We start from the raw sequence: 57671 nt of genomic DNA on the forward strand, positions 1-57671 counted from the left end.
TGTCGCCCGCTGTACTGCACTTCGTTGTTGGACTGCAGTTCCTGCAGCGTCTCTTCGAGGCGTTCCTCGATATCGTCGGTCAGTTCGGCGAGCAGGTCGTCCCACTCGTAGTAGTCTCCGTCAGCCAGAATCTCTCGGACCCGGTCTTCCAGCCCGTCACCCCCAGGGGTAGCGTCCGGAGAACGGGGTTCCTCGCTCTCGCTCTCAGCGGCGTCCGACTCGGTTGTTTCGGATGCTACTGGCTCGAACCCGCTTCGGCCCGCCTGTACCATCGTCCGGACGAACTCGCTTTGACTCATATCCAGTTCCTCGGCGTGGGCCTGCCACTGTTCTTTCTGGTAGGCCGGAATGTACGTCCGAACCGTCGTTCGTTCACTGTCACTGGACACATTTTACCCTGGGACGCCGGGGACTTCAATGTAGTCCCATACTCAGGGATAAACACACTTATTTGGGTGCGTGGTACCCTATTTGCGGGAGTTATGCGCCGATACTGATAGTAGTCTGTCATTTTAGCAGTAGATAAGGTCAGATACACAAATACAAAATGGGCGTAGATTTCTGTCCCTCATCTGATCGGTCCATTCCATTACCCGGATAAAGTGCTCTGTTGAATAGCGGTGTTGGTTGAGGTGGTCGGAATTTGAGTCGGCTTGTTAGTAGCTGACGCTAGTGGTCTCAAGACCGGGGTCGTCTCAGTGTAGCTCAGATGCCGCTATTCAACAGAGCAGAGTAGACTGCTGTGTTGAATAGCGGTGCTGGTCGGGACAGTGGAAATTTGAATTGACTTGTCAGGGGCTGATGCCGGTAATCTCAAAATCGGTGCCGCCTCACCGTGGCTCAGGAGACGCTATTCAACACAGCAGGATAAAGACGTATGGTAGCACAGTCACGGATTGTCAATACGAGGCAGTGTCGTTCTGATCTAGTGAGAGACCACTTCGAGTGGGTCCGAGACTATTCCGGCCTGGTTCAGCTACTCACCAATACTCAAACCAGTGGACCGGACAGTCTGTCGCAACCGCTCAGGTGTCGCAGACCCTTCCTGCATACCGTCCCCTTGCTCTCTCACGCTGCATACCGACAGCCGCGACTTTCCCGGATGACACGCGCGTCAGTTCTGGTGACGCGCCTGTTGGCGCTGTTGCCAAATGGAGAGGCCGTCTATGTCCCGCCGTAATCGCCATATTACGACTTTATTGGGGGAAGCCGTCGTTGCCTAAGTATGCCGGGACTGTTCTCTCTCGGACTCAAGGCCCCAAAGTGTACTCCACAAGCTGCTAAAGCGCGCACCCGTCGCTGCTACAGTGCCAGTCTTGGCGACCCTCGCTATCGTGACCCTACACACCACTGGTTCGCTGCAGTGGCCGAAAAGCGCCCTCTCGCCACGAGAACACGATTTGGTTCTGTTCCGTCGTGACTCGGTTGGGAAACACAGATCGCCATTAAAATACCCTGTCGACGGTTCCGTAGCCAAATGCAGAATGGCCTTCCTCAGAAGCGACCGCTGCGTACCGGTGACTTCGGTTACGGTCAGCCATATTCGATATTTCCGCTCCCGACTGAGCGGAATGTCCCGCTTTCCACCACCGTCCCTGAACGCTCTGTTCAGTGCAAGGTATAGGACGCTGTCAGCAACCAGATACGTGACCTACTCGAGCCTTGCTATCCCTTTTCCACATGGATCACCCAGGTATATCGAAAGTGGACCCAATATAAACCGCGAGTGCCAGAGAATGTCGGACTGAAACCCTACTTCATTAGCGTGTCCAGGCTGAAGCTAGCGACATGCGCGTTCGACGATACGCACTTTCTCAGGCGGGTGGGTCCGATGGCTAACGACGCACTTGTCCTTTTGTTCATGATTGCGATTGTACTCGTAGTCATGGCTGTTACCCTTATTGGTGGGTTCTATCTGGTCAAATACCTCGTCGAGCGGACGTTCAATTCGTGATCTCGTTTCCTCACCAGTGCGTGTCGGAAGTCTGTGGAGCTAAGTGGCTGAGATTACTGTCTGTAGTCCATCTACTGTCCTCGGACTCACCATCACACGGTCTGTTCCGAACACATAAACTGTATGCAGCTATATCGAATGGGGGTTGGTGGTCGAAACGACGTGAATTTAGCGGGCATGTCCCGGTCTCGAACACCTCGCTGGTTATGCCCGAGAGCGTCGTTTCACAGATATCCGTCGAGAAGTCGTCGATATGGCTGACGACTCGATCAACCGCGATCTCTTTGAGGAAACAGCGGCGGCTCGCCACTGGTTCCACAGTCAAGGGTAATCCTATTGCTCGTCGTCCGTGTTCGAAGCGCCGGAGCGACGGTCGTCAATTTGGTTCGTCTCGTCGGACGTAGGTGGTTCAACCTACTCAGTCTCACATGGAATCAGCCGATCCAACAACTACACTTCTGAATAGCGGGAACTCTCTTTATCTCTCGGCCACCGCATTTCAGAAGCTACTGATGAATTTGGTTCGTTCTGTGGCACTTTGCGCCCAAATGTCAGCATAAGATTATATATAGTGGGGACTTGGATGGGAAACGGAGTATGGGTGAGGTACAAAGTCAAACCGGTGGTGGACTGTCACCACTTCGGTTCATGGTACAGAAGTACAATGAAGTGATTGACCGCGTCGTCGAGGGCATACTAGTGCCGTACGGGACACGCATAGCATTCCTCACGTATGCCTTCGTTTTTTCATATTATGGGTTTCTGAAGGTCCAGGCACTGTTTAGCGGGCTATCGACACCAGTCCGTGGTGAGGTCCATGCGGTGGTCACTATCCTTGGTCTTCCGGAACTAGGGATCTCTCTGACCGCAGTGATGGTGTTCATTGGAGTGTATGAGCTGACGATCGGGCTGTTGTTCCTCCTCCAGAAAATTCGGGCCATATTTTTCCTGTTCCTTGGCCACCAGTTTGTCACCCTCGCGACGCTCGTGATTGCCCGATCCGCGTACTTCCAGGAACCGTTTCTACTAGGGACAGTTCCGTGGCTGTTTGACGCGTTCGCGGCGTACATTCTGAAAAACACGATATTCATCGGTGGCTTTCTTGTACTGGCTGCTGTGGAACTCGGACAAGGAAGCCCCGAGGCTGCGACAGCTAAATCCGCTAAGATGGAGTCAGCAGTGTCGACTGATTGACCGCTGGCGCTAAAACGGTTTAGCACGGTGAACGCGGTGGGGGTAGTTGTTGCCCCACCTCAGTGATGTCGAATGTTGTACCAGCGCTGGGTCGTTGCCGAACCGCAGTTGCCACCAGCCCCGGCGCTGTAGAGCAGCCTGTCTGTGGTGCAGAGCTTCCTGTAAAATAGACTACTACTTGTCTTCTCCAGTCGCCACTCCCAGAATCGTTGTCTCGGCGTCGAAATATGTCGGGGCATCGGTATCGATTTCGAATTCAAGAACGGTTTCAAGATCACCGGACCCCTCAGTGAGTTGCTCGGCGAGATCCGTATAGCCCTCTGCGAGCGTCCGGTATTCGTCGATTTCGTCCTGTTTCGCCTGTGCTCGCTTCTGCTTGGCCTCGATGTTTTCGACAGCGGCTTCCGCATCGGGTTCCGGTCGGCCTGAACTTTCAGACAATGTCGCACGAGCGTCGGCGGTGTCCTGTTCGATTTCTTCGAGCAAATCGGAGAGCTCCGCACTGCGCTGGTCCAGATGGCCAGCAAGAATCGCAGCCTGGGTTCGACAGTACTCGGCGAGTTCCGCCTGCGAGATTTCTCCTGCGTCGTCGCTCATTGAAAGAAGTACGTCGCCAGCGCGAAAATCGGTTTCGGTGAACCGGATTACTCTTCTTCCTCTTCGCCCAGACTCTGTGACGGACCGCCCGAGAAGACGAACTCGTGCTCGGCTTCGGTCTCGAAGCGGTTCAGGATGTCACCGAGTGGCTTCGCGTAGCGTTTGAGCTGTTCGGCACGCGAAGACACTTCGTTGAGCTCTGCGGCCTGCTCTTCGGCTGCGCCGGCCACGGTCTGGGTTTCGGCCATCATCTGGTCACTTGTCTCGGCTGCCGACTGTAGCGTCGTCGCCACCGTCCGGAACCGCTCGAGCGAGTCACCAAGGTCGATGTCCGGATTGTCCGCTTCCAGTTCTTCGAGCGTGTCCACGAGGGTATCGAGGTCCTCTGAGATGGTCGCGAGGCGGTCCTTCTGGTCGTAGGCGTCGTCGGAGATTTTCTGTGTGGATTCGGCCACCTGCTCGGACGCGTCACGGACGGACTCCGCACTCGACAGAACGACGTCTCCGGATTCCGCGACTTCGTCGGCGAAGCTGTTGAGCTGACCGATCGTCTTTTCGAGTTCGTCGACCATGCCGTTGAACTCGCTGGCGATCCGGTCCATCGACTCGTTCTCGCCGTCGGTTGCCATCCGCTCGGTGAGGTTTCCAGCGGCCGTCTCCTCCATCACGTCGGAGAATTCTTCGGCCTTCTTCTGGAGGTATTTGTTGACTTCAAGGGCTTCCGCGCGGGAAACCTCTGCCTCTTTCTGTGCACGCTCGGCCTCGTTGATCTGTTGTTTGAGCGCGTCGCGCATATCAGCGAACCCGCTGTACAGGCGGCCGATATTGTCGATACGACTGGTGGCGATCTCGACGTCGAGGTTCCCCTGTCGCATCTGGTCCGTCTTTCGGGTCAGGCGGTCGATGGACGTTGCCGTGTTGTACCCGAGTATCGCACCGACGCCCGCGATGAGCAACACCATCAGTGCCGTGCCGATAAGTCCGTACTGCTGGACGTTCTGGACGAAGCCAAAGACCGCGGAGTTGGGTGCGTGTACGAGAACGACCCAGTCAGTGCCCTGAATCGGTGCATAGCCGACAGTGTAGCGCTCGTTGAGTACGTCAGTCGCCGGCATGTCAGCGGTGACGCCGGACTGTTGCTCCGACGAGCGGAGGTCATCTGCCGCGTCGATCGGTTCCGTGGCAGGGCTGTTCGAGCTATACGACTGCAGCATGTTTTCGCCGAGGCCGCGGCTCCCGTCTCTGGGTTCGTCGATCATGACGACCGCCGACCCGTTGACGACCTGCGTGAATCCGCCTTCGGCCCTGTTGTTCCCCTGAAGCGAGTTCGCGATTTCGTCGAGCGAGTACTCGATGAGGATATACCGGTTCTGTGAGGCATCGACAGGACTGGCGAAGCCGACGACCGGGCCGGAGTTCGTCTGGTACACGTCGGAGACGGCGACATCGCTTGCCGTTTCGAAGTTCGCACCGGTAAGCCAGGCCCTGCTCGTCGATTCGAGCGCCGAGTTAGTTAGCACCTGTGAGTTAGATGTGCTGGCGACAACCTGGGATTGGCCGGCATTCCGTTCGACCAGATGGATGTCGGCAGCATCTGCGGACAAGGCGGCTTTCCGATTGTTGAGTTCGATATTGATGTCTTCGGTATCACTACTGGCCCAAACGTCGTCGGAAGAGACGAACTGGGTCGATAACCGGTTTCGATCAACCCACTGTGACAGGATATCAGCCTCCTGTGCGGCGGCGTTTTCGTAGTCGCTCAGAACCTGTTGTTCCGTGTAGTCCTTGACTTGCTCTGTCGCGGCAAGGCCGATGAGCCCAACCGACAGCGCCATCACGAAGAGGACGATACCGAATTTGAGTGCGAAGTTTCGCCGGATGAAATCCGGGACGACTGTTGCAAGAATCCCACCGGAGGCGTTCGAATCGTTTTCTGAACTGTCTGGTATCTGTGTGTCTCCTGAACTCATAGCTAGTTCCCTCCAAGCGAGCAGTTAGCCGCTGGACCGCTGTCGCATGCGTACTGTACATCCGCTGGTTCCCCAATCAGGCCGTAGTAGGTGCCGTAGGACTGCTGAACCTCTGGCTTTCCTTTCACGACTGGCACCTGGCGCATCGCCTGGTGGTCACAGGCTCGGAGCGTCTGCGGTCCGAGACCGGCGTCGTACTCGTGTCCTTCGAGCGCTCCGATGACATCGATCGGATTGAACGTTCCCACCCGCTCGGCTGCACTGGCGTATTGTAGCGTTTGCGTGTATGCGATGTGGGCTGCTCCTGATGGGGACGCCGATTTCGAGGTCCCCGTCGAACTGCCGTACTCCTCACGGAACGATTCTCGGAAGGTATCAGACAGCGGCGAGTTGATCTCCGGACTCCAGGCGACCGTCCCGATAACACCCTCTATCGCATCGCCTGCGGTCCGGGCAATATCTTTCGAGGCTATCGGAAGGACGATATTCGACTCCGGGAACTCCTCCCGGAACGCTCTGAGTGCGTTTACTGCGTCGAGGCCCCCCAGTCCGAGCACTATCACGTCGAAATCGACCGACTTGATGTCTTCTGCGTACTGAGAGTAGTCGGTCGTCCCGACCTGTGCAGTTGTGTCCCAAACAGGTGCCCAGCCGAGATTCCCGAGGGCTGTATCCATCTCATCCCGGAGCGTCTGTCCCCACTCATTGTCCTGGGAGATCTTGACGTAATTGACGTCGTCTCCGAACTCGTTACTGAGGGCCGGAGCCAGCGCTTTGGCCGCCATGTGGTTGTTGTACATCTCGCGGAAGGAGTACCGGTTGCAGTCGATACCCGTCAGCGAGTTCGCGTTGGCCATCGTCGCCATGTACACGACCTGGTTCTGTGCGGCGACCTCCTGATTGGCCAGGCCGGAATTGCTGGACGTTCCGCCAGCAAGCATAATCACCTCCTCGCTATCAACAAGCCGCTGTGCGTTGCTCCGGGCGGTCTCCGAATTACCACCCGTGTCTTCGACAGCGAATTCGACATCCTTATCGAGAAGTCCGTCACCGTCTAGCGGTGACTCGTACTGCTCGCTCGTTACCCACCCACCACCGTTGTTAATGTGCTTGACCGCGAGTTTGAAACCTCGGAGCTCCTGCTTGCCGGCCGTTGAGTATGCCCCCGAGGAAGCGACGTTGAAACCGAACGTCACCGAATCCCCGGACACCGGAAAGTTTCCAACTGGCGTTGGGGTCGGCGTCCCGTCCCCATCTGTCACTCCCTCGCTGCCACCACAGCCTGCAAGTCCGGCCAGTCCGGCCGCACCAATCGAACGGAGTAGGTTCCGCCTAAAGACGGACGGCCCACCACCATCTCTCCCTGAATCCATACTGGCGTGTCTAAATTAGTATAGCACATAAACTTTTGGAGAAAACTTATACTGTCCATAACCCATGACGAAAAATACGAGCTAATGCCCTCCACCCCAGTAAGGTGTAATTAACAGGTCCGTTAGACGACGGGTTCTCCGGGATTTATACCCAGCCAGTGAGCAACGTCGGATATGACGGAGTTAGTTACGTTCGGTGAGACGATGTTGCGGTTGTCGCCACCTGACGACGAGCGACTGGAGACTGCAGACCAGTACACCGTCAGGGCGGCTGGTGCGGAGTCAAACGTCGCGGTCGCTGCTCAACGGCTTGGGCTCGATGCATTGTGGGCCTCAAAGCTCCCCGACTCACCGGTTGGTCGCCGAGTCACGGGAGAACTCAAACACCATGGCGTATCGGTCGATGTCGCCTGGGACGACTCGGACAGCGCCCGACAGGGAACCTACTATCTGGAGCAGGGTAGTCCACCGCGGGGCAACGATGTTATCTACGATCGCCAGAGCGCCAGTGTCACGACCGCCACACCGGGGGAGCTTCCGACGGAGACCATCGCGGACGCCGCGGGATTCCACACCTCGGGTATCACACCGGCGCTCTCAGAGACGCTCGAATCGACCACTGCTGACCTCCTCTCGCTCGCACAGGACGCGGGCACGACCACGAGCCTCGATCTGAACTACCGCTCGAAGCTCTGGACGCCGGCGGAAGCCCGCTCGGTCCTGACCGGGCTATTCCCGTCTGTCGACGTACTCGTCGTCGCCGAACGCGACGCGAACGTCGTGTTGGACCGGACCGGTGATGCGGAAACGATTGCCCGGGACCTCGCCGCCGAGTACGGGTTCGAAGCAACAGTAATCACCCGTGGCAGCGACGGGGCGCTCGCGCTTGCCGACGGGGCTGTAACGGAGCAACCGACGTTCGAGTCGACCGACGCCCATCCGGTCGGGACCGGCGACTCCTTCGTCGGCGGCTTCCTCTCGCAGTATCTCTCCGGTGGCAGCGTCGCGGACGGGCTCGCCTGGGGTGCTGCGACAGCCGCACTCAAACGGACGATTCCGGGTGACATTGCCGTCGTGTCACCCGACGAGATCCGTTCGATTCTCAGTGGCGACACGGAAGCGATTTCCCGGTAGCTACGCCGTCCAGCAAGGTTCTTATCCCTTCGCGGGGAACGGCAGGGTATGATTAACTATGAACGCTGTAAACTGTGGCTCCCCAGAGACGGAGGTCACAATGCGTAGCGCAAAGATTGTCTGTACCCTCGGCCCTGCGTCGGACTCGGTCGACGACATCGCGTCACTTGCAAAGGCCGGGATGTCTGTTGCCAGACTGAACGCGAGCCACGGTTCGCCGGAACACCGCCGTGAAATGATCGATCGCATCCGCGAGGTAGACGAGGCGGTCGAGGAACCGGTCGCGGCCATGCTCGATATGCCTGGGCCGGAAGTCCGGACCGCGGAGATCGACGAGCCGATTCAGCTCACGGAGGGGTCCACCATCCGCTACGTCGTCGGCGACGACGCGACGCCCGAGGAGGTCGGCCTCTCGCAGTCGATCACGGCGGTCGAGCCGGGCGACCGGGTGTTGCTTGACGACGGACGCATCGAGACGACTGTCGAACGTGTCGAGGACGACACGGTGTTTGCGACCGTCGAGAACGGCGGTGAACTGGCCGCCCGCAAGGGTGTCAACGTTCCCGGCGTCGAACTCGACCTGCCGACGATTACGGCAAACGACGAGCGAGAACTCGACGTGGCCGCCGAGAAGGAGCCGGATTTCGTGGCCGCGTCGTTCGTCCGTGACGGCGAGGACATCTACGAGATCAGCCAGGCGCTCGAAGAGCGCGGCGTCGACATCCCGATCATCGCCAAGATCGAACGGGCCGGGGCCGTCGAGAACCTCGACTCGATCATCGACGAGGCCTACGGCGTGATGGTTGCCCGCGGTGACCTCGGCGTCGAGTGCCCGCTCGAAGACGTGCCGATCATTCAAAAGCGTATCATCCGTCGGTGTCACGAGGCCGGCGTCCCGGTCATCACGGCCACCGAGATGCTCGACTCGATGGTCCACTCCCGGCGGCCGACCCGCGCGGAGGCCTCAGACGTAGCAAACGCAGTGCTTGACGGCACCGATGCAGTGATGCTCTCGGGCGAGACGGCGATCGGTGACCACCCGGCTCGCGTCGTCGAGACGATGGACCGGATTATCCGCGATGTCGAGAGCAGCGAGGAGTACGCCGAGTCCCGGGAACAGCGCGTGCCAAACGCCGGTGACACCCGGACAGACGCGCTCGCGCGCTCCGGTCGGTTCCTCGCTCGCGACATCGGGGCGTCGGCGATTGTCGCCGCGTCCGAGTCCGGCTACACCGCTTTGAAATCGGCCAAGTACCGGCCCTCGATCCCCATCGTCGCGTCGACGCCGAGCGAGCGCGTCCGCCGGAAGCTCGCGCTCTCGTGGGGTATCACACCCGTAACGACCGAGTACACCACCGAAGGCGCTGATGCCGTCATCCAGACGGCAGTGCAGGCGGCTCTCGACACCGAAGCCGCGGACAGCGGTGACACGGTCGTCGTTCTCTCCGGGATGATGACTGAACTGGAGGGGATGAACACGGCGAACATGCTGAAAGTCCACGTCGCGGCCGAAACAGTCGCTAGCGGTCGGTCCATCGTCGACGGTCTGGTTACCGGTCCGGTTCACCGGATTTCGACGGCACCGCCCCAGGAGTCACCGGGCGACCTCTCGAAGGTCCCCGACGGGGCTATTCTGGCAGTGCCCGAAGGGTTCGACGGCGAATTCGTCGGCGACACCAGCCGTATCGGGGGCATCATCGACGCCCACGAGGGCGTCACGAGCTACGCGGCCATCGTCGCCCGCGAGCTTTCGATTCCGATGATCTCGAACGCGGACTTGCCCGATGCTGTCTCCGACGGATCGACCGTCACGCTAGACTCCGAGCGCGGCGTCGTCTACGAGGAGGCCGTTGGCCGAGAGGACATCTCGGGCAGGGAGCGAGACTACTGACCGCGGTAGAATCTGTGTAGTTAAGTATCGGTGGGGCAACCCTTCGACCAGCATGGGCGCTTACGCAGGGGTCGACCTCGGAGCGACACATATTCGGGCTGTTATCGGTGACGAGACGGGTTCGATACTCTCGTCACACAAAACTGAGACACCGCGTGGACCGGCAGGTATCGCGGTCACGGAGGCGGTCCTCGACGCGATCCGACAGGCCTGTGACGCCGCCGATATCGCCCCCACAGACGTGGTTGCCGCCGGTATCGGGTCCTTCGGTCCGATGGATCTGGCCGAAGGGGTCGTCGAAAACCCCGCGAACCTCCCCGACACCATCGACCGGATTCCGCTGACCGGGCCGGTGGAAAATCTCATCGGCAGCGAGCGGGTGTCGCTGCACAACGACGCCAACGCCGGCGTCATCGGTGAGCGGTTCTACTCGGACCGGAGCCCCGATGACATGGTGTATCTCACAATCTCCTCCGGGGTCGGTGCCGGGGTCGCTGTCGACGGGAATATCCTCTCAGGCTGGGACGGCAACGCTGGAGAAGTCGGCCACTTGACGATCGACCCACATGGGTTCATGACCTGTGGCTGTGGGCACGACGGCCACTGGGAAGCGTACTGTTCGGGCGAGAACATCCCGCGGTACGCCACACAACTGCACCGGGAGGACCCCGTCGAGACGGCGCTCCCGATCGAGACTGAGGAGTTTTCCGCGGCGGATATCTTCGAATATGCCGGCGAAGACGAGTTCGCGTCCCACGTCCTCGACCAGATCTGTCACTGGAACGCGATCGGCGTCGCGAACATCGTCCACGCGTACGCGCCCCTCGTCGTCTACGTCGGTGGGGCCGTTGCGCTCAACAACCCCGAGCAGGTGCTAGACCCGATCCGAGACCGGCTCGACGACATGGTGATGTCGAACATTCCGGATATCCAGTTGACGCAGTTCGGTGACGACGTCGTAGTCCGTGGCGCACTGGCGTCCGCGCTGACTGGCGGCACAGGTGACCCGTCACAGCGCGTTTGAAAAGCGTCGACCTGACCGCGAAACGTCGGCCTACTGTTGCAGGTCGTACAGCCGCCGGAAGGCCGTCGGGGGGAACCGCGGTTCGACACGGCTCGGCGGGCGGCCCTGTCCGTTGGTGGTCGTCGCCTCGACACGGTCGACGACACCGGATTCGGCCATTTCGTAGAGGAACCGTTTGACCGTCCCGGGCGAGAGGTCGACTGATTGTGCCGACGCAATCGCCTCCGTCGTTGCCGTTACCGAGGAGCGTTCGCTCTCCTCCAGGTCGATGAGTTCCCTGAGAACGGCCTGTCGGTTCGTCGGCAGGGAGAGGACGACGCCCAACGAAATGCAGGGGTCGGGCACCTCCGCGATGGCCGCGTCGACGTTGGCCTGTGTGATGCGGTCCTGGCCCCGTTCCTCGGCCAACTCCGCAGCGATAAACAGTGCGGCAAGGGCATCGTGGGCGTTTCCGTCCGCCCAATCGGCGATATGCCTCGCCAGACCGTGATCGAGTCCCTGCTGAGCCAGCCCGTTCGAGGTTCTGGTCATCAACACGTCGACGAGCATCTGCCGCTGATAGCGGTCGATACTGATCGACTCGGCGGTGTACCGCGTCAGTTCCGTTGTCGACGGGTCGTCGCGACCGATAGCGAGCCAGCTGACGTTGCTCGGTAAGCCAGCAAACAGGTCAACGAGGGCCGGGGCCTGGATGCTCTCCGGTTCGCTGATGTGGTCGACTGCAATGACGATGCCCGTGCGTTGCTCTCGTACCAGTTCGTGGAGTCGGGATTTGAGCGTCTCCGTCCCGATCCCGTGTTCCGGCACCGATTCGTCCACGAGCGAGTCCAGCACTGCATGGTAGAACGCGAACTCGCTTGCGGTCTCTCGGGCGTTCACGTAGACGAACGACGGCGAGGTCGGTGGCTGTGCACGGGTCGTCGTGTGGATAATCGCCTGTTGCTCCGTCGGGAGCTGTTCTAAATTGGCGAACAGCGCCGTGATAACTGCGGACTTCCCTGAACCACGGGGGCCGTACACGTACGCGTTCGGCGGAAGCTGCCCATCGAACACCGGATCGAGGTGGTCAAGTAGGCGCTCGAGCACCGGACCGCGGTCAGCCGGCTCCTCTATGTGGACGACCGGTGAGATCGACTCGTAATCCTGAATGAGCCGTGGCTCACCGTTCCGGCGTTGTCGACGCTTGATTCTCGCTTCGATGTCCATGCTTGGAAATTAGATCGTGTGTATATTCGATTGGACCTGTAAATAAAAAGCCGTATGAGTTCTTACGGCAGGGGGATCGCTGCGGACGTCGTGAACACTCCAGCCAGTGCCAGAATGCCCAGGATGAGGGTCGTCGTGATGATCGAGGCGGCTGGCGGGTCAAAGTGCGTATCCGAGTGCGCATAGAAGATGCGCTGGTAGACCTCACCGAACAGCGCACCCAGGATACCGAAGAATGCGCCCAGTCCGAGCGCGACTAGGACGCTCGCTCCATCCGTCATCGCCATACTAGCGACGAACGTTGCTGGGAGCGTCATGTGGTGTGTGACCGGGAATTTCTCCACGCCGAGGTTCAGGAACAGCAGACTCGCTGCTGAGATACCGAACGGGAGGAAGAGACTTCCAGTCTTCGCGAAGATGTACGCACCGAGGATGCCGGTGATGAGCCCGAGCATTGCGACGTGTGTCCACTTGTACTGGTGTGGCAGCCACGGCTCGACAGCCGGTCGCTCGGCAGCCATGGCTCCGCCATCCGTTGCGACTTCTTCACTGTTGCTCGACCGCATTTTTCCGCTCTCGAACGGCGACATATCGAGCAGGCCACTTCCGCGGGCACGGCCGATAACCGGGTAGCCGAAGACCAGACGGGCGATAACAGCCGTCAGGATAACGCCTGCTGCAGGCGGGTCGATTGGAATCCCGAGTCCGCCGGACGTCTGCCGGATTGCCATCCCCAGGATGCCGAACACACCACCGACGGCGAGGACGTCCGGTCGGGTACCGAGGGCGTAGGCGATGTCCTTCGCCGGGTGGTAGTCACCGTCGTCCGGCTCGTACATTCCGTCGTACTTCGCGGCGTAAGCGGCTGCTGCCACACCACCAGCGAAGGCGACGTGTGGCCCGAACACGGGACCGAAGGCCAGCGGGCCGACGATGCCGGCTCCGTACCCACCGGCGCCACCCGCGATGACGTCAGGAGAACCGCCGACGAACGACTCTGAGACGACGTTGCCGGCTTCTCCGATAAGCACCATGAAGCCGGTGAAACAGAACGCCGGGAGTGCACCGATAGATGCCCCGAACGCGCCGCCCGCGAACGCCGCGATGGCGAGGACGAGCATATCGACTGCCGTGAGTCCGAATGCGATTGCCATCTGTTATTCCTCCTGTGCCCAGTCGCGGGAACGGTCGACGGCGTCGTCCCAGCGGTCGTACATCTTGTCTGCATCCTCGGCGTCCATTTCCGGCGAGAACTCCTCGTCGACCTGCCAGTTGTCCCGGAGTTCGTCGACGGTGTCCCAGTATCCGACGGCGAGACCGGCCGCATAGGCCGACCCCAGTGCGGTGGTCTCGTCGACCTGCGGGCGAGCGATATCGGTCTGGATGATGTCCGACTGGAGTTGACAGAGGAAGTTGTTCTTGACTGCACCGCCGTCGACTCGCAGCGTCGTCATCTCGACACCGGAGTCTTCCTCCATCGCCTCCGCGAGGTCGCGGGTCTGGTATGCGATGGATTCCAGGGTTGCACGCACGATGTGCTCCTTTCGCGTTCCGCGAGTCATACCGACAATCGTCCCGCGGGCGCGGCCGTCCCAGTGCGGAGCGCCGAGACCCGTGAAGGCCGGCACCATGTAGACACCGTCGGTCGATTCGACCGAGCGGGCCAGTTCCGCCGTCTGGGCGGCGTTGTTGATGAGGTCGACGTCTTCGAGCCATTCGATTGCCGCGCCGGCGATGAAGATGGAGCCTTCCAGCGCGTACTGGACGGGCTCACCGGACATCTGGAAGCCGACGGTCGTCAGCAGGCCGTTGTCGGAGGCGACCGCTTCGGAACCGGTGTTCATCAGATAGAACGCGCCGGTGCCGTAGGTGTTCTTCGCATCACCCTTATCGAAGCAGGTCTGGCCGAACATTGCGGCCTGCTGGTCGCCCAGCGCGCCCGCAACGGGGACTTCCTCTTCGAGGAAGCCGTCCGCGTCGGTGTGCCCGTACAGGCTCTCGTCGGAGGACGGACGGACCTCCGGAACCATGGACTTCGGAACGCCGAATTCGTCGAGGAGTTCGTCGTCCCACTCCATGTCGTGGATGTTGTACAGCATCGTCCGCGATGCGTTCGAGACGTCCGTGATGTGGTTGCCGGTGAGCTTGTAGATGAGCCACGCGTCGATGGTCCCCATCAGGAGTTCACCGTCTTCAGCCCGTTCGTGGAGGTCAGCACCGCGCGAGCTCTGCATCTTGAGCGGCTCCGCGTTGTCGAGGATCCACTCGGTCTTGGTCGCCGAGAAGTAGGCGTCACATTCCAGCCCGGTCTTCCCCCGGATCCACTCGACTTTGTCCTCTTCTTGGATCTCCTCGACGCGGTCGGTGGTTCGGCGGTCCTGCCAGACCAGCGCGTTGTGGACCGGTTTGCCGGTCTCCTTGTCCCAGACGATCGTCGTCTCACGCTGGTTCGTGATGCCGAGCGCTTCCAGCTGTTCGGCACCGACACCTGCATCCGCAAGCCCCTTGGTCACGACTTCCTGCGTGTTTTCCCAGATTTCGACGGGGTCGTGCTCGACCCAGCCGGGCTCCGGATAGATCTGTTCGTGCTTCTCGTAGGCGTTCGCAACGACCTGGCCGCTATGGTCGAATACCATGAAGCGAGTGCCAGTCGTTCCCTGGTCGATCGCGCCAACGTATGTGTCTGCCATTGTTGTGTTCTCCGTGGTGGAGGTAGCTTATTTATGAAAGCTACCACCTTGCCAGTAAACAACATAGTGAACCATTATAAAGATTACTAATGGTGATGTTTGGCTAGTAAAGAAAGGACGGGACGGCGCTACCGGTCGGAATCGTACCGCTCAAGCTGTTTCGTGACCTGTGTGTCGAGTCGGTCGAGCGCGGACGGGACTGAGTCGGGCCCGTCCATACTGTCGACCGCGTCTTCGATGATCGTTCGCACCGTATCGAACGGACCGATCTGTGCGCCCCGTGTCGCCGTGGTGTCGCGTGTGTCGACGAGCTGGTCGAACGCCGTTCTGTAGTGTGGGTTCTGTTCGAACCAGTCCGCCGACCGGAGCTGCGGAATCGCATCGGCGTGCACTGGGAAGTACCCGGTTTCCTGATGCCACCGACGCTGCTGGGCCGGTTCGGTGAGCCATGTGAGGAACTCGCCGACAGCGTCGTGCACGGCTTCGGAGACTGCATCGCCGACCCAGAGGGATGCGCCGCCGACGAGTACGCCGGTACGGTCGTCGAGGACTGGGAATCGGCCGGTTCCGACATCGAAATCGGCGCTGCTTTCGATGCTGTTCAGCGACGATGTCGAGCCGATCAGCATCGCGGCGTTCTCCTCGGCGAAGTGGGTCCGAGCCGCGCCTCTGGCTTCGATGCCGGGGTCGTGGTACAGTCCGTCCGCTTCGAGGCCTTTCCACCACTCGAATAAGTCGTGGGCGAACTCCCCGTCGAGATGGCTCTCCGTTGGCGACCCGGACCGCCCGTTGTTCTGGTCCACGAGGAGCTGGTCAGCCTCGGCAAACCACTGTTCGACGAACCACGAGTAGTTCGCGAACGTGATACCTGTATCCACGCCTCTCCCGTCGACGAGCTGCTCGGCCGCGCTTCGTACGTCAGCGAGGGTTTCCGGCGGTGAATCGGGATCGAGCCCCGCCGCCCTGAACGCGTCGCGGTTGTACGCCATCACCGGGTTCGACGCGTTGAACGGGAGCGAGTGGAGCGTCCCGTCGAAGCGGTAGTAGTTCGTCACCGGGTCGAGCAGCGAGTCGATGTGGGTTGCGGGGAGGAGATCCTCGACTGGCGTAAAGTGTCCACTGTCGCGCGCACGCGTAGTGCCGATCTCGAAGATCTGTGCGATCGCGGGCGGATCGCCGTTTTCGGCGGCGTTCAGCGTTGCATCGAGGGTCCCGCGGTAGCTCCCTTTCGACCGCAGTGTGAGACTGATACCCTCGGTCTGTGATTCGAACTCGCGGACGAGTTCTTCAAGCAGTAGCGCTTTCTCGCCGCCCATCGCGTGCCAGAACTCGACGACGGTTCCGTCCGTGTTCGCCGCCGCCGAACCGGTCGCAAGTTCGAAGGAATCCAGCGACGCGTCCAGTGATTCGGCCCGCTCGGTGAGCGTCGACACCCGCGTCGAGACCTCTGCGAGTTCCGTCGTCTGGTCCGCTGCGGCGTCGGCGGCGATAGCCGCCTCTTCGGCCGTCCGGGCGCTGATGTCCTCGACGTCGTCGACCATCGACACGACTTCTTGCGTGGAGTCGGCCTGCGTATCCGTCGCATCGTCGATCTCCTGGACGCTCGAATCGACCTCCTCGACCATCGAGACGACAGAATCCAGTTCATCGAGCGCGCTGGCGACTGACGAGCGGGTGTCTTCGACACTCTCCCGCGTATCGTACATCTCCGAAACCGTCGTGTCGGCCTGTTCGTGGACCTCCTGAATGGAGGCTGCGATCTCGTCGGTCGCCTCCTTCGTCTCGGTCGCGAGCGATTTGACCTCCTCTGCGACGACGGCGAACCCGTCGCCGGATTCGCCTGCTCGGGCCGCTTCGATGTTGGCGTTCAGCGCCAGCATGTTGGTCTGGTCCGCGACGTCCGTGATGAAACCCACAATCTCCTCGATGTCCGACAGCAGGTCGTTCAGTTGCTCGACCTTGTCGACGGTCGCTTCGGCGTTGTCGGTCAACCGGTCGAGCGTCGTCATCGCCGAGGACGCCGACTCCAGTGCGGATTCGCCTCGAACGCTGGCTTCGCCTGACGTGTCCGCGACCTCGTTTGCGGCGCTCGCTATCTCCTCGATCGTCGCCGAGAGGTTCCGCATCTCGTCGGAGATCGACTGTATCTCGTCGCGTTGCTCGTCCGACCCGGTCGAAATCTCTCCGACAGCGCCACTCACGTCCCGGCTGGCGGACTTGACCGACCCGAGACGGGTGTCGACCTGTTCCGTTGCGGCGGTCACCTGCTCGCTGAACGACGCCATCCGGTCGACGGTGTCGGTCCATTCCCGGAGCAGTTCACTGTATGCGTCGTACAGCGGCTCAGCTGCCTCAGCTGGTGGCTGCCCCGGTTTCGCAGTGAGGTCGCCGTCGGCGTTCGCCCTGGCAACAGAAGTGAGACGGTCGACAGCGGTTTCGAGCGCTTCACGTTCCGCCCGCTCTTGTTCGAGTTCCGCCGCCAGTTGCTCACATCGTGCTTCCAGCTCCGCCTGTTCAGGACCGTTTCCGGTCTCTGTGTCCTTCTGGAGGGCTTCTGCTGACGGCGGTTCAGTCTCCGACTCGTTTCCGTCCCGCCCCTCTGTGACGCCGCCGTCGGTGCGTTCCCCGTCGGGCGGCTCGTCTTCTGAATCAAGTGGGTTCCATTTACTCATTGTCGCTCCCGTTGGCCGAACGGCCAACACGTTCTCGGGAATAGTCCACTATCAAAATATATAATAGTTACTGTCGAAACGGTAGGAGTGATAATTAATCCGTGAGCGCGGTTTCTATCCTGCAACGTCGTCTGTAGTACGTCAGTAATTGAAAATGTGGAGTTATCTCTCGAATTTGAGAGAATATGTTCAACCACTGCCTTGACCAATCAGTAAAAAATAATGTGGTGTGCGTTTCCGATTAACAGTGGGTGTCACCGGGATTCCTCATGATTACATAGAAAATTTACTGCCCAAGCACCAGCAACGGTAAAGTGAAGTGTATGCGCTCCAAACCCACGGAAAGATAGATGGGACCGACACCACACATCGCCGTCATCGGTGGCGGCTCGACTGGGGCGGGCATCGCGCGGGACCTCGCGATGCGCGGGCTCGACGTGACCCTGGTAGAACAGGGAAACCTGACCCACGGGACCACGGGTCGGATGCACGGGCTGCTCCACAGCGGCGGGCGATACGCCGTTTCGGACCAGGCCAGTGCGACCGAGTGTATCGAGGAGAACCGCGTCCTCCGAGACATCGCCAGTCACTGCGTCGAAATGACTGGCGGCCTCTTCGTCAAGCGGCCGGAGGACTCCGAAGAGTACTTCCAGAAGAAACTGAGCGGCTGTGAGGAGTGCGGGATTCCCGCGGAAGTCGTCTCCGGCGAGGAGGCTCGGGCGATGGAACCCCACCTGGCGAAAGACATCGACAAGGCAATCAGCGTTCCCGACGGGGCCATCGACCCGTTCCGGCTAGTCGTCGCGAACGCCGCGAGCGCACAGGAACACGGCGCACGCATCGAGACACACTCCAAAGTGACCGACCTCCTCGTCGAGAGCGGCGAGGTTGTCGGCATCGAGGTCGAACACGACTCCGGCCCCGGAAAACGCGTCCACGGCACGGAGGGCGGAACCGAACAGATCCGCGCCGATTACGTCGTGAACGCGACGGGAGCATGGGCCGGTCGCATCGGCGACATGGCCGGACTCGATATCGAAGTCCGCCCCTCCAAGGGCGTCATGACCATCATGAACATCCGCCAGGTCGACACCGTCATCAACCGCTGTCGGCCCAAGGGCGACGCCGATATCGTCGTGCCCCACGAGACCACTGCGATTCTGGGCACGACCGACGAGGAAGTCGAGGACCCCGAGGACTACCCCGAGGAGCAGTGGGAAGTCGACATGATGATCGACACCCTCTCGGAGCTGATTCCGATGCTCGACGAGGCGCGAACCATCCGCTCGTTCTGGGGCGTTCGCCCGCTGTACGAACCGCCGGACGTCGGCAGCGACGACCCGACGGACATCACGCGTGACTTCTTCCTGCTCGATCACGACGAGCGCGACGACCTGCCCGGCATGACCAGCATCGTCGGCGGGAAGTTCACTACCTACCGGATGATGGGCGAGCAGATCGCCGACCACGTCTGTGGGAAGTTCGGCATCGACGCCGACTGCCGGACCGCCGACGTGCCCCTGCCCGGCAGTGAGGACTTCTCGGTGCTGCGGGACTACATGGACGAGTTCGGGCTCCGCTCGCCAATCGGTCGCCGGAGCGTCGAACGGCTCGGCTCCCGGGCCGACGAGGTGCTCAAGACCGATGGGCCGAACCCGACGGTCTGTGAGTGCGAGGGCGTCACCCGGGCCGAGATTCAGGACGCCATCGAGGGGTCCGGCCCGGACCTCAACGCCGTCCGTATCCGTACCCGCGCGTCGATGGGGAACTGTCAGGGTGGCTTCTGCTCGCACCGGATGGCGAGCGAACTCCACTCGGAGTACGACGAGCCGGTCGTCCGCGAAGCCTGGGACGAACTGCTACAGGAGCGCTGGAAGGGCCAGCGACACGCTCTCTGGGGCGAACAGCTCTCCCAGGCGGCACTGAACTACGCACTGCACGCCACCACGCAGAACCGCGACCAGGACCCGGCTGACGGCGACCCGGTCGATTTCTCGGCGTTCGATTCGGGCCGCGGACAGACAGGCGGCAGCGTCGACAGCGCGGACGTAGCCGCCGACGGAGGGACAAATGGCTATTGAGTCGGAGGTACTCGTCATCGGCGGCGGCCTCGGCGGGCTGACCAGCGCGCTGGCGGCCGCTCGTGAGGGAGCCGACGTGCGACTGGTCTCCTACAAACAGAGCACGCTCCGGCAGGCGTCGGGCCTTGTCGACGTACTCGGATACACACCGGACGGCGACGGCCCGCTGACTGACCCGTACGAGGCGATTCCGACCCTGCCGGCGGAGCATCCGTACCGGAAAGTCGGCGTCCAGACAGTCAGGGACGCACTGTCGCTGTTTGACGACGCTGTCCCGACTTACGAGGGCGAACACACGGACACGAACGCGCTGCTCCCGACCCACGGCGGGAGTATCAAACCGACCGCCCGCTACCCGGCCGGGGCCAGCGCCGGCCTCGCCAGCGATACCCGGGACACGCTGCTAGTCGGCATCGAGGAAATGGTCGACTTCGACGCCCCGCACGTCGCCGCCCATCTCGACGCAACGGGCGTGCCATTCGATGTCCGCGGCGAGACCATCCGGTTCCCGGGCGACCTGCGCGCGGACGCGAAGGTCACGCGGTACGCAAAACTGCTCGATACTAACAGCGAGGTCGCTGTCCGCGGGCGAATGGTCCCAGCCCGCGAGGCGCTTGCCCAGCGCGTGAACCCGTTGCTGGAGGACGAAGAGCGGGTCGGCTTCCCGGCGATTCTCGGCGACGACAACCCCGGTGCGATCCGTGATGCACTGGGCGACCACCTCGGCGTCGACGTGTTCGAGGTCCCGATGGGGCCGCCGTCGCTACCCGGCCTCCGACTGGAGGACGCGCTGTTCTCTGCGCTGGACGAAGCCGGAGCCAGCATCGAGACTGGCAACCCTGTCGTCGACTTCGAGGGCGAGGACCGCATCGAGAAGGTGTTTATCGAGAAGAACGGCGCGAAGATACCCAACAGCGCCGACCAGTACGTCCTCGCGACCGGCGGCTTCGTCGGCAAGGGCGTCGAGTCCGACCGCGACGGGGTGTACGAACCGGTGTTCGACTGCCACGTTCCCCACGCCGCGGACCGGTACGACTGGTTCGAGGGCGAACTGTTCGGCGACCACGAGTTCGCTCGGTACGGCGTAGCGACCGACGACGACCTTCGACCACTCGATGCGAGCGAGCAAAGCGAGTTCGAGAACCTGCGCGCCGCCGGCTCGGTGCTTGGCGGCTACGACTTCGCCGCCGAGAAATCCGGCAGCGGCGTCTCGATTGCCACAGGCTACGCGGCGGGCCAGCGCGCCGCACAGGAGGCACGATGAGTGACGCTGAATCCCCACCAGAGACAGAGTTTGACCCGGTAGCACCGAACACAGGCGAGGAGTTCGAACCAGTCGACGTCTTCCCCGACAGCGACGACTTCGACCTCCGGCCAGGCGCGGACTCCTGTTACAAATGCTCGACCTGCGACACGAACTGTCCCGTCGCCGAGGTCGACGACGACTTCCCCGGCCCGAAGTTCCAGGGCCCCGAGCAGTGGCGGCTCAAGCAGTCCGACGACGATCACGAGATCGACGACTCGGTGATGGACTGCTCGAACTGCATGCGCTGTGACAACGCCTGCCCGTCGGGCGTCCCGCTCAGCCAGATGCACAACACCGCCCGCGGGGAGTACGTCAGCGAGCAGATGGACAAACTCTCCGTCGAGTACATCCGCAACCGCATCCTCGCGAACTACCGCACCTCCGCGTTCCTGGCGAGCAAGGTCCCCCGACTCGCAAACTTCGCGATGAACTTCGGGCCGGCCCGCTGGGTCATGGAAAAGACGATGGGTATCACCAGCGAGCGTGACTTCCCCGCCTTCGCGAAACAGACCTTCCGCGATTGGTGGGCCGACCGCGGCGGTCAGGCCCAATCACGGGAGAACGCGAGAGCCGCCCGCAAGCGACGCGGACTCCCCGAGGACGCCGAGAAGAAAGTGGCGTACTTCCACGGCTGCTACTCCAACTACAACACGCCGGAAGTCGGCAAGGCGACGGTCCGGGTGTTCGAGGAGTTCGGCTACGAGGTCGTCGCACCCGAGCAGAAGTGTTCGGGGACGCCGATGTTCGCAAACGGGATGCTCGACGACGCCCGCCGCCACGCCGAGACGAACGTCTCGTCGATGTCCGAACTCGTCGACGAGGGATACCACGCCATTGCCTCCTGTACCTCGTGTTCGATGGCGCTCCGACAGGAGTACCCCGAACTGTTCGACATCGATGGCATCGACAAAGTGGCGGAGAACACGTTCGAAGCCGTCGAGTACCTCCGCATCCACGAGGACCTCAAAGGCGAAGTGCAGGCGGCGGACGTGGACGGCGAGCTGGCTGAGGAGTTCGCCTACCACGCTCCATGTCACTCACGGAATCAGGGGCTGGACCGCCAGGCCGTCGAACTGTTCCGCGATCTCGACGGCGTCGAAGTCGAGGACGTGGGCGACTCCTGTTCCGGCATCTCGGGGACCTACGGCTGGAAGGAAGAGAAGTACGAGAAGTCCATGGAGATCGGCGAGGAGATGTTCGAGCACATGGACCACGCCGAGGGCGAAACCGGTATGACCGAGTGTCCGACCTGCGCGATGCAGATGGAACACGGCAGCGGCTACGAGATCCGGCATCCGCTCGAACTGCTCGAAGCCGCGCTGGTGGAGTAACTGAAAAAACTCAGTTTCTGCGGTCTTAGTCCTCGCCGCGGACGAACGTGACCGGACACGGCGCGTTCAGCATGACTTCCTGTGCGGTGGAACCGAAGACGGCCTTCCCGGTCGGCGAGCGCTTGCGGCCGCCGACGACGACGAGGTCCGACTGCGTGGCCTCGGCGAGGCTGACGATCTGCTCGCCGTGGTTGCCCACGGCACCGCGCACCTGTGTCGACAGCCCGGCGTCGTCGAACCGCGAGACGAGTTCCCGGACGGTTGTGTGGCGGTCGGCGACCTCGTCGGGGTCGGCTTCGCCGGTCGATTCGAATTCGAGCCTGTCGACGACGCCGTCGTACTGGTCGTCGGTGAATACGTGTGCGACGATGACTGTCGCGCCGGCCGGGCTCGCGATATCGAGCACGGCGTCGGCGAGTTCGTCGATTCGGTCGGCGTCGTTTGGTCCAACTGCAAGAAGAACAGTTTCGAGTGCCATACCGGCTACTCCGGGGGAAGACGCCTAAATCCTTCGATGGGTACTACTTTTGTAGTAAGTCGTTCGCACGATGCCGCACCCAGTGTCGATCAGTGCCTCACCCGGTGTTTTTCATCCCGGCCGCGATACCTTGGACGGTCAGCCGCAGCGTCCGGCGCTCGGTATCGGTTCGGTGGGACTGTTTGAGCAGGCGGACCTGCAACAGGTTCAGCGGGTCGACGTAGGGGTTCCGGCGCTCGAGGTTCTCCTGCAGCCACTCACGCGAGAGCAGGCCGTCCTGCCCGGTGATTTCGAGCACCTTCTCGACGGTGTCCTCGTACTCCTCGACGATACGCGGGTAGATGCGCTCGCGGAGTTCGGGGTCGGCCAGGTCGGCGTACTCCTCGGCGATTTCGAGGTCAGTACGGGCGAGCGCCAGCGACGCGTTGTCGAGCTTCGTCCGGAAGAACGGCCAGTTCTCGTACATCTCCTGTAGCGTTTCCATGTCGCCGCCGTTTTCGAGGTAGGCGTCCAGTCCGGTCGCGATAGAGTACCAGCCGGGGATGATACATCGGGCCTGCGTCCAGGAGAACACCCACGGGATGGCCCGGAGATCCTCGACACTGCGGTCCTCGCTTCGGGAGGCCGGCCGCGAGCCCATGTTGAGGTTCTCGATGACGGTGATCGGCGTCGCCTGCTCGAAGAACTCGACGAAGCCGTCCGTTTCGAGCAGGTCCTGGTACTCGTTGCGGGCGGCGTCGGACGCTGTCTCCATCGCCTCCTCCCACTCGTCGGGAATCTCTTCGACGGGCTCCTCGATTGCGTTTTTCCGCGCCCGGATCTGGGCGTTGAGCATCTGTTCGAGGTTGCGCTCGGCGATGTCGTGGTTGGCGTACTTCTCGGCGATGGCCTCGCCCTGCTCGGTGAACTTTATCTGACCGGTCACTGTCTCGTTCGGCAGGGCCAGCATGGCGTCGTTCATCGGGCCGCCGCCGCGGGAGATGGAGCCGCCGCGGCCGTGGAACAGGCGCATCTCCACGTCGTAGTCATCGGTGATGTCCGCCAGTCGTTTCTGGTTGTTGTACAGCGACCAGTTGGCGGCGAGGAAGCCGTTCTCCTTGTTCGAGTCGGAGTAGCCCAGCATGATCTCCTGGATGTTGTCCCGGGCCTCAAGAGCCTGGGAGTAGGCCTCGTTCTCGAACAGCGTGCCCATGATGCGGCGGGCTCCGGAGAGGGCGTACTCCGATTCCAGCAGCGGCACCACGTCGAACCCGCAGTAGCCGGGCAGGTCGACGATGTCGACCTGGTCGGCGAGAAACAGGACCTCAAGGGCGTGGCTTGGCTCCTCACACCAGGAGATGGCGTAGGTGTCGATAGCGTCGATTCCGAACTCGTTTTGCCAGTCGGCGGCCGCGCGGAAGCGGTCGAGGACGCGGGTGGCGTCCTCCGAGAGCCCCTCGGTGTCTTCCATGTCGATGACGGGGTTGTCCTGGAGGATAGCCTCGGTCAGGAACTCGACGCGCTCGTCTTCGTCCATGCCGGCGTAGTCGATGCCCTCGCGCTCGACGGATTCGGCGATGGCATCGGTGTGCATCTTCCGGTGGTCGCGCAGGTCGAGGCTGGCGAGGTTGAAGCCGAACGTCTCGACCTTGCGGATCAGCGGGTCGACGTGGGCCTCGGCGATGACCTCGGCGTCGTTCTCACGGAGACTGTCGGCGATGACGCGGAGGTCGGTCAGCAGTTCCTCGTCGTTCTCGTAGCCGCCCTGGCGAACGTCGCTGACCCGGATGACGGACTCGCGCATCAGCCGGAGCTTCTGGCGGTAGGGCTCGTCCGGATACCGTTCCTCGGCCTCTGTGGCAATTCCGGGGAGCCTGGACTTGTGACGGTCCAGTCGCTCGTTGAACAGCGCGTCGGTCGCGATGTTCGAGGCGTCCTGACTCAGCACCCCGGAGAGTTCCTTGAGCTTGTTGCGGTACAGCGGCAGCACGGTGTCACGCTGGCGCTCCAGCGTCTCCTCGGTCACCTCAGTGGTGACGAACGGGTTGCCGTCGCGGTCGGAGCCGGCCCACGAGCGGAACTCGTAGAGTGTGTCGATATCGATGTCCTCGTCGTACACGTCTTCGAGGGTGTGTTCGAGTTCGTCGTACACCTCGTCGATAACGTCGAACAGGACGTTTTCGAGGTACCACTGGACGTTCAGCGCTTCGTCGGTGACCTCCGGGCGGCGGTCTCGGACCTGCGGGGTCTGCCAGAGACTCGTCACTTCAGCGTCGAGGTTGCGCTCGATGCGTTTCTGCTCGCGGTCCGTGAGCCGCCGCTCGTCGAGTCGTTCGATGTCACGGGCGACCGACCGGAGCTTCGCCTTCACCGTCTTCCGGCGGGCTTCGGTGGGGTGAGCCGTGAACGTCGGCTGGATGAGAACGTCTTCGAGCACCTGCTCGAACTCCTCCGGGTCTGCGCCGCGTTCGGCCAGGTCCCGGACGGCTTCCTCGACGCTGTCGGCCAGTACACCCTCCTCGCTCCCCTCTCGGATTTCGCGGACCCGTTCGCGCTCCTCGGCGAGATTGATAAGTTCGAAATAGGTCGTAAACGCGCGTGCGACGATATCCTGGGTCTCCGGGTTCAGTCGGTTCAGTGCCCGGTGGACTTCGTCCCGCGTCTCGGCGTCACCGCGCCGGTAGTCGATACACGACGTTCGAATGGTTTCCACCGTTTCGAACGCCTCGGTCGAGGTTTGTGCTTCCAGCACTTCGCCCAGGAGCGCACCCAACTCCCGTACGTCCTGGTTTATCTCTCTGGCGTGCAAAGTCATACCACTTCCTCCAGAACCGAGCCCTAAAACACTATTGAAACGGTGTATCAGGGATAGACGTTCGTGAAGAACCCGGTTTCGGGAAATAGCTATTATTAATCGTGGGGTTCTTTACCGTATCACACGAATCACACAGGATACAGTGGACTGCCAATGATAGATATCGCCCTGGACATGGAGCAGTACGACTGTCCCTTCATCGACACGACGGCAGACCACGACGTCGCCTTTGCAGCGGTACACTGGGACTTCGACCAGCGTGCGCGGGAGTTGGAGACGCGGATGGTTGTCGAAGCCGAGGACGCGGGGATACTCGATACGGGGCTGGACAGTCTGCAGGCCCACGAGAACATGAACGACTGTGCGCTGTTGCGCCGCGAGGACAACGCCGCCCACATCCGGACGACTATCGAGGAAACGGCGGCGATGCAGACCATCCGGGACAACGGCGGCTACATCACCGGCCCGTTCCACATTGAGGCGGGCAGCGAAACCTGGCACGTCGGATTCGACCGCGGCCGGGACGCCGATACGACGCTCTCGGAACTTGACCGCGACAACGAGTACGACGTGGTCGAACGCACGTCGACGACGCTCCCACAGCTCCAGGACCTCGTGCAGAACGCCGGCGCGGCGATGACGCTCGTCGACGGCTGCCGGGACCTCTCAGACACCGAACGCGAGACGCTGGAAACCGCCGTCTCCGAGGGCTACTTCGAGTCGCCCCGGGACGCGACGTTGGGGTCGCTTGCCGAGGACTTCGGCGTGTCCAAACCCGCCGTCTCGAAGAATCTCCGACGCGGCGAGCGGAAGATGATCCAGCGCGTCGTTGAGGCGCTGGACGACATCGAGGACTGATTCCGCTGTCTCCCCCGGCCTGTTCGCTACTCTGTTCAGAATGACAGCTGGGTGCAACTGTCACAACGGCCGTACCTAGCTCCCACTGTAGGCCTTAGCGTTGTTTTACTGCATAACTGACACTCGTGAGAGCGACATCGATACAAGACAACACCGATTGCGTGGGCTGAGATATGAATCAGCAAATGCCGGTCAAACGAATCCTGAACTGTCCGCATATCTGTGCTGCTGGGTGGTGACCGCTGATTCCACCCAGACGGATAGAGTAAGGGTTACTTCCATGCATGATTCCGAGATTGTGACCTGCTTAAATCATATTCCCACGGCCGGACGCAATACGAGTGCAAAGGAGGGGACCGGTCAAACAAATATTTCGACCAAAGATATTTTTATACAAAAGCAAAGACAACATAATCATGACTGCTGAAGAAGACGAATCATCGTCTAGAAGAGCCATACCGGCTCTTGGGATGCTTTTCAAAACGGTATTCGGGTTGCTCTTCCGAATCATACTCGCACCGTACCGTCGACTCGCAAGGCGGTTGCTTGCTGGAGTTATCCTAATACCAGTTGTCGTATTCCTCGGCCCGTTCATTTTCGCGGGGTTTGCGGGAGGAATGGAACTGTTTGACTTCCTCGGTGTGAACCGTCAGATTGGGTTTCTGATTTCAATCACCGTCGGAATGACCTTGCCGTGGGTGGTCATCCTCGGTATCCTGCATCGATACACTGACCACGAAATTCTCTAACTACCCGCAGTGCGACTGGGACAGCGAATAGCGGCGTATTTTCGTCCGAACTCTGGTCGGGTTGATAAACAGTTCTCTGATGGACCTTTGTCGCAGAAATCTACTCGATTTCGTCGGACACACAGTTCGCTGTGGCCCTTGGACTGGTCCTCTCTATCATTCCGGCGTTACTAACGTGGGTGACCGCTGAAATATATCGATTGACAGTTACTGAAGCAGTTACGTAGCAGATAGTCAAATCGGTGTGAGCGCATAATTCGCCAAGGAAAGAACGATACAGACCGTTTACGACCAGTTTTGTGACAGTCCCGGTACGGACGAGAATTGCGGTCTGTCTCGCCGCGTTAACATGTTAACTCAGCACACTATGTAGTCGGCGAGTCTACGATAATCTGTTATGCAGAACACGGCTACACGGAGGCGCGTTCTCGGCGCGCTCGGTGCCGGCGTTGTCGGGCTCAGCGGCTGTGTCAGTGACGACTCATCCATGACTGAACAGGACGGTTCGGACGGCGGCACGACGGACAGTGGCACGAACGGCGAATCGGGCGGCGGTGACTCGACGCAGACGGTCAGCATCGGCGTGCTTCAGCCCCGCGCCGGCGACCTGAAATACTACGGCGACCAGTCGCTGTGGGGCTTCCTCTCCGGGCTGGCGTACAAGGGTGAGACCGATCCGCCGACAGACGCCGGCAGCGGCGAGGTAACCATTACCGCTGGTGACACGGAGTACCGCCTGCTAATACGGGACACGGAGTTCTCGGCGGACACGGCTCAGACGGCGGCGACGAACCTCGTCGAGAACGAGAGCGTGGACATGCTCGCCGGCTGTGCGTCCTCGGCGGTCGCCAGCCGGGTCGTCACGACGGTCGTCAATCAGGCGCAGGTCCCCATCATGCTCGGTCCGGCGGCGTCGGCCGACATCACGTCCAACTCCGAGACCTGTAGCGACCTCGTCTACCGAGCGAGCGAGAACACCGCGATGGACGCCCGCTCGGGCGGGAAGTACGTCGCCAGAGAGACGGACGTTTCGACCGTCTACCTGTTCGGCGCGGACTACAGTTTCGGCCGCGCGGTCGTCAACAACTACCGAGACGTGCTGGAGGCCGAAGGCGTCGATATCGTCGGCGAACGCTTCGTCGAACAGGGCTACGCCGAGTGGGATGGGCTGCTTGACAACGCCGAGGAGGCCGGGGCCGAAGGCGTCGTCGGCGGGTTCACCGTCGCGACACTCCCGGCGATGTTCAACGCATTCCTCTCGGGCGACTACTCCTATCGGGTGTTCGGCGGGTTCGCCACCAGAATCACCAACAGCGTCGTCGGCGGGACGATGCAGAGCGTGCTCGGCGAACCCCTGACCGAGGAAAAGATCAGGGACTCACAGCTCGGGCCGTTCACGACTCGCTACCACTGGAACCAGTACGACAACCCGATCAACGACGCGTTCGTCGAGAGCTACACCAACGCCTACGGCGTCGTCCCGGACCTGTTCTCGGCGGGGACCTTCACCGGCGCATCGGCGATCCACCAGGCGGTTCAGGAGAGCGGGTCGACCGAGGGCGAGGATATCGCCGACGCCCTGAAGGGGATGACCGTCATCGACACGCCGAAAGGCGAGAACGGCTACACCTTCCAGGAGTACAACAATCAGGCACAGTCGGCGATGACCGTCGCGAACCCGATTCCGACGACCGACGAGTGGGCCGATAACTGGGGCGCCGCCATCATGCCCGGCGAACCGCTGGCCCGAATCAGTGCCGACGAGACGACCATCCCGCAGGACAGCGACCAGATGGACTGTTCACTGTAGGTATGCTCAGAACACAGGGACTGACCAGAGAGTTCGGGGGACTCACTGCTGTCGACAGCGTCGACTTCGAACTCGACGCGGAACTGTGCTCGCTCATTGGCCCGAACGGGGCCGGCAAGACGACGTTCTTCAATCTGCTGACCGGGAGCCTCTCGCCCACCGAGGGGACGGTCGAACTCCGGCGTGACGGACAGTGGGAAGACATCACCGACGCGTCGCCCCACGAGACGGCCAGCAAGGGTATCCACCGCTCCTATCAGGTGACGAATGTCTTCCCCAACAGCACGGTCTTGGAGAACGTTCGAGTCGCTGAACAGGCTCACAGCGACGACGCCACGACCTTCTGGCGCAACGTCGACCACTACGACGAGTTCACCGAGCGCGCCCACGAGATTCTGGACCGGGTGGGGCTCTCCCACCGGGCCGGGGACCTCGCGAGCACGCTGAGCCACGGCGCAAAGCGCAAACTCGAAGTCGCCATCGCGCTGGCCGGCGACCCCGCAGTGCTCCTGCTGGACGAGCCAAACGCCGGCGTCTCCTCGGAGAGTGTTGACGAAATCCGGGACCTCATCGAGGCGGTGGCAGAGGACTACCCAGTCCTGCTGGTCGAGCACAACATGGACATCGTGATGGGCGTCTCCGACCGCGTCGTCGTGCTCCATCAGGGTGCGGTCATCGCCGACGGACTGCCAGCAGAGGTACGGGCTAACCCCGACGTCCAGTCGGCGTATCTCGGCGGCTACGAACCGGGCAGCTTGGACGATGACACGACAGCGACCGGGTCCGGAACGGACTCGGAGGAGGGGACGGCGTGAGCCTGCTCGAACTGAGCGGCGTCCACACGTACTACGGCGACAGCCACATTCTCGAAGGCGTCGACCTCTCCGTCGAGGAGGGAGAGGTGGTCGCGCTGGCCGGCCGCAACGGCGTCGGTAAGACGACCACGCTGCGGACGATTCTGCAACTGACACCGCCACGCGAGGGGTCGATCACCTTCCGCGACGAGTCGCTGGTCGGGCTGGAGACACACGAGGTCGCCGAGCGCGGACTGGGATGGATTCCGGAGGACCGTCGGATGTTCAGCCAACTCAGTGTCGAGGAGAACCTTCGGGCGGCGATACCGGACCCGGACGACGTGAGCGACGGCCTCCGCCTGGCCTTCGACTCGTTCCCCATCCTCGAAGAGCGGCGGGGGCAGGACGCCGGCACGCTGTCGGGCGGCCAACAGCAGATGCTCGCCATCGCCCGCGGGCTGGTCGGCGACAACGACCTGCTGCTGGTCGACGAACCGAGTGAGGGGTTAGCCCCCCAAATCGTCGCCGACGTGGCCGAGGCGCTGTCGAAAGCAAGCGAGGATGTGACGATGCTGCTGGTCGAGCAGAACCTCCCGCTGGCGCTCGACTTGGCCGACCGGTTCTACATCCTCGACAAGGGCCGCGTCGTCGACGACGGCGACACGGCGGCGGTGACGGCCGACGACGAGCGGTTCAGGAGGTATCTGTCGGCATGATACTCGAAGCGCTCGTGGAGTTCCTGACGCTCGGCGAACTCGGCGGTGTCATCGTCAACGGGCTCGCCAAGTCAGCGCTGTACGTGATGATTGCCAGCGGTCTGACGCTGATTTTCGGCCTTATGGGCGTGTTGAACTTCGCCCACGGGTCGCTGACGATGGTCGGGGCGTACCTGGGCGGCCTCCTGATGGTCGTGACGGTCACCGGCGGGACAGCGCCGCTTACCCGCCTCGGCCTGTTCTTCGTCGCCATCGTCGTCGTGTTCGCGCTGCTGACGGTGCTTGGCGGCGCAATCGAGACGACCATCATCCGGCCGCTGTACGACCGGCCGCCAATATACCAGATCCTGCTGACGTTCGGCCTGACGCTGGTCATCGAGGAAGTCGTCCGCATCGTGCTGGGCATCTACGACCTCCAGCCGCTGTCGGACTGGCAGGCCGCGCTGGCGACCAAGCCGCAGTTCCTCCGCGAACCGGTCGCCCTCGGTCCCGTCAGCGTCGGCTGGATGTCGCTGTTCCAGATACTCCTTGGAACTATCACGGTGGTCGGCATCTGGGCGTTCCTCACAAAGACCCGCTATGGCCTGTACATCCGGGCCGGGAGCGAGGACACGGAGATGGCATCGGCGCTTGGCATCGACGTTCGGCAGGTGTTCACCGTCGTGTTCGCGCTGGGTATCGGGCTGGCCGGCGCGGCCGGAACGCTGCTGATGTGGGACCCGACGTGGGGCGCGAGCGTCCCGCTGGCGGCCGAGACGCTGCTGCCGGCGTTCATCGTCGTCATCGTCGGCGGCCTCGGGACGTTCCGGGGCACCGTCGTCGCCGCGCTGGTCGTCGGGATGGCCGACGCGGTGACGACCTGGTGGTTCCAGAACGTCATCGAGTTCACGGGCCTGCCGGAACTCGTCCTGTTTCTGGTCCTCGTGGTGACGCTCATCGTCCGCCCGCAGGGCCTGTTCGGCGTCGAGGAGGTGGGGGGCCATTAGCGCTGAAACCGAGGCCGACGCCGAGGCGGCGTCCGAGCCACCGACCCCCACGACTGTTGAGACGGGCTGGCCCCGCGAGTACCTGCGGGACCACACCGCTCACATCCTCGTTATCGCCCTGCTGGCGCTGTACCCGCCGGTGTATCACACGCTGTTGAACTCGCCTGTCGGTGCCGAGACGCAGATGCTCCTGCCGACCGTAGAGACGATGGTCGGCGTCCTCTATTTCGGCCTCTTTGCTATCTCCTTTGACTTCATCAGCGGCTACACCGGCTACCTCTCGTTTGGCCACGCGGTGTTCTACGGCACCGGCGCGTACACCGTCATCCTCATTGCTAACGGGAAGCTGCCGTTGCTTGGCCCCGGGACGCCGTTCATGCTGTCCCTGCTGGTCGGCGGTCTCATCGCCGTCGTGCTGGCGATGCTCGTCGGCCTCGTCTCGTTCCGCCTCTCTGGTGTCTACTTCGCGATGATTACGCTCGGCTTCGCGCAGGTGTTCTACGTGTTCGTCCGCGGCTGGGACTACGTGGCGACCAACCCCCGGGACGGCCCCGCGGTCGGGCCGAGCCACGCCGAAGGCTTCCAGATTGGGGTTCCCGGCATTGACCAGCTATCCCTGTCAATCGGCGTACTCACCGGCGACGAGGTGGCCCTGCTTGGGTCGACGCTGTCCGGGACGGAAGTGTCCTACTACATGATCGGCCTCGTCGTCCTCGCATGCTACTTCGCCATGCAGCGAATAATCCACTCCCCGTTCGGGCGGGTGCTGATTGCCATCCGGGAAAACGAGGAGCGCGCTATCGCCATCGGCTACAACACCTACCTCTACAAGCTCGGAGCCTTCGCCATCAGCGGCTTCTTCGCCGCCGTCGCCGGCGGACTGTTCGCCGGCTTCAAGCGGTCGGCCAGCCCGGAGAACTCCTTTTACTTCCTGGTGACCGGTGACGCCCTGCTCGCGAGCATCATCGGTGGCTTCGGGACGCTTGCCGGCTCGCTGTACGGGCACCTGTTCGACGAGACGGTTCGGGAGTTCCTCTCGAAGGCCGGGCAGGGCGGCGGTCTGTTGCCGTACCTCCGCGCGCTGCTGGGCCAGGAAACGCTGGACGCGACGCTGGTCGGCGAGACGACTATCGGCGGCCTCATCGACCTGCTGTTGAACGGCCACGCGAGTCTCTACGTCGGTATCGTGTTCGTGCTGTTCGTGCTCTACGTCCCCGACGGACTGCTCGGGACGCTGCGAGCACGCATCGGCGGAACGTTCGCCGAGGCGCTGCCGGCGAAACTCCGGGGTGATTCGGAATGACGAAACCAGTGAAAACGACCGTCGAACCGCCAGACCGTACGACGACTTGGGCGTGGGGCGGCCGCTATCCATCTGGTCGGCCCACGGAGGCGTATCGACAACAAGACGACACGCAGTGTGACAACCCGAAGGGGGAGCCAGCAGAGCAATGACCGCGGAACCGGACCACTCGAAGGATATCCAACCAGAACCAGCCAGTATGCAATACGCGACTAACGACGGCGTCTCGCTCGCCTACGAGCGCGAGGGGCCGCCAGACGCCGAGACTGTGGTCTTCGTCGAAGGTATCGGCTACGGCCGCTGGATGTGGCTGTGGCAACAGGAGGCACTCGTCGACGGGTACCAGACCCTCGTATGGGACAACCGCGGCACCGGCGATTCGGACGAACCCGAGGGGCCGTACACGATGAGCCAGATGGCCGGCGACTTTGAGGCCGTACTCGACGACGCCGGCGTCGAGCAGGCCCACGTCGTCGGGGCCAGTATGGGCGGGATGATCGCCCAGCAGTACGCACTGGAGTACGATCGGGCGCAGTCGCTGACGCTCATGTGTACCTCGCCAGGCGGGCCGGAAGCCAAGGCGGTCCCCGAGGAGACCCAACAGCGGATGTTCAACGTACCCGAGGACCTCGACAAGCGCGAACTCCGGCGGTACAAAATGCAGCCCGCGCTTTCGGATCGGTTCATGGGCACCCACGAAGACCTCATCGAGCGCATCATCGACTGGCGCATCGACAGCGACGCCAGCGACCAGGCCCTCGAATGGCAAGGCGCGGCTGTGCAGACTCACGATGTGTCGGACCGCCTCCAGCAGATTACGGAGCCGTGCCTGGTCATCCACGGGACCGTTGACAAGGTCGTCCCCTACGAGAACGGGGAACTGCTGGCTCGGGGCTTACCCAACGCCGACTTCATCACCGTCCACGGCGGTCCGCACCTGTTGTTCATTGAGGAGTACGACCGCGTCAACACACAGATACGGGAGTTCATCGACGATGTCTGAGGGGACGCCACAGGAGTGGGTCGGTGCCTGGAGCGAGCGCCGGGCCGCGCTCACGCCGGACCGCGAGGGATTGGTGGATGCGACCACCGGCGAGCGGTTCACCTACGCCGAACTGGACCGGCGAGCGAACCGGACCGCTCGCCTGCTCCGGCAGTACGGGGTCGGTGCGGACGCCGACGCCGCCCGCACTGCGACGGACGCCACGGCGGCAGCCGGCACCGTCGCCGTCGTCTCGCGGAACCGCCCCGCCGTCGTCGACCTGTTCTTCGCCACGGGCAAGACCGGGAGCCGACTCGCCCCGCTGTCCCATCGGCTCGCGCCCCCTGAACTCGCCGAACTCCTTGACCGCGTGGACCCTGAAATCCTCGTCGTCGAGTCCCCCTTCGCAGAGACTGTCTCGACCGCTCTGGAGACAGCCGACGCGACTGCGCCCGAAATCATCCAGCTCGAAACCACCGACGGCGCGTCCTCGGATTCCACGCTCGACAGCACGCTCTACGCTTCGGCCCTCCCCCAGGATGACGCGCCCGTCGAGACGGCGACTCCCGCCCCCGGCGACACCCACCTCCTCCTCCACACCGGCGGGTCGACGGGGACGCCCAAGGAGACGGAAATCACGCATCGCGGCATCGTCTGGAACTCCCTGAACACGATCACGGCCTGGGGGCTGCGGGCCGACGACGTGACGCCGATGGTGTTCCCGATGTTCCACACCGGGGGCTGGAACGTCCTCACCGTCCCGCTGTGGCATCTGGGCGGAACGGTCGTCATCGCCCGCGAGTTCGACCCCGGCGACGTGCTGGAGACCATCGATACTGAGGGTGGGACCGTCCTCGTCGCCGTCCCCGCAGTGCTGCGAATGATGACGGACCACGACCGCTGGACGGAGACGGACCTCTCGACGCTGCGCTTCGCCAAGTCCGGCGGCGGCCCCTGCCGCAAGAGCGTGATGGAGGCGTGGTGGGACCGCGGTGTCGACCTCTCACAGGGCTACGGCCTCACCGAGTGCGGCCCGAACAACTTCGCGATGCCGGAGGGCTGGCCCCGAAAGAAGGCCGATTCCGTCGGCAAGCCGGCGATGCACGTCGACGCCAGAGTCGTCGAACCCGACGACGGTGACAACGGCGATGGTCCCTCCGACGCGCGAAAGACGGTCGACCCCGGCACCGTCGGCGAACTCCAGTTGCGCTCGCCCCACGCCGCGACGGGCTACCTCGACAACCCCGAGGCCACCGCCGAGACGTTCGGCGACGGCTGGGTGTCGACTGGCGACCTCGCCCGCGCCGACGCGGACGGCTACTACTACATCGAGGGTCGAACCAAGCATATGTTCGTCAGCGGCGGCGAGAACGTCTATCCCGCGGAGGTCGAGGACGCTATCGCCGACCATCCGTCGGTCGGTGAAGTCGTCGTGATTCCGGTGCCCGACGACAGGTGGGGCCAGGTCGGCAAGGCCGTCATCGAACCTGCGACCGATAGCACGACAGGCGGGGCCAGCGACCGGTCGCTGACACTCGACGGCCTCCGGACGTTCCTCGACGACCGACTAGCCCGGTACAAACACCCCCGTGAGATTGCGTTCGTCGAGGCGATGCCGACCAGCGGTCCGGACAAGATCGACCGGGGTGCAATCTTGGACCGGTTCGGGGCGTAATCCGTCAATGCAGGCGTATCTTCAAGAGGGGTGATGCAGTTCCACTTACACAAGATGGCTGACACATATGCGACGACGGATTCGATACATGTGTTGCAGGTGGACGACACCCCGCTACTCGACGAGACTGTCGAGTTCCCGGATGGACGAGACCCGGACTCGCTTACCCTGACTACGACTGACCGGGCTGACAGTGCGCTCGAACGTCTCGAAGACAACGCTATCGATGGTATCGTTACCGCGGACGACCTCCCGGACCGGTCCGGCCGTGAATTCGCTGAGATAGTCCGCGAGCGGGATAGCAATGTCCCGGTACTGCTGCTGACCGAGTCGGAATCCGTCGCCAGTGACGCGGTCTCGAACGGAGTCACCGACGTTTTCAGCAGAGACACGGCTCTCGGGCGTGGCGATCTCCTCGCCAATCGGATTCGGTTGCTCGTCGAACACCACCAGTCGACAGAAACCGCTAGCCGGACCAGACGGCAACTCACAGAACTGGCGGAACAGTCGAACGAACTGCTGTGGGTGTTCTCCGGGGACTGGACCGAGCTACAGTTCGTCAATTCGGCATACGAAACGCTCTACGGCCGCTCCGTGGAGTCCCTGCAGGCTGACCCCGCAGAGTTCATGACAGCGATTCACCACACGGACCAGGAGAGAGTCATGCAGGCGATGCAACGCGTGTCCGCCGGCGAATCCGTCGACCTCGAATTCCGTATTACCAAACCAGATGGCGAACAGCGCTGGGTGCGGGCCGAGGCGCAACCGATCGTCGACGACGGCACAGTCACCAGAATCGTCGGGGCCTCGTGCGACATCACCGAGCGGAAGCGACGCGAGTCCGAACGCGTCACGGAACTGGATAGCCCCGACGCGCCGGTCGATGCAGTGCCGGATCTGTTCTATGAACTCGACGAGAACGGCGATCTGGTTCGCTGGAATGATGCACTGGCGGCAGCCACCGAGCACGAAGACGCTGACCTCGAGTCGATGGCTCTGACAGCCCTCTTCGCCCCGTCCGACCGCGAGACGGTTCGTCAAGGTATTGAGACGGCGTTCGAGACCGGTGAGGCGTCGTTCAAAGCCGACCTGCTGACCGCCGACGGAACGACAGTCCCGTACGAATTCACTGGCGGCCGGATAACGGCTGCTGACGGCTCGACGCTCGGCGTGGCCGGTATCGGACGGGAGATCTCTACCCTCGACAGCCGTCAACAGGCTCTCGAACAACAAAACGAGCGCCTCGACGAGTTCGTCAGCGTCGTCAGTCACGACCTCCGGAACCCGCTTGACGTCGCCCGGGGCCAGCTAGAACTCGCACAGATGGAACACGACAGCGAGCATCTCGATGCAGTCGAGCGAGCCCACGACCGTATCGGCCAACTCATCGAGGACCTCCTGTCGCTGGCCCGGAACGGCGAGGCCGCGCTCGACAGCGAGTCAGTGCCGCTCCAGACCGTCGTCGAGCAGTGCTGGCAAACCGTCGAGACCGGCGACGCGACACTGGAGCTACGGACCGCTGCCGTGGTCCGCGCGGCCCCCAGCCGGCTCCGGCAACTGTTCGAGAACCTCATCCGCAACAGTGTGGAACATGGACAAACGCCACACACCGAGAAACAGGGAGACACCGGCGAGCAGCGTGCGACAACCTCGATATCACAGTCGCAGGGAGCGGCCACCGACCTGACGATAACTGTCGGCGAACTGAACGACGGCTTCTACGTCGCGGACGACGGCGTCGGGATTCCGGCCGACGAGCGCGAGGACGTGTTCGAGGGCGGGTACTCGCTGGCTTCGGGTCCCGGGTTCGGCCTCCGAATCGTCGATGAGATCGTCGACACCCACGGCTGGTCGATAACGGTCGCAGAAAGCGACGCCGGCGGTGCTCGCTTCGAGATCACCGGCGTCGAATTCGATGCGGCGTAACTGTGCCGCCGTGATATCGGGTGACCACCACGTCACCCGGTGCCGTCCCAGTCAACACCAACAGATGGGGGGCTGAACTTACGCTTCGTCGAAGACGGTGTCGCCCTCGACGACGTGCTCTTCGACGGCGTCGAGATCGAGCGTCAGACCGAGACCCGGCTCTTCCGGAATCTCGATGTAGCCGTCCTCGATGACGGTCTCCTCGACTAGGTCCTCCCACCAGCCGAGTTCGTAGGAGTGGTACTCGACGGCGAGAGAGTTCGGGACAGACGCCCCGACGTGGGCGCTCGCCATCGTCGCAATCGGCGAGGAGACGTTGTGCATCGCGACCGGGATGTAGTACTGGTTCGCCACATCGGCGACCTTGCGCGTCTCGCGCATCCCGCCGACCTTCGGCATGTCCGGCGCGATCATGTCGACGGCCTGGTTCTCGATGAGCCGCCGCTCCTCGGTGACGCGGTAGCGGTTCTCGCCCACGGTAATCGGCGTGGTCGTGGACTTGGTGACTTCCTCCTGCACTTCGAGATTCTCCGGCGGAACGGGGTCTTCGAGCCACCAGACGTCGTACTCCTCGATGGCGTCGGCGAGGCGCTTCCCGGAGCTGCCCGAGAACGTCCAGTGACAGTCGAAGGCCACGTCGGCCTCGTCTTTGACCTCCTCGGTGACCTTCTCGACGATCTCGGCCTTGTGGCGGATTTCGCCCGGGCGGAGGTGGCGGTTCGCGCGGTCCTTTTCGAGGCCGCTCGGCACGTCGAGATCGAACTTCAACGCGTCGTAGCCCAGTTCGTCGACGACGCGGCGCGCCTCCTCGGCGCAGGCGTCGGCGTCAGCCTCTTCCTCGGTATGGCAGTCGCAGTACACGCGCATCTCGTCGCGGTACTTGCCGCCCAGGAGCTGGTAGGCCGGCACTTCGAGGATCTTGCCCGCGAGGTCGTGCAGTGCGACCTCGATGCCAGCGATGGCCGTCACGGTGACGCCCTCGACGCTCCCCTCGCCGCTCATCTTCTGGATGAGGTGCTCATAGAGGCGGTCGATGTCCAGCGGGTTCTCGCCGACGACGAACGGCTTCATCCGCTCGATGAGTTCCGGGACGCCCGCGCCCCAGTATGCCTCGCCCGTACCGACGATGCCTGCGTCGGTGTAGATCCGGACGAGCGTCCACGGGAAGTTCCCGTCGACCATCGTCGTCTGAACGTCTGTGATCTCCACGTCACGGCCGCCACCGCGCTTGGCGGTGACGCCCATTGTCTCCGCAGAGAGCTCCCGCATGGTGTACTCTGCGTTCGGGTCGTGCAGGTCAGCGTAGTCTACGTCGTTTGCCTTTCCCATACCCCTCGCTTGCTATCGGCATTACAAAAGTGTAGAGGAAATCGGTCTCGTTCTGGCAGGGCCGCACAAATCACAATTTGGCTGTCAGCCTTCCTCTGCTTCCGCCTTGGGTGTCTGCTTGACGCTTCCGTCAACCACTGTGGCAGCGCAACCCTCGCGGCCCGTATGAAACCGCTGCTGTCCAGTTGTATTCCTTACGCAGAATTTTGAAGTGGGACCGCCGAGCACAATGCCGCGCTGTCGGGCGATTTCCATGTATTTCTACCCTTTACACTTGCCTTACCTATCATCATTCTTAACTAATATCTGAATCGTCGAGCTTATCCAGATGTTCGCGCCGTGAGGCACCGCGAATAAGCTGTTCCGGCTGGTCGTAGACGCCCTCAATCAACTCCTCACTCGTATTCGCCTTCTGAGCGAGATCTGGAGTCGGCCAGCCCTGATCACGATGATGGGTAATCGCACCGGTGCGAATCTTATGTGGGCTCCGCGAGCTCGGACACTTCGACCCCTGACCATGTTCGCGAGCCTCACACTCCTCCGGGTCTCGGTCATGAGGGCACGGACCGCCAAACTCACACGGCTGGGTCAGGACATACACCCAATTCCGCATCGCGGACTTCGACAATCTGCCCGAACCCTTCTTCGAGCTGAACAACGGCTCACGGTCGTACTCATCCACGACATCTGAACGGTTGACACGGAGATACGCGCGGAGAACATCAGCCACCCAATCGGCGATATTGATCACACGCTCACCACCGGCCTTGTTCTTCAGCGGCGTTTCAGACTCTGGGCGATGCCGGGGATACAGGAAAGGTAGCGACGCCTCGTCGAGGATGCTCTCGACGACATGAGGAGCGAAACCCTCTCTTTCGAGTTCTGTACGAAGGCGTTGCTCGTCCTCATCATCGAGATATACATCACACAGGTCCAGCGACCGGAGCGTGCCGATTCGAGCGGTCGTCCGCCACAGCAAGAGCATCAGAACATGCTCCCGCGAAGCGTATCTGAACTGGTCCAGTTCGTCGATAATTCCCTGAGCCCGGTCGGTGATGAGCTTCGCTGTGTTTACCCGGTCCTCCTTGGAGAGGTCTGGAACCTCCCACGCCCGAAGCACGTCTTCCGACACCGCGTTCAGGTCCCGGCAGTAATCGAACCACAGACGGAGCGTCCCGAACTGGTTGTTCAGCGTGTTCCGCTGCAGGTCCGAATCCCAGCGACGGGCTTCGAACTCTTTTATATCGCGTGTCGTTAGCTCGCTCAGGTCGTCGATACCAACCTCGTCACAGTACTCCAAGAACGGCTGGACACGATAGCGATACGATTGGGCCGTCGAGTCGGCCATCTCCTGCTGTTGCATCCACAGGTCGAATGCCTCGCGCGGTTCGACGGAGTCGAGATCGGCGCTGGAGTCGACCATCTCTCGTAGTTCGTCCAGCAGCTCGTCGGCGTCCGGTTCGTCTTCGCTCACGCCCCGACACCTCCAGCTACTCGACGGCCGAAACAACCAACTGTGCGCTCTATGTGTTCTTGCATGGGTCTCTAAGGTGACAGCGAGCGCGACCAGGGTACCAATCTGACACGCGCTCGCTGTCGAGGGACCCTTCCGGAATCGAACCGGAACGCCACCAGTGAGTCCAACCGACCGAAACCGCCGAGTCGCTACGCTTTGCAACAGCCCCTATCGTGGGTGGCATTACGCGTCATCGACCATCGCCTCCTTCGCATTCTGGAGTCGTCTGAATTCCTCGTAGCTCCCCCCGTGATCCGGGTGAAACTCCTTCGTCTTCTCACGGAACGCCGCTTCCACGACACCGTCAGGGGCGTCCGGAGCGACATCGAGGACCTCGTGTGCCGGTGGCGACGCGGCAATCGTCTCAGTCTCACCGTCACCGGCCGGGAGTCGGGCCGCGGCGAACTCGCTCTCACCAGTTACGACTGCGCGGTTCCCCCGCATCCGGGTCTCATGAACCCACAAGTAGACCTCGCGAACGTTGTCTCGAAGCCGCGAATAGCGGTCACACGCGACAGCGAACTGTTGCCCGTCCTTCGTCCAGCGGAGGACGAACCCCGGATCATCGGGACTGGCGTTGGCCCGTGGCAGCGTGTCCGTCTTCGTATGTGAACTCCCGATAGACGCGCGCCACTCAGACGGGTCGAGGCGGTCCATCTCTGTCGCGAGATCCTCGGTCGTCTGTGCGAGGGACGCCTCGAAGTTCCGATTTGGTTCACGACGGCGCTCAGGCGTTCTGTCGAATCCCGGGGGCCAATCGATGGCCGTCACGCCGATGCACCTCCCGACTCACGTTGGTCGTCGGCCGGGTCGTAGACCGTTGTGACCCGCTCCATGTCAGGCGCTCGGAACAGTTCGTTCGTCCCGTTGGTGTGGTAGATGTGGCTGAACTCGGCGTCACAGTCGAGACAGATGACGACCTCTTGGTTCTGGTATTTCAGGTCACCACCGCAGTCGGGGCAGGTGACAAACGAGCCGTCGGCGTAGTGTTTGGTCTCTGTGGCCGTCGGCGTACCACCGTCAGCTATCAACTCCTCATCGGTGAACCGCTCGCTACAGCACAGCAGCGCCGGACCGCGTGAACGGTACCGTGCGCCACAGATACAGTAGTGCCAGCGGTCGTCGTCACGCTTGCGGAGTCGCGCCGCGGCCTCGGCCCAAGACTCGCCGTCGGCGACACCGATGTCCTCGATGTCGCGCAGTCCGATGCTGTCGGTTTGCTCGTCGCTGTCGGTTTCACTCATGCTTGCTCCATAACTCTCTCAGTCGTCAGCGCGGCCGCGCTGTGGCCGCAGGGATCAATGGTCGTCCGGTCGTCTGCGGCGAGCCCATCGACGGGAGTGCCACAGAACGGACAGGTAACATTTGCTTTCCACTTGGTAGTCTGTTCGTAACGCTTCGAATCGTGCGGGAGGCTTTTGTCGCCCCCGTGTGTTGCGTTCATCACGGTTGGTTGGCCAACCGACGCGGCCTCTCTGTCTCCAGCAGGGGGCCGCTCCCCGTTTTCCGAGGAACAGACCACCACCGTGAGCGCCGCATCGGCTTCTACCACATGGATTAATGAGACTAGGACATAAATGTTCTCATGAATCCATGTGCTTAAGCACACGTTTCCATTATTGGAATCTGATAAGTTGGTGTGTTCTGTACCGTCTAAAAAGTGGCTCAAAAACGGAACCCGCCGGGGTGGATGCAGTTGCCTATCGATGACCGCATCCTGGAGATCCTCTCGGAGAGTGAATTGATACTGTCTCCTGCTGTGATAGCGATAAATATCGACAAATCCCGAGACGAAGTGAACCGACGTCTCTCGGTGTTGGTTGAAGAAGAGTACGTTGACAGGGTTAAACGAGGATATTATCGGATAACCGAGAAAGGAGATTCTTACCTTCGTGGTGATTCCGGGAGTCCCAGCGAATCTGATTAGGAATAATAAACAGGCTTTATCTACAAAGCATTCTGCTTGCCGAGCGGGTAATCGGCCGTTATCGCCACCCTCACATCCGACGGCGGCCGATTCCCGTTCTCCCAATCCCCATTCCTCTCGTGCTGGCCGAACGCTTATCCCACTGATACGGCAAATAGAGGTATGGCCAGTTCGACGCGCGACGGAGATGTCCACGAGGACGAAATCCGGATGTGGCCCGAGGGTGACGGCTGGGTCATCGCCCACATCGACACTGGCGTCACCACGCAGGGCGACACCCGCGAACACGCCCTGGAGATGCTCGACGAAGCGGTCGCGCTCCACAAGGGTCAGATCGGTCGCGAACCCACGAACGAGGAACTCCGAGAGATGGGTATCGACCGCAACGCGTAGCGACTCTGCGTCGCTTTGCAGCCTCATGCCGCTCACTGAAACCCCTCCAACGAAAGCGTCGTCGTGCCACGGAGATAGCGGCGATAATCAGTCTGGTCCCAGCCCAGCGGTCGAAGCACGCTCTCACCGGCCCGAAGCGCCAGCGTCCGGTAGAACTCTGTATCGTACTCGCTGAGGGACTCGTGGGCTAACTGCACCCGCTCCTTCGAACGCCGGTCGTCGTCGACGACCACGTACTCCACGTCCTGTCCGGGGTGGCGCGGGAGCCCCTGTTCCTTCGCCCGCTGGAGCGCCGCGACGGTCTGTGTTCGCTGGTCGTAGTCTTCGACCGCCTTGGAGACGCGCTTTCGAATCAACAAGTCCTGCGGGTCGACATTGCCCGCTTCCAGCGTCTGGATACCACGATACAGCCGCTCACAAACGGCCTCCGGCGCCTGCTCACGGTCGAGCGTCCAGATGAGGTCACGCTGGAGCGCCTCGACGAACGACGGGGTACTCCGCTGGACCGCCTCGATGCCTTTCGTGACGAGTTCCTCCGCACCCGCCACGCGGCCGAAGTACTTCGTGAGCGCCCCTGCCTCGGAATCACTGAGCGGAACGAAGCAAATCCAGTCGTACCGGTCCTCCAGTTCCAGCGGGATAGATTCGCGCTCGGAGATGCGCTCACACAGTTCCGGAATCTGTGTCTGGGCTTCCCCGTCGACGGGCTGGACCCAGAGACTGTCGACGATGCCGTGAACGACTCGCCAGCCGCCGGCTTCGAGCGTCTCTTTCGCGTCCAGCAGAATCTCCCGAGCGTAGGCGTTGATTGCCTCGTGGCACTCGATGCGGCCGAATTTGGCGTTCCGATAACCCTGATAGCCGAAGCAACTAACCAGAATCCACTTCAGCGCATCCGACCGCGCCTGGAGAGCTTCCCGCCGCTCCGAATCACTCGTCGACGCGATCTCCGATTTAATCGCGGCCCGGTCATCGATAATCGGCCGGAGAACGTCAGGAATGAACCCGTCCTGGTCACAGATGCTATACCCGATACCCGGCACGTCCTCGGTGTCGTGACAGTCACAGCAGACCGTCTCCGGGCTGATGTTGTACTCGCACATGATGTTCGGGTACAGCGACCCGAAATCAATTTGGACGACATCCTCGTGCATCCCCACATCCGGCGCGAAGGTGAACCCGCCACGGTCGGCTTCGTGAATCGTCGCGACCGTTTTGAACTGCTCCGGTTCCCACTTGTTCCACGGAATCAGCACATCCCGCTGGAGCGCTTTGCGGACCTGAATCGCCGTCAGTATCGTCCCAATCGACCCCCAGGCGGTCTCCTGAAGCGGCCGCCAGGACCGCTCGACGAGGTCGAGCAGTCCTGGGATGCCAGACTCGTCCAACAGAAACGAGTTAGTCTCGTCGACGACGGCCCGGCCCGGCACGCGATAGCGAGCCGGCGAGTGCCCGACCTGCCCGTAACTCTCGTAGGTGCTGGCCCCGGCGAGCTTCTCGTAGCCGTCTGCCCGACCCAGCCGGAAGTCATCGAGACCGTGCTCGCTGGCCTGATCGTGACAGAACGGAACGATGCGGGCCGTTGAACAGCACAACACGTCGGGGTCCACAGTCCGCACTCGCTCGTCCAGCGCCCCAAGAACTGCTGCCGGGCTGTCCCCAAGCCGCGACCCGTCGACGGTCAGCGCCGTCACGTCCTGATCACGGAGCGCAGTCTCCGGGATACTGAGGTTCAGAACGCGGAGGTCGCGCTCCGGAACCGGGGAAGTGCCCGTCTCGACGCAGTACCGGAACTGCGGCGCGAGGTCAACATTGAACAATCGGAACGCTCCGGGATGGAACTGCTCAATTTCGTACAGCCGTCGGATCTCGTGGGCCAGCGTTCGAACCTCTGTCGCCCACTCAAGACCGACACGAAGGACAGTCGACTTCGCCTCCGAACCTAAGGAAGTGAACCATTCCTCGTAGCAAGTGTTGGTGACCTTCGGGTCTGTTTGAAGCCGATCCCGAAGCGCATCCAGGTTATCGCCCGCCACCAGCAGCGCGGGCTCGTAGTCAGTGTTGAGCCGACGCTCGACGCCGTCGCTGGTGACGTGCCACTCTCGAACCCCCTCAGCTCGAAACTCGCAGGTGAGGAGTGGCATGGGTCAGTTCTGGACCTCCTCACGGAGCGTCTGTAGTTCCCGCTGCTGGGCGACCAACACCGACAGGAGCACAGCGAACTCGGGGTCGGTACTGTTGAGGTAGCCGGCGGCGTCGGCGTGGTGGTTCGCCTGCTCAAACACCGCGTCGAAGGCAGGCTGATACTCCCGTCGGAGCGCCCGCCGAAACGGCTGGCAGCGGTCCTCGAACTGCCCGAGGAAATCCCGATAGGTCGGATTGGTTCGCCCCATCAGGCCCCTCCCATCGTGGCCGGCGTAATCGGACCGATTCCAGCGGTGTCGGCCTGTTCTTCCGCGACACCGAGCAGATCGACCCAGTAGGGAATCGTTGTCTGCCAGTATCCATCCGCCAAGTAGACGGTCGTCTCGTAGTCGTCTCCGACGAAGCGGTAGCCCATCGGCGTCCGCTCACACTCGTAGGCAGTCTCGACTCGCTCCACTACCATCTCGGTGAGAGCATCGTCGGCCGCATCAGTCACGAGAACCCGAATCTTGTACACCGCTGCCACCTCAGCGAGTGCATTGAGGACCGCGGTAAGCATCGGTTCGGCCTCGTGGGCCGGTACGTCCTCGTCACGGTACAGCGACGCCAGATTCGGCAGGATGATGCAGCCGGTCCGCGCGGAGGCTTGCTTGATGACGCGTCGGACTATCTGGAAGTGCTGGTAGGCCGTAAAGCCCCGCGCAAGGCGAATCCGCCGCAGGAGCCGACGGTGGGGAGCCATCTCGTGGAGCGTATACGACGAGCTGGTGTTCCGGGCATCCACCCAGTAGGCAACACCGTCGGCCTGCTGGACGGTATCGAGGGCCAGCTGGTGAAGCGCTGTCGACCGGGGGTCCGGTGTCTCCAGCAGCGTCAGGCCCCGTTCCAGATCGGGAAGGTTCGCATCGGGATTTGCCTGTGAAATATGGTTCATGCCTCCCCCTCAATCTCCTCGACGCCTAACCCCAGCAGCGACTCGATCAACCACTCGGGAAGCTCGGGGTCACTGAGCAGATCGTCTGCCACCACGCTGGTCGAGAGTAGCGTGGCGACGGCTTCGCCATCGACGCCAAACTCCCACGATTCGTCGCGCTTGACTTCGATCCGACCGTTGTACTCGGGGTCGCTGTAGTAGATGTAGAGTTTCGTGTCTTTGCCGTCGATGGTCTCGCTCTCGACCCGGTCAGGTGCTTGTGTACGCTGCATACTCGTGGCGACGATGTGGTATGTAAAAGGACTGGGGCGGCAGTGACCGGAAATAGTTTTCAGCCACGTACACAAGATATGAATCCATCTGAGACCCGTGTAACGTGCAAAAATAGCCGATGGCTGGAAAATGACCGGAAAAAGTTGGAAGCGCCGCCGTCTTGCGATTGGAAAATGACCGGAAGTCAGACCAGCGATCGGTACGACTTCCCACGTCCGTTTCCTTCGTCGGCGATGAGTTCGTACTGTTTCAGACTCCGCAGATATCGCCGCCGGGTCGTCCGAGCTTTCGGAGAATCGATCTGTTCCTCATAGCGAGCGTGCAAGGTCCCAACATCAATTTCGCCAGCCTGCCGAACGATCCGGAATAAGAGTCGTTGATGTGTGCCGAGCGTACGAATCTTCCGCTGTGTGACCTCACGCTGTGCATCGTCGGAGATCGCGTCAACGACCTCTGTCGTCATTTCACGCATCTCGTTTTCCTCGACGTGGGCGGCGGCCCGTCGCAATAGGGCGATACCGTCACGAGCGTTCCCAGCCGCAATGTCCGCGATATACTCAACAGCGTTGTCATCAACGCGCGAAGACACCAGGCCGTGGGTCACACGAGCATCGAGGATATCCACAAGCTCGGCATGGCTGTACTTGTCCAAGCGAACGGTCGCAGCGCTATGCATCCGAGAAGCGGCAGCCTGTCCCAGCGATGTCATCCACTGGTCCTCCTTAATTGTGATACAGATCAACGAAACATTCGGTACCTCGTAGAGAGCGAGCAAAATCTCTTCATCGAGAACGGTGACCTCGTCGAGGACGGCAATGAACTGCTCGTCACGATTGCGAAGCCGGTCGATCACGACCGAGCGTGGGGTTCCCTCTCTCCGGAGGTCGGAACCGATACCGACCTCGCGGGCGAACTCGTGCAGTACTGCGCTTGCGCTATTGTCGCGCATACAGTTCACGTATCCCCACCGAAGATCCAGCATCTCCCTTTCAAGCTGGCCGAGAACGAACTTCGCAATCGTGGTCTTTCCGACGCCGCTGGGTCCGAATAGACAGATATCCTCGGTACGGTTTAGAGGTGATGGTGCAAGAACCGAAGAGAGATGGTCTATCTGTCCGTCGCGATGGTGGAGATCTCTTGGGACGTACTCGGGCCGGAGTGCTCTGGCGTCAGTGATCATCGCTTGTTAGAGGAATACTGAGGTTCAATAAAAAGGGCGAGCCATCCAGAGTGAAAGTGAAAATTGGAGGCCTGTTTCTACGTTTTCAAAAGTACAAATGATAAAACACGGCTCTGCGATTGAGCTGAATCCCCAGCGTTTCAATCCCGCACTGGGTTTCTACCACGTCGCGACCTCCCGGTCAGTCTTGACCCCTCGACAGCCGTCTAGTTTCAATCCCGCACTGGGTTTCTACCACGTCGCGACGAGTGGGCAAGCGAGCGGGACATCATCATCGAGTTGTTTCAATCCCGCACTGGGTTTCTACCACGTCGCGACTTGTAGGTTCATGATCGTATATCCTCCAGGATGAGCGTTTCAATCCCGCACTGGGTTTCTACCACGTCGCGACATTCAACGCTTGAACCGACAACATAGGTCACGCCGTGTTTCAATCCCGCACTGGGTTTCTACCACGTCGCGACAATTAAACTCACCTAACGCATAGTTTCGCTTGCTTGGTTTCAATCCCGCACTGGGTTTCTACCACGTCGCGACCCGATCTACTGCCGAATCGTCAGCCACCGCTACTGTTTCAATCCCGCACTGGGTTTCTACCACGTCGCGACGCCGCGATGCCAGCCAGTGGCGACGCCGCCACCAGGTTTCAATCCCGCACTGGGTTTCTACCACGTCGCGACCGAACTCATCGTCGACACGTCGTCATCCGGCAACCTGTTTCAATCCCGCACTGGGTTTCTACCACGTCGCGACCGGCGGCCTTCGGCGCGGCGAAGACGGTCGTGTCGTTTCAATCCCGCACTGGGTTTCTACCACGTCGCGACCGTGCCCCGCAGTCCGGACAAAACCTCATGGCGCAGTTTCAATCCCGCACTGGGTTTCTACCACGTCGCGACAGCTTGCCGAGGACTTAGACGAGCGGCCGACCGTCATGTTTCAATCCCGCACTGGGTTTCTACCACGTCGCGACCTTGGCGGTTTGCTGCAGTGCTCCAGTTCCGATATGTTTCAATCCCGCACTGGGTTTCTACCACGTCGCGACAGGGCGGATTCGGCGGTATCGTCACTCATCCCCACGGTTTCAATCCCGCACTGGGTTTCTACCACGTCGCGACGGCTCGCGGGTCCGACCCGTCACGCTCCATCGCCGTGTTTCAATCCCGCACTGGGTTTCTACCACGTCGCGACCTCGGGAGGTGGCGACGGTGAGTGAGGTAGAGTTGTTTCAATCCCGCACTGGGTTTCTACCACGTCGCGACTCGGCGTTCGCGTCGGCGGTGTCGTCTGATACAACGCGTTTCAATCCCGCACTGGGTTTCTACCACGTCGCGACTAGCCCTCGCCAGCGACGTAGCTGACCGACGGCGCGAAGTTTCAATCCCGCACTGGGTTTCTACCACGTCGCGACGTACGTTGGCAGTACAACGGCTGCGTCCGTCATGCAGTTTCAATCCCGCACTGGGTTTCTACCACGTCGCGACATGGGTGAATCTGCTTCGAAGCAGACGGCCGCCGAGTTTCAATCCCGCACTGGGTTTCTACCACGTCGCGACCCAGTTGTTGGTACTGTGGACCGGCAGGGTGTACCGTTTCAATCCCGCACTGGGTTTCTACCACGTCGCGACGTCTCGACATCGGTCGGGAGCGTCGACATCGACGTGTTTCAATCCCGCACTGGGTTTCTACCACGTCGCGACAGGATTTCTGGCGGGCCGTGTATCCATGGGTGTCTGTTTCAATCCCGCACTGGGTTTCTACCACGTCGCGACTGGATGTTGAGTTATCAGTCCCGTTCACGAACTCCGTTTCAATCCCGCACTGGGTTTCTACCACGTCGCGACGCTCGGCCAGGCTGGCGAGGACACGCTCGCCGACCGGTTTCAATCCCGCACTGGGTTTCTACCACGTCGCGACCGCCGTCGGTGTGGCGTTCGGTTTGCATCAGGCGTGTTTCAATCCCGCACTGGGTTTCTACCACGTCGCGACATGGCTACCGCTGCGACTCCTGTGGCATCATATAGTTTCAATCCCGCACTGGGTTTCTACCACGTCGCGACAGGGGGTGATTTTGGAACCAGAGAGTCTATAACTTTCGCATAATCGGTGAGAAAGACCCAACTGATCGTGGACCCCCGCCGTACACGACCTTCAAAAAGGTCGACGAATCAATCAAGTCGAGCAAACCGAAGTTGCCCTCCCAGCGTCAATTGAACATGTCTTGTCTTCCCTCGCTTTTCTGTTTTGACAGCACCGGCCGATTCAAGCGCATCAAGATGCCGACCGACAGTACTTCGAGACTGTCCACTCTGTTCTGCGATCTCTGGAAGTGTCGTCTCCTGGCCTGCTGTTGCGACGGTTTGCAGCGTCGTGTGGGTTTTCGAGGGCGGCGATGTCATCAATTCCGGTAGTCGGAGCTGTCGCACCTCTCCATCGATATCAGTGAACTGTAATACCGTGTCGATCTGGTCTGTGGTGACCAATGCAGCAATCGTGAACGCTAAGAAAATCTCCCGCGGACCCCCGCCAAAGTTTGCAATCGTCTCCCCTTCAGCTGCAGCGAGTACATCGACACATTCCGTGACCGAAGTCGAAAAGTCGTCATATGTGATCTGCTCAACAACGACATCCACATCTGGCCCAAGTTCAGAGAAGATTTGCTTGACATCTGCTACCGCGCTATCCCCGTCTGAATCGTCATTGTACGGCCGGAGCAGCACGACTGTGTCCCCAGCGTTTAATCCGTGGTCTAACACCGGCCGTACCACCCGTGTGTCGTAATAACCGATTGTAGAGACGTAGGTTCTCATATGCACACGACAGTCGCCTGCGCCTAAACGGTTCTGTCGCATGAATCTGCAAACGTCCTCATATAATCGCAGACATTTGCACACATATCATATCTTGGATAAATTTAAAGTTACAATGCAATAGATAGGGGAGGTGTGCGAGTAGACAGACCACAGGAATCCAGTCGGAGGGGGCGATGAGACAGGTCGAACTGACGCTTGAACCGACCGAGGCGTTCGTGGTCCCGAGTGCTGATGGCTACCAAGTTTACGGGGCACTGCTTGGGGCGCTTGATGACGTCGCTTCGGACGTGAGCGAGCATATACATGACACCCATATGGGAAGTCTCCATAACAGCGGTCTGCTGGGCACGTTTCGAGGCACTGACCGCAAATTCCACAAGCGGGTCGATCCGTCCGAAAAGTATCAGCTCTCACTCGGTGTGACCGACCCTGCAGACCAGAGTGTCTTTGAAGCGCTGGCAGATGCATTCGTTTTCGGTGGGGACTCGCTCGAACTCTCAGAAGGACAATTACGGGTTCGTGACTTTGCGAGCAGTAACACCACCCACGAAGAGCTACTGGAGACGGCAGCAGTAACTGTCGATGACCTCTCAGAGACGTTTGAGATCAAAATACAGTTTCGCACACTGACCTGCATCGAAGAGGCGGATGAGATCACGACGATGTTCCCCCACCGAGGCACAGTGTTCCGGTCGTTGCTTCGTCGCTGGAACAAGACACTCCCCGAAAATGCGGTTGACCGTTGTGAGCTTGGGATGACACGCAAGGACTTCGAATCAAACCTCATCGAGAAACCTGACGCATACACGTACGATACCGGGAGCGTGCTGGTGAACAGAGGTGAAGATGGGTCACCGATTCTTGCCCAGGGATTCACGGGCACCTGTACGTACAAATTCAAGGATGCAAGTGAGGCAGTCCGCACAGCGGTTACAGCGCTTGCTCAGTTCGGCGAGTATGCAGGCGTCGGGAGCTGTGTTGCGCGTGGGTGTGGAGCTGTGGAGGTTGAAATACAGGAATGAGTGGAATGGATACACCCGCCAGCGCGGCACAATACGCTCATGAGTACCTCCTAGGCAAGCCACTCGTAGGGAACGTACTTGATGCGGCGGGTGAGTACGATGCGAAGACGGAACCGGACGAAACCACCTCACTTGCTGCTCATCTGCTTAACGCGATGACAATCGGCGTGAACGCTTTTGTCTACACGGCTGTCGATGGTGGTCGGGATATCACAGAATTGGAGGAGGAACTCGAAGTCCTTGCAGCCGCGCTTGTACTCCATGACACGAACAAGTATGTACAGGAGGCATACGGTATCGAGACAGACGGAAATTCCCGCGAAGCATTCGAGACGTATTTCGAGCGCGGCGATGACTTTGGTATCGAGGAATTCTTGGGAGACGGCTATCGTGATGACCTGCTGTATTTGGTTCAGCGTACTGAACTGACCGAGGATAGCCGAGAAACCCGCGGGCACGACTCGAAGTTTGTCGGACTTGATAGATACTGTCGTCTCGGCGATCAAGTTGCTTCGGTAATTCTCCGTGACGGAATTGTAGGGGGATACGAAACCCTCGCAAAGAAAGTCGGGGATGACGAGATTCATCTCATTGAACTCTCCGCCATTGAACAGCCGGTTCTCAACGATGAACTGATCGGACACACAAAGGGGGTCATCGCTGGCGAGGACGATGGTGAAGAGTGTGGGGTCATTATTGGCAGCACACCTGACCGGGTGTTATATCTCGGTGATTCGATTGACAGTAGCGAACTTCGAGATCGTGTCCGCCAACACCTTGGGAAGGGGCTCATTGATCGGTATTCATTTTCGTGTAAATTGAACTGGAACTCTTTCGATTACGATATTCTTGCTGAGTTCGCTCTCGATCCCGAGCAAAAGGAAGAACTGATTGCTGGGGAATTTCGCGAGTTGTTGCATGCCGGTACAGCAGGTGTTGAGGGCTTTGAGCGCATTCCGGAGTCATTTGACCAGTACTTTGGAATTCTCGCAAAGGCAATCTACATCGATGGACGGTCAGAGTTCTCTGATCCCGATATCCAGGACATCTATGACGAGATCTACGAGAATCAAGGTCCCCAGAAAGTAAAGATCCACTTCATTGCTCACCTCATTCGACACTTCGAAGAGGATCGAGGCTTCTTAGATGACCTTGCAACCGAGGTCCGTCCAGACCTGCACGATGATCTCGAGCCAGCCAGTGATGCGATCGGGACGGTAGTTGACCGATTCTTCGGAGTGTCTGAATCGAACTCTCTTCCGTCAAAAGAGGACATGTGCTTTCTTTGTGGTTCACCAGCCGGGGCAAAATATCAAAAAGGTCTCTCGGCCGTATACCGCACGCAAGAGTTCTCTAGACGTGTGCCACCCCACGAGAAGTACAAATCAATCTGTGAAGTGTGCAATCTTGAGTACGCGCTTCTGTCCGACCGATGTGACCGAGCAGGCGTCAGCCTGAATGCCAACATCGGCGTCGCGTATTACTACTTTGATGATTTCCTCGGAGACATTCGTCTCCGAAGCGGTGAGATTGGGTTCGAACAGGGTGAGACGCTGGATCTGGGAGATACTACCGTACAGAAGAGTCTGGTTGCTCCACAGTACTACATCCAACCTTTCAAGTTCGGTAGCCATCCTGCAATGAGCCAAAAGAACCATCGGATGGTTGTCGTTCGTCAGCTCATGCAACGAGCACAAGAGGTCGGCATGAAGGTCGTTCTCGGGAGGCCATTCACTCGATTTGAAGGGACGACCAAAGCATTCATCGACGAGGATGCGATTCGCGAGCAGGAACTGCTTGGACTTGACGAAGCAGCACGGTTCGGTCCGCTACCATCGTTCATTAATCGAGATGAGGATGAACGTGACTCCCACTTGCGTCGCTCGCTCGCGTTGCACAAACTCATCGCGACAGTCGGATATGAGTCGGGAATGACCAATCCCTATCTTCAACTTGACCGAGACACGTTCCACTCGCTGACCGACTTCGTGGTTCGGAACCACGACAATGCAACTCGACTGCAAGATCTGAAATCATACCTCGAAGCATACCACACAGACCAATTCATGAATATGAAAACCGTTGCCCGAAGAGGGATTGACCTGTTCGGCAAACAGTTCGACAGCAAGTACAAGAAAACAAAAATCTTCCGCGCAGCCATCGATGCGTTCCTCAGCGGGAAAAATCAGCAGATGGAGGAAGAAGACCTACTTGAGTACGTCGAAGCGCAGGTATACACTGCAGCCGATCGTGAGGATTATGCCGGCTATGCTACGCCTGAACAGGCCGAAGCATTTGTCACTGCCGTCAAGTCGTATCTCGTTGAGAATGACCTGTACACGCTAAAGAAACTCTCAGATTGGGAGAATTCACTCGTCAACTCGTATCTGTACGCCTACGAGCAGGTGCTATACGAGGACACTGAAACCGAGTCGGATACTGAGGAAGCGCCCGCGAACTAACACCAAACATCGACAAAACCAATGTCACTTACGTACCCTACCACCGGCCTTGTTGACTCGTTCGAAATCTACCGCACGCAGAAGCCGAGCGTCACGCTCATCGTCGAGCGGGAAATTACCGAACCGACTCTGTTCCGAAACTCAAGTACCGATCGGGCCGAGACACAGCAATTCGGCAACCAGCTCCATGCGCAGGTTAACGGAGAAAAGTTCACGAGCAAAGAACGATTGACTGGGCTTGATCTGCTCCGAAGTCTCGACGACGATTTTGTCGACGAAGAATACACGTATAACGAGCCAGCCGACTTGGTCGAATCCATAAATATTGGCACACTCACATATGGGCTTGCCGGGACTGGCGACCAAGATTTCGCAATTAAATCCAGAGTCATAGAGGGCTATACGTATACGACCGAGGAGTACGATCTGATGAACAAGGAAACCAGGAACGCTGTGTATGAGTCCGGAACGATGCGCAACGAAGAGGGTGATCAGTCCGAGGCCCTTTTCGATTACGTGAAGGTTCAGCCGGGGAATTCACTGGTACACTTCATCACGCTAGAAGCAGCGACCGGCCCAATGCTGCTGTATACTCTCCATAATCTCCTCAACACCGGGCGATACGGAGCCCGAGAGACTCGTACCGGGCGGAACGTTCGAAACTCGGTACTTGGTGTTGTTCTCGGCGATCATGACACCTCGCTCTCGACTGGGGAGCTGCTAATGGAGTATCACGGCGAGGATAACGATCTGATTGAAAGCATAGGCACGTACGTCGACGACGTGCGCCGCTCTGACTGGGAGGTCTACGGTGATCTCCAGAGGGCAGAACCATTCCCAGACTGGTACGACCGACTCCGAGCAGTTGCTAGCCGGGAAGCAGAAGACGCTGACGAGGTTCTTACTACCGAATTCCGCAACCTCATGGACTCTGCCATGGATATCTTCGGAGAAGATGATTGAACAGACCTACGAAGCTCGCTTGTATGCCCCATTGTTCTATTCAAGCGCTGAGGGGCGTTCAATCAGGACAGAGCCGATGCTTTCGGCAACTGCGCTCATGCACGCGCTCGGATACCGCTACTTTGGGCTGGAGAAGCGGTATGCACTCACTGGAGAGGAGGCAACTGAGCCCTCGTACGATCATCTCCGTGAACTGCCCATATTCGTCACCGACATGCGGCCAGTCACAGTTGATGCCGGTGAGCGAACGTTTCGAAGCACGGACTATCGCTCTGAACGGCACTTCACGACGAATGATCCAGATGTTGCAGAACGAGTGACGGGGAAAAAGTCTGTTCCAGAAATCCTCGAGCGGTCAGGTGCTGCATGGCAAACAATTCGCAACTATCAGGGACTTGCGGCGGGTTCGACGTTTGAATTTACACTCTGGAGCGCCACCCCACTTCCCGAGCGTCCATCCTTCCGGATGGGGATTAAACAGACTGGTGAGTTCCGGGCACGAAAGATCGATCTCAACCAGCTGGTCCTCAACAAGTACTTGTTAGAAGAGGTGTACGAACTCCCCAGTGAACAACTGAGCGAGTTGCTTGAACGCAGTGAATCTTTCCGTCGAGGGAACGACCCTCGTCTTCAACACTTTGTGGGGGCAGATCCGGAATTCGTCCGCGAGCAGATTCTTCCGGTCGTGCTCCCAGAGGTGGTGACGTGATTGTCGAAGGTGCTTCGCTCGCTACTGAGCCACCGACTGAGGGATTCAAACAACGTGGATTCAAGCACGCACGAGCCTTCCAGAATCGGACGGCAGAATGGGCCCGGGATTCGAATTCAAAACCAGTAGGTGTACTCCGAGCACCAACAGGGGCGGGGAAAACCGCGACGTTCCACGAGGTGATCGACGAGAACGAACTCACACTCGTTGTCTACCCAACGAATGCGCTGCTCAGCCAGCAAGCGACGAGATTCGAAAGAGAGGAAGTTGATATCGCTCGACTCAATGCCGATACACTGTCGGGTCATGGTGATGAACGGGTAGAGAATCTACTCCAATTTGCCGACCGCTTTGCAGGGCACGATGTCGTTGTTACGAATCCAGATATCCTCCAAGCGATCCTTCAGGACATGTACCGCGGTTCGACGAAACCGATGTCCTTCTTTGATCGATTTGATGCAGTCATCTACGATGAGTTTCACTTCTACGGGGATCTCGCTGCAAGTGGACTTCTGCTTCAGATTCAGATTTTTCTCGATCGGCGACCGACGATGGACATCTTGTTAGCGTCGGCTACGCCAAACGAATCATTCGTCTCATTTGTCGCAGAGGAACTCTCTGTTCCAGTCCACGATCTTTCAGTCGAGTACGACGAAAGCGGCGATCAGTTCCGACAAGATGTCGTTGTTGAGCGGCATAATGAAAGATCAATCAACGAGGATCGTGAGGCCGTCGCAACACAAATCCGAGAACTCATTGAAGAGACAGACGATACGGAGAAACCGCAGGTCGCGCTCGTATTCAATAGTGTCGCTGCGAGCAACGACTTCCACACGTACTTAAAAGAGGAATTCAAGGACGTTTTCGAGCATACCGCGAAGGATAACGGATTCGACACGAATGATCCTGACGCACAGCTTGAGTCGGAGACGTTCTTCGTCCTGAATACGACGAGTAAGGGCGAAGTCGGACTTGATTACGACATCAAGATGCTCTTTATGGAGGCGCCAGCGACTCCGAGCTCGTTTCTCCAACGTTTTGGCCGAGCAGGCCGAGAAAGTGAGGCAACAATCCATGTGTTCGGGTTGGGGGAGATGGCGTGGCCAGAGCGGATGAGCTATCCTGAATTCGTTGAAACGGTCTATGAGGGACTCAGTGATGGTCGAAGCACCGCACAGGATCACGCGACGCTGCGGGCGCTCATGGGACTACGAGCCGCATATGCAATCCATACACGAATGGAAAGCACTGAATGGTTCGGTGAGGAACTCGGTGAAGACTTCGAGTCTGTCACAGAGTACGATAAGTGGATTGCGTTCATACGGGGTGTTTCGGACACCCTCGACGGTGTGGGAGAGTTTGGACATCCTGTCACAAACAATAGTGTGACACACAAACTGCTCAGATTCACTGAACACTGCTTCGAGGTATTCCGAAGTCTTCGAGGTCGGTCACTCCCGGTGGTCGTCCGGTATCCCAGAGGTGATCGACTCGCACTCACGACGTACGATCTCCTTACCACGCTTCGCTACTACGACATTCAAGAAATCGAAGACAGCGAAACGATAATTGTATCTCGGCGTGACAGCGACGGTTTGGCTGCGATCTCGGCTCGATTTCCGGGGTACGAGAACCGACCGCTCGACTACAGTGGTTCTTACCGCGAGGTACGTGAGATGTTCGAAGGATGGATTCGACCAGAAATCTCTGCGGCCGACCTCAAGAGCGCGGACATTGATTACGGACTAATGAATCAGTTTTACAACGTGGTTGACCTACCAGAGGTTGTCCAACCGATTGAGGTCCGACACGGTCAACATGTTGTTTACGTCGATACGGATGGCGGAGGACCGCCATCGGTCAACTTGGAGCGTCGGCAGCTATGACCCCGGAGATGATCAACGTATCTGATCTTAACCAGTTCAGCTACTGTCCACGCCGGTACTGGTATCTTCATTATTTCGATACACAGGGGCGCAACTACGAACGAACGGAGGGAAAGTCGATGCACGAGGCTCAAGCAACTCGTGGTGGATGGTTGAATGAACTCTACTTGGAAGACGAGGAACTTGGACTGAAAGGGAAGATTGACGTACTCGAACTGAATGAGGACCTGATCCCGATTGAACGGAAGCGTGCCGAAAGCGGTGAGTATTACAAAAGTGACAAACTCCAGCTTGCTGGCTACTGTTTGCTTCTCGAATCGTATCTTGACGAGCCAGTTCGTGAAGGCGCGATTTATCTTTACGAAACGGATCAGCGGATGCATATCAGGATTACAGACGAGCTCCGGGACGAAGTGCAAGAACAATTAGACGCCATGCGGTCACTTGACACGAATGAGGTGCCGCCAATCACGGAGAATCCTCAGAAATGCGATGGTTGCTCGACCCGCTCATATTGCATGCCCAGAGAAACGCTCCTTCTTGAACCCGAACGAATGCCGAGCGAAGAGTGGAGGGACAAGTTATGAAAGCCAGCGACGGGATGTTTCTGGATTCGGTCGTGTACGTC

General features: G+C 60.4%; 48 protein-coding genes and 1 CRISPR repeat array (2 of these 49 cut by a window edge). Of the genes, 27 read left to right on the forward strand and 21 right to left on the reverse strand.

Annotated elements, in window-relative coordinates; all coding sequences use genetic code 11:
• Positions 1-389, reverse strand: the 5' portion of a protein-coding gene (locus SG26_RS14010; RefSeq protein ID WP_014040122.1) for a DUF5805 domain-containing protein. Its footprint begins 25 nt before the window's first position; the window shows 389 of its 414 coding nt (coding positions 1-389); it begins with the start codon at positions 387-389; its stop codon lies beyond the left edge, outside the window.
• A gap of 1442 nt (positions 390-1831) precedes the next feature.
• Between SG26_RS14010 and SG26_RS21780 the strand changes: the two genes are divergently transcribed.
• Both SG26_RS21780 and SG26_RS14020 read left to right on the forward strand, forming a co-directional pair.
• Positions 1832-1954 carry a hypothetical protein gene (locus SG26_RS21780; protein WP_004962120.1) on the forward strand — a complete coding sequence of 41 codons (123 nt, stop codon included), beginning with the start codon at positions 1832-1834 and terminating at the stop codon, positions 1952-1954.
• A 597-nt stretch (positions 1955-2551) separates the two neighbouring features.
• A complete protein-coding gene (locus SG26_RS14020; RefSeq protein WP_023843222.1) occupies positions 2552-3148 on the forward strand; it encodes a hypothetical protein in 597 nt (198 codons plus the stop codon).
• Positions 3149-3322: 174 nt separating this feature from the next.
• Here SG26_RS14020 and SG26_RS14025 read toward each other — a convergent pair whose 3' ends face one another.
• The 3 genes from SG26_RS14025 to SG26_RS14035 are packed head-to-tail and all read right to left on the reverse strand — an operon-like array spanning position 3323 to position 6926.
• A complete protein-coding gene (locus SG26_RS14025) occupies positions 3323-3745 on the reverse strand; it encodes a hypothetical protein (RefSeq protein ID WP_050037879.1) in 423 nt (140 codons plus the stop codon).
• 47 nt (positions 3746-3792) lie between these two features.
• Positions 3793-5715 (reverse strand): HAMP domain-containing protein, encoded by a 1923-nt coding sequence (locus SG26_RS14030; RefSeq protein WP_014040126.1) that lies wholly within the window; start codon positions 5713-5715, stop codon positions 3793-3795.
• A 2-nt stretch (positions 5716-5717) separates the two neighbouring features.
• On the reverse strand, positions 5718-6926 hold the full coding sequence (locus tag SG26_RS14035) for an ABC transporter substrate-binding protein (protein WP_014040127.1): 1209 nt from the start codon (positions 6924-6926) through the stop codon (positions 5718-5720).
• Positions 6927-7262: 336 nt separating this feature from the next.
• On the opposite strand from SG26_RS14035, the gene kdgK1 reads away from it, so the two are divergent.
• The 3 genes from kdgK1 (at position 7263) to SG26_RS14050 (ending at position 11137) form a co-directional block, all read left to right on the forward strand.
• Positions 7263-8222 carry a bifunctional 2-dehydro-3-deoxygluconokinase/2-dehydro-3-deoxygalactonokinase gene (kdgK1, locus tag SG26_RS14040; RefSeq protein WP_014040128.1) on the forward strand — a complete coding sequence of 320 codons (960 nt, stop codon included), beginning with the start codon at positions 7263-7265 and terminating at the stop codon, positions 8220-8222.
• Between the two features lie 100 nt (positions 8223-8322).
• Entirely contained in the window at positions 8323-10113 is a 1791-nt protein-coding gene (gene pyk, locus SG26_RS14045; protein WP_050038287.1) for a pyruvate kinase, read from the forward strand.
• Positions 10114-10165: 52 nt separating this feature from the next.
• Entirely contained in the window at positions 10166-11137 is a 972-nt protein-coding gene (locus SG26_RS14050) for an ROK family protein (RefSeq protein WP_014040130.1), read from the forward strand.
• A 30-nt stretch (positions 11138-11167) separates the two neighbouring features.
• Here SG26_RS14050 and SG26_RS14055 read toward each other — a convergent pair whose 3' ends face one another.
• The 4 genes from SG26_RS14055 to SG26_RS14070 all read right to left on the reverse strand — a co-directional run bounded on the left by SG26_RS14055 (position 11168) and on the right by SG26_RS14070 (position 17705).
• Positions 11168-12343: a Cdc6/Cdc18 family protein gene (locus SG26_RS14055; RefSeq protein WP_050037880.1), complete on the reverse strand. Its 1176-nt coding sequence runs from the start codon at positions 12341-12343 to the stop codon at positions 11168-11170.
• Positions 12344-12405: 62 nt separating this feature from the next.
• Positions 12406-13497, reverse strand: a complete 1092-nt coding sequence (locus SG26_RS14060) for a hypothetical protein (RefSeq protein ID WP_014040132.1) — start codon at positions 13495-13497, stop codon at positions 12406-12408.
• A 3-nt stretch (positions 13498-13500) separates the two neighbouring features.
• Positions 13501-15033, reverse strand: a complete 1533-nt coding sequence (glpK, locus tag SG26_RS14065; protein WP_050037881.1) for a glycerol kinase GlpK — start codon at positions 15031-15033, stop codon at positions 13501-13503.
• Positions 15034-15161: 128 nt separating this feature from the next.
• The gene (locus tag SG26_RS14070; protein ID WP_050037882.1) at positions 15162-17705 is read right to left on the reverse strand and encodes an extracellular solute-binding protein; all 2544 of its coding nucleotides are present in this window, start codon (positions 17703-17705) and stop codon (positions 15162-15164) included.
• Between the two features lie 350 nt (positions 17706-18055).
• On the opposite strand from SG26_RS14070, the gene glpA reads away from it, so the two are divergent.
• Genes glpA through SG26_RS14085 form a run of 3 tightly spaced genes read left to right on the forward strand, consistent with a single transcriptional unit; the run spans position 18056 to position 22423 of the window.
• Positions 18056-19786: an anaerobic glycerol-3-phosphate dehydrogenase subunit GlpA gene (gene glpA / locus SG26_RS14075; protein WP_050037883.1), complete on the forward strand. Its 1731-nt coding sequence runs from the start codon at positions 18056-18058 to the stop codon at positions 19784-19786.
• Positions 19776-21050 (forward strand): glycerol-3-phosphate dehydrogenase subunit GlpB, encoded by a 1275-nt coding sequence (gene glpB, locus SG26_RS14080; RefSeq protein WP_050037884.1) that lies wholly within the window; start codon positions 19776-19778, stop codon positions 21048-21050. The genes glpA and glpB overlap by 11 nt, the downstream gene beginning before the upstream one ends.
• Positions 21047-22423 carry an anaerobic glycerol-3-phosphate dehydrogenase subunit C gene (locus tag SG26_RS14085; RefSeq protein ID WP_050037885.1) on the forward strand — a complete coding sequence of 459 codons (1377 nt, stop codon included), beginning with the start codon at positions 21047-21049 and terminating at the stop codon, positions 22421-22423. The genes glpB and SG26_RS14085 overlap by 4 nt, the downstream gene beginning before the upstream one ends.
• 25 nt (positions 22424-22448) lie before the next feature.
• Here SG26_RS14085 and SG26_RS14090 read toward each other — a convergent pair whose 3' ends face one another.
• Positions 22449-22901, reverse strand: a complete 453-nt coding sequence (locus tag SG26_RS14090; RefSeq protein WP_008309612.1) for a universal stress protein — start codon at positions 22899-22901, stop codon at positions 22449-22451.
• Positions 22902-22998: 97 nt separating this feature from the next.
• A complete protein-coding gene (gene ppc / locus SG26_RS14095; protein WP_050037886.1) occupies positions 22999-25695 on the reverse strand; it encodes a phosphoenolpyruvate carboxylase in 2697 nt (898 codons plus the stop codon).
• A gap of 153 nt (positions 25696-25848) precedes the next feature.
• Here ppc and SG26_RS14100 point away from each other — a divergent pair, with 153 nt between their 5' ends.
• The 10 genes from SG26_RS14100 to SG26_RS14145 all read left to right on the forward strand — a co-directional run bounded on the left by SG26_RS14100 (position 25849) and on the right by SG26_RS14145 (position 37494).
• Positions 25849-26553: a helix-turn-helix domain-containing protein gene (locus SG26_RS14100; protein WP_014040140.1), complete on the forward strand. Its 705-nt coding sequence runs from the start codon at positions 25849-25851 to the stop codon at positions 26551-26553.
• Positions 26554-26969: 416 nt separating this feature from the next.
• Positions 26970-27302: a hypothetical protein gene (locus tag SG26_RS14105; protein WP_228841559.1), complete on the forward strand. Its 333-nt coding sequence runs from the start codon at positions 26970-26972 to the stop codon at positions 27300-27302.
• Positions 27303-27699: 397 nt separating this feature from the next.
• The gene (locus SG26_RS14110) at positions 27700-29112 is read left to right on the forward strand and encodes an ABC transporter substrate-binding protein (protein ID WP_050037887.1); all 1413 of its coding nucleotides are present in this window, start codon (positions 27700-27702) and stop codon (positions 29110-29112) included.
• Between the two features lie 2 nt (positions 29113-29114).
• Positions 29115-29927, forward strand: coding sequence for an ABC transporter ATP-binding protein (locus SG26_RS14115; protein WP_050037888.1), 813 nt, complete (start codon positions 29115-29117; stop codon positions 29925-29927).
• Complete coding sequence (locus tag SG26_RS14120; RefSeq protein ID WP_050037889.1) at positions 29924-30622, forward strand: ABC transporter ATP-binding protein; 699 nt, start codon at positions 29924-29926, stop codon at positions 30620-30622. The genes SG26_RS14115 and SG26_RS14120 overlap by 4 nt, the downstream gene beginning before the upstream one ends.
• On the forward strand, positions 30619-31608 hold the full coding sequence (locus tag SG26_RS14125) for a branched-chain amino acid ABC transporter permease (RefSeq protein ID WP_050037890.1): 990 nt from the start codon (positions 30619-30621) through the stop codon (positions 31606-31608). The genes SG26_RS14120 and SG26_RS14125 overlap by 4 nt, the downstream gene beginning before the upstream one ends.
• A gap of 139 nt (positions 31609-31747) precedes the next feature.
• Complete coding sequence (locus SG26_RS14130) at positions 31748-32911, forward strand: branched-chain amino acid ABC transporter permease (RefSeq protein ID WP_079980826.1); 1164 nt, start codon at positions 31748-31750, stop codon at positions 32909-32911.
• Between the two features lie 148 nt (positions 32912-33059).
• Complete coding sequence (locus tag SG26_RS14135) at positions 33060-33914, forward strand: alpha/beta fold hydrolase (RefSeq protein ID WP_079980827.1); 855 nt, start codon at positions 33060-33062, stop codon at positions 33912-33914.
• The gene (locus SG26_RS14140; RefSeq protein ID WP_050037891.1) at positions 33907-35568 is read left to right on the forward strand and encodes an AMP-binding protein; all 1662 of its coding nucleotides are present in this window, start codon (positions 33907-33909) and stop codon (positions 35566-35568) included. Before SG26_RS14135 ends, SG26_RS14140 begins: the two co-directional genes overlap by 8 nt.
• Before the next feature lie 54 nt (positions 35569-35622).
• Positions 35623-37494, forward strand: a complete 1872-nt coding sequence (locus SG26_RS14145; RefSeq protein WP_050038291.1) for a PAS domain S-box protein — start codon at positions 35623-35625, stop codon at positions 37492-37494.
• Positions 37495-37572: 78 nt separating this feature from the next.
• Here the strand turns inward: SG26_RS14145 and SG26_RS14150 are convergent, their stop codons facing one another.
• From SG26_RS14150 to SG26_RS14170, 5 genes are all read right to left on the reverse strand, one after another.
• Entirely contained in the window at positions 37573-38823 is a 1251-nt protein-coding gene (locus tag SG26_RS14150; RefSeq protein ID WP_014040150.1) for a mandelate racemase/muconate lactonizing enzyme family protein, read from the reverse strand.
• 295 nt (positions 38824-39118) lie between these two features.
• The gene (locus SG26_RS14155; RefSeq protein ID WP_050037892.1) at positions 39119-40297 is read right to left on the reverse strand and encodes a site-specific integrase; all 1179 of its coding nucleotides are present in this window, start codon (positions 40295-40297) and stop codon (positions 39119-39121) included.
• Positions 40298-40522: 225 nt separating this feature from the next.
• Positions 40523-41110, reverse strand: coding sequence for a J domain-containing protein (locus tag SG26_RS14160; protein ID WP_050037893.1), 588 nt, complete (start codon positions 41108-41110; stop codon positions 40523-40525).
• A complete protein-coding gene (locus SG26_RS14165; protein WP_050037894.1) occupies positions 41107-41583 on the reverse strand; it encodes a hypothetical protein in 477 nt (158 codons plus the stop codon). The genes SG26_RS14160 and SG26_RS14165 overlap by 4 nt, the downstream gene beginning before the upstream one ends.
• Positions 41580-41891 (reverse strand): hypothetical protein, encoded by a 312-nt coding sequence (locus SG26_RS14170; protein WP_050037895.1) that lies wholly within the window; start codon positions 41889-41891, stop codon positions 41580-41582. Before SG26_RS14170 ends, SG26_RS14165 begins: the two co-directional genes overlap by 4 nt.
• Before the next feature lie 138 nt (positions 41892-42029).
• On the opposite strand from SG26_RS14170, the gene SG26_RS20765 reads away from it, so the two are divergent.
• Both SG26_RS20765 and SG26_RS14175 read left to right on the forward strand, forming a co-directional pair.
• Positions 42030-42266 carry a transcriptional regulator gene (locus SG26_RS20765; RefSeq protein ID WP_079980828.1) on the forward strand — a complete coding sequence of 79 codons (237 nt, stop codon included), beginning with the start codon at positions 42030-42032 and terminating at the stop codon, positions 42264-42266.
• Between the two features lie 162 nt (positions 42267-42428).
• The gene (locus SG26_RS14175) at positions 42429-42659 is read left to right on the forward strand and encodes a type II toxin-antitoxin system HicB family antitoxin (RefSeq protein WP_050037896.1); all 231 of its coding nucleotides are present in this window, start codon (positions 42429-42431) and stop codon (positions 42657-42659) included.
• 32 nt (positions 42660-42691) lie between these two features.
• Here the strand turns inward: SG26_RS14175 and SG26_RS14180 are convergent, their stop codons facing one another.
• The 6 genes from SG26_RS14180 to csa3 form a co-directional block, all read right to left on the reverse strand.
• Positions 42692-44803, reverse strand: a complete 2112-nt coding sequence (locus SG26_RS14180; RefSeq protein ID WP_050037897.1) for a type B DNA-directed DNA polymerase — start codon at positions 44801-44803, stop codon at positions 42692-42694.
• A 3-nt stretch (positions 44804-44806) separates the two neighbouring features.
• The gene (locus tag SG26_RS14185) at positions 44807-45052 is read right to left on the reverse strand and encodes a hypothetical protein (protein ID WP_050037898.1); all 246 of its coding nucleotides are present in this window, start codon (positions 45050-45052) and stop codon (positions 44807-44809) included.
• Entirely contained in the window at positions 45052-45738 is a 687-nt protein-coding gene (locus SG26_RS14190) for a hypothetical protein (protein WP_050037899.1), read from the reverse strand. The genes SG26_RS14185 and SG26_RS14190 overlap by 1 nt, the downstream gene beginning before the upstream one ends.
• Complete coding sequence (locus tag SG26_RS14195; protein WP_050037900.1) at positions 45735-46010, reverse strand: hypothetical protein; 276 nt, start codon at positions 46008-46010, stop codon at positions 45735-45737. Before SG26_RS14195 ends, SG26_RS14190 begins: the two co-directional genes overlap by 4 nt.
• Positions 46011-46195: 185 nt before the next feature.
• Positions 46196-47191, reverse strand: a complete 996-nt coding sequence (locus SG26_RS14200; protein WP_050037901.1) for a Cdc6/Cdc18 family protein — start codon at positions 47189-47191, stop codon at positions 46196-46198.
• Positions 47192-47328: 137 nt separating this feature from the next.
• A CRISPR array of direct repeats spans positions 47329-49248; the repeat unit is 37 nt; unit sequence GTTTCAATCCCGCACTGGGTTTCTACCACGTCGCGAC.
• A 108-nt stretch (positions 49249-49356) separates the two neighbouring features.
• On the reverse strand, positions 49357-49998 hold the full coding sequence (csa3, locus tag SG26_RS14205; RefSeq protein WP_050037902.1) for a CRISPR-associated CARF protein Csa3: 642 nt from the start codon (positions 49996-49998) through the stop codon (positions 49357-49359).
• 176 nt (positions 49999-50174) lie between these two features.
• Between csa3 and cas6 the strand changes: the two genes are divergently transcribed.
• The 7 genes in view from cas6 to cas1 are tightly spaced (at most 21 nt apart) and all read left to right on the forward strand, a layout consistent with a single transcriptional unit that may run on beyond the window.
• Positions 50175-51023, forward strand: coding sequence for a CRISPR system precrRNA processing endoribonuclease RAMP protein Cas6 (gene cas6 / locus SG26_RS14210; RefSeq protein WP_050037903.1), 849 nt, complete (start codon positions 50175-50177; stop codon positions 51021-51023).
• Complete coding sequence (locus SG26_RS14215; protein WP_228841560.1) at positions 51020-53485, forward strand: hypothetical protein; 2466 nt, start codon at positions 51020-51022, stop codon at positions 53483-53485. The genes cas6 and SG26_RS14215 overlap by 4 nt, the downstream gene beginning before the upstream one ends.
• A 21-nt stretch (positions 53486-53506) precedes the next feature.
• Positions 53507-54448, forward strand: coding sequence for a type I-D CRISPR-associated protein Cas7/Csc2 (gene cas7d / locus SG26_RS14220; RefSeq protein ID WP_050037904.1), 942 nt, complete (start codon positions 53507-53509; stop codon positions 54446-54448).
• On the forward strand, positions 54441-55157 hold the full coding sequence (locus SG26_RS14225) for a hypothetical protein (RefSeq protein WP_050037905.1): 717 nt from the start codon (positions 54441-54443) through the stop codon (positions 55155-55157). Before cas7d ends, SG26_RS14225 begins: the two co-directional genes overlap by 8 nt.
• On the forward strand, positions 55154-57043 hold the full coding sequence (gene cas3 / locus SG26_RS14230; protein WP_050037906.1) for a type I-D CRISPR-associated helicase Cas3': 1890 nt from the start codon (positions 55154-55156) through the stop codon (positions 57041-57043). Before SG26_RS14225 ends, cas3 begins: the two co-directional genes overlap by 4 nt.
• Positions 57040-57630: a CRISPR-associated protein Cas4 gene (gene cas4 / locus SG26_RS14235; RefSeq protein WP_050037907.1), complete on the forward strand. Its 591-nt coding sequence runs from the start codon at positions 57040-57042 to the stop codon at positions 57628-57630. Before cas3 ends, cas4 begins: the two co-directional genes overlap by 4 nt.
• Positions 57627-57671, forward strand: the beginning of a protein-coding gene (gene cas1 / locus SG26_RS14240) for a CRISPR-associated endonuclease Cas1 (RefSeq protein WP_050037908.1). It continues 951 nt past the right edge of the window; the window shows 45 of its 996 coding nt (coding positions 1-45); it begins with the start codon at positions 57627-57629; its stop codon lies beyond the right edge, outside the window. The genes cas4 and cas1 overlap by 4 nt, the downstream gene beginning before the upstream one ends.

Origin of the sequence: Haloarcula sp. CBA1115 (assembly GCF_000827835.1) — an archaeon.
GTDB lineage: Archaea > Halobacteriota > Halobacteria > Halobacteriales > Haloarculaceae > Haloarcula > Haloarcula hispanica.

Bases quoted from the DNA above. Each gene is read 5' to 3' on its own strand.
- SG26_RS14180 (WP_050037897.1), bottom strand. From the start codon at position 44,803: ATGCCACTCCTCACCTGCGAGTTTCGAGCTGAGGGGGTTCGAGAGTGG.
- cas6 (WP_050037903.1), top strand. From the start codon at position 50,175: ATGAGACAGGTCGAACTGACGCTTGAACCGACCGAGGCGTTCGTGGTC.
- SG26_RS14140 (WP_050037891.1), top strand. From the start codon at position 33,907: ATGTCTGAGGGGACGCCACAGGAGTGGGTCGGTGCCTGGAGCGAGCGC.
- SG26_RS14025 (WP_050037879.1), bottom strand. From the start codon at position 3,745: ATGAGCGACGACGCAGGAGAAATCTCGCAGGCGGAACTCGCCGAGTAC.
- SG26_RS14185 (WP_050037898.1), bottom strand. From the start codon at position 45,052: ATGGGGCGAACCAATCCGACCTATCGGGATTTCCTCGGGCAGTTCGAG.
- SG26_RS14100 (WP_014040140.1), top strand. From the start codon at position 25,849: ATGATAGATATCGCCCTGGACATGGAGCAGTACGACTGTCCCTTCATC.
- SG26_RS14125 (WP_050037890.1), top strand. From the start codon at position 30,619: ATGATACTCGAAGCGCTCGTGGAGTTCCTGACGCTCGGCGAACTCGGC.
- SG26_RS14190 (WP_050037899.1), bottom strand. From the start codon at position 45,738: ATGAACCATATTTCACAGGCAAATCCCGATGCGAACCTTCCCGATCTG.
- SG26_RS14110 (WP_050037887.1), top strand. From the start codon at position 27,700: ATGCAGAACACGGCTACACGGAGGCGCGTTCTCGGCGCGCTCGGTGCC.
- SG26_RS21780 (WP_004962120.1), top strand. From the start codon at position 1,832: ATGGCTAACGACGCACTTGTCCTTTTGTTCATGATTGCGATTGTACTC.
- SG26_RS14060 (WP_014040132.1), bottom strand. From the start codon at position 13,497: ATGGCAATCGCATTCGGACTCACGGCAGTCGATATGCTCGTCCTCGCC.
- SG26_RS14150 (WP_014040150.1), bottom strand. From the start codon at position 38,823: ATGGGAAAGGCAAACGACGTAGACTACGCTGACCTGCACGACCCGAAC.
- SG26_RS14115 (WP_050037888.1), top strand. From the start codon at position 29,115: ATGCTCAGAACACAGGGACTGACCAGAGAGTTCGGGGGACTCACTGCT.
- ppc (WP_050037886.1), bottom strand. From the start codon at position 25,695: ATGACTTTGCACGCCAGAGAGATAAACCAGGACGTACGGGAGTTGGGT.
- glpA (WP_050037883.1), top strand. From the start codon at position 18,056: ATGGGACCGACACCACACATCGCCGTCATCGGTGGCGGCTCGACTGGG.
- SG26_RS14195 (WP_050037900.1), bottom strand. From the start codon at position 46,010: ATGCAGCGTACACAAGCACCTGACCGGGTCGAGAGCGAGACCATCGAC.
- csa3 (WP_050037902.1), bottom strand. From the start codon at position 49,998: ATGAGAACCTACGTCTCTACAATCGGTTATTACGACACACGGGTGGTA.
- SG26_RS14135 (WP_079980827.1), top strand. From the start codon at position 33,060: ATGACCGCGGAACCGGACCACTCGAAGGATATCCAACCAGAACCAGCC.
- SG26_RS14175 (WP_050037896.1), top strand. From the start codon at position 42,429: ATGGCCAGTTCGACGCGCGACGGAGATGTCCACGAGGACGAAATCCGG.
- SG26_RS14145 (WP_050038291.1), top strand. From the start codon at position 35,623: ATGGCTGACACATATGCGACGACGGATTCGATACATGTGTTGCAGGTG.
- SG26_RS14165 (WP_050037894.1), bottom strand. From the start codon at position 41,583: ATGAGTGAAACCGACAGCGACGAGCAAACCGACAGCATCGGACTGCGC.
- cas4 (WP_050037907.1), top strand. From the start codon at position 57,040: ATGACCCCGGAGATGATCAACGTATCTGATCTTAACCAGTTCAGCTAC.
- SG26_RS14105 (WP_228841559.1), top strand. From the start codon at position 26,970: ATGACTGCTGAAGAAGACGAATCATCGTCTAGAAGAGCCATACCGGCT.
- SG26_RS14215 (WP_228841560.1), top strand. From the start codon at position 51,020: ATGAGTGGAATGGATACACCCGCCAGCGCGGCACAATACGCTCATGAG.
- SG26_RS14200 (WP_050037901.1), bottom strand. From the start codon at position 47,191: ATGATCACTGACGCCAGAGCACTCCGGCCCGAGTACGTCCCAAGAGAT.
- cas7d (WP_050037904.1), top strand. From the start codon at position 53,507: ATGTCACTTACGTACCCTACCACCGGCCTTGTTGACTCGTTCGAAATC.
- SG26_RS14070 (WP_050037882.1), bottom strand. From the start codon at position 17,705: ATGAGTAAATGGAACCCACTTGATTCAGAAGACGAGCCGCCCGACGGG.
- glpK (WP_050037881.1), bottom strand. From the start codon at position 15,033: ATGGCAGACACATACGTTGGCGCGATCGACCAGGGAACGACTGGCACT.
- glpB (WP_050037884.1), top strand. From the start codon at position 19,776: ATGGCTATTGAGTCGGAGGTACTCGTCATCGGCGGCGGCCTCGGCGGG.
- SG26_RS14085 (WP_050037885.1), top strand. From the start codon at position 21,047: ATGAGTGACGCTGAATCCCCACCAGAGACAGAGTTTGACCCGGTAGCA.
- kdgK1 (WP_014040128.1), top strand. From the start codon at position 7,263: ATGACGGAGTTAGTTACGTTCGGTGAGACGATGTTGCGGTTGTCGCCA.
- SG26_RS14050 (WP_014040130.1), top strand. From the start codon at position 10,166: ATGGGCGCTTACGCAGGGGTCGACCTCGGAGCGACACATATTCGGGCT.
- SG26_RS14020 (WP_023843222.1), top strand. From the start codon at position 2,552: ATGGGTGAGGTACAAAGTCAAACCGGTGGTGGACTGTCACCACTTCGG.
- SG26_RS14030 (WP_014040126.1), bottom strand. From the start codon at position 5,715: ATGAGTTCAGGAGACACACAGATACCAGACAGTTCAGAAAACGATTCG.
- SG26_RS14225 (WP_050037905.1), top strand. From the start codon at position 54,441: ATGATTGAACAGACCTACGAAGCTCGCTTGTATGCCCCATTGTTCTAT.
- SG26_RS14090 (WP_008309612.1), bottom strand. From the start codon at position 22,901: ATGGCACTCGAAACTGTTCTTCTTGCAGTTGGACCAAACGACGCCGAC.
- SG26_RS14055 (WP_050037880.1), bottom strand. From the start codon at position 12,343: ATGGACATCGAAGCGAGAATCAAGCGTCGACAACGCCGGAACGGTGAG.
- SG26_RS20765 (WP_079980828.1), top strand. From the start codon at position 42,030: ATGCAGTTGCCTATCGATGACCGCATCCTGGAGATCCTCTCGGAGAGT.
- pyk (WP_050038287.1), top strand. From the start codon at position 8,323: ATGCGTAGCGCAAAGATTGTCTGTACCCTCGGCCCTGCGTCGGACTCG.